The following is a 57,671-nucleotide window of genomic DNA, read 5'->3' as shown; positions in this document are numbered from 1 at the left end:
ATGCACCAAAGAGGGCAACCGTGAAAGTCTGCTGTTCCAGGCGATTTGCCTTATCTGTCAATTCTTTATAAAGTGATTGAAATCCTCTCAAAGGCTGTATCAGCTTGGCTGCCTGATGTAAACTCGTTGCAGTCTCCATCAGCTTTTCTTTTCCGCGTAAATCAGCAGCATCAGATGAAGAAACAGCTACAGAAGGAACAGCTTCCTTACTTTCTATATCATGATCCGTTTCAGGTTGTTCGTCGACGTGCATTGAATTACTTCCTTTATCGATTCTCATGATTTTTACTGTAATATTTTTTTCTTCTTCATTCCATTGAGTTAAAAGCGTATCGATATCACGCTCATCAACTGATGTTTCAGTTTGATTGGCAATGGCCTCTAATCGTTCCGTTTGGTACTTGATTTCCGCGTTCATCGCCGCTGTAACTTTAAGGGCTTCCGCAAATTCGGAAAAACCTTCAAGTTCCTTATCTATGGATATAGACTGCTGTTCCACTATTCCTTCCATAACGGCGACCATTCCATTCAAAAATCCTTCAGATATTTCACGCGCTTTCTTCTTGATGGCTGAGGCTAAATCATTCGTATAGTTTAAAACGTATTCACCTGTAATATCGACTTGAGGCTTTAAAGAGTTTTTTATGTAAGCTTCCGTTACCTCGATATGAAGTCCCTGCGCCTTACTTTCAAATGTTGAATCATGGATCTCCGCTTGATTAAGCGTTTTAACCGCTAATTCTTTAAGATGCCATTCAAGCTGGGTTTTCACCTTTTCTTGTAAATCGGCCAAGAATGCTTTAATACGTTCCTCACGCTCGGCCTCGGTTTTTTTCTTGGCAAATAATAGACCCATTTTAAAATCCGGCTGAGCCGATTCCAAGAAAGATTTACCTAGGTCCCGTGTAGCCGCGGGCATGATGTATGCACTTTTCAAAATTGTTTCTAATGCTTCAGCATATTGGACCTTGATGTCCTCTATACGTCCAGTTAATGATTTTTTTTCTTTTAATAGGCTGTCCACTTGATTCGTCAAGTGAATTCGCTCTTCGTGAGGAAGGTCTGATAATGCTTCGAAATCCTCGGCATGTTCCTCTTCATATTGTTCCTTCAGCCAAATAAGGTGCCTTTCGACAAGCGCTTTAGCCGATTGCATGATGGCATCTTTCCCATCATTCTGACCTTTGCCTGCCATTTCATATATAAATTGCCGAACGACTTCAATTTCATTTTCGCTATTGTTCAAATCTCTTACAGATGTATAAAAAATCCCATCAGGATATACATTCCAGTTCGCAAATGCTTCAGTAACGGAAAGCTTGAAGTCTTGGAAGCTAAGCTCATTCTCATCATGCTTATCGATCATATTGATAATTAAGTATGTCGGCTTTTCAGCCTCCAACAATTCTTTGGTGAATAGGAAGTTGACTTCTGATTGGACGTGATTATAATCCATAACATAGAAGACGACATCAGCTAAATGCAAGGCGGATTCCGTAGAAACTCGATGTGCATCATCCGTCGAATCAATTCCTGGCGTATCCATGATTGCACATGATTCCGGCATTGAAAAGTGATTGGAACTTATCGTTATTGCCGATACTGAATCACCATCCTTGGCAAATTTCTTGACCTCTTTAAAATCATAAGGTGCAGGAAATAAGACTGGAGGCTGATGATGGTAAAAGACTTTGGCATAGTCTTCCCCTTTTTGGACCTTTACCGTATTTGCACTCGTTGGAATCGGACTTGAAGGCAATACTTGATCACCAAGGAGAAAGTTGATCATACTTGATTTACCCGCTGAAAAATGCCCGCAAAAAGCAATGATGAACTCCTCATCATTCACTTTCATGATTAATTGTTTCAGTTTATCTGCATTGCCTGTATCGCCTGCCGATTGAAATTTATCATACATGGCAGTCAAAATCCCCAATTTGGACCGTTGTTTTACTGTTTCTTGAATCATGAATCCATACCCCTTAATCTATCGTCATTTTAATACTCTTATTGTAAACGATTTCGTTTGTTATTCATACAGTCAGCTTTAGTTTTACTTTATGATTTATTATAGGCCATGTTCAAAAAAAAACCACCTATTGGCGGATTCATGCAGTTTGATTCATATCTTGTTAATTCATTTGAATAAAAAGGCTCTTTTCGTAAAGATTGTTGTTTTTAAAACGAAACTATTTAAGGTTGATTGGAGCGGAAGTGCGAGACTCCTGCGGGAGCAGCGGGACAGGTGAGACCCCACAGGCGTTTACGCCGAGGAGGCTCACCGCCCGCCCCGCGGAAAGCGAGCATCTGGAGGGGAAATCAACCACAACTCACTACCTGGTAAATAGCAACAAAGTATGTGAAAACAGCCATAAAAAAAACCAGGATGATTACCTGGTTGTAGGAGTGGGGTTAAATGCAGCTCGGTTTTCCATTGTTGACCCGGTAAAGGGTTTAACTGCCTTTGCCGGTTTTTGAATATTATTTAATACATGTTTCATCACAAAACCATATGTAGCGATTGTCAATAAAATGAATAACCAGACCATTACCAACACCATCCTCTTATATATTGAGTAGCTTTAGTTTTATTATAAAATTTATCGATATTTGATTGAGAATAATTTTCATCTTCATTTAGAATCTTATCATGAACGATAATCATTTTCAATAAGAAAATAAAGTTTTTATTATTTTCCCTTAAAAACCGTAGAATATTCCGTATGTTCCTTTAATGCCTTTTCTTCGAGGGGGATTCGAACCGCCATCATCCATGCGTTCAAAAAACTAAAGATGATAGCTGTATAATATGCATTGAATAATAAAGAAATAACTATAATCTCCGTTGCCACTATTATATAGTTCGGATGTTTGAAATATTTATAAGGACCTTTAATGACTACTTCGGCATTAGGAACCACTATGATTTTTGTATTCCAATGTTTTCCCAATGAACTGATCACCCAAATCCTTCCCGACTGCGCAATCAGAAAAAGGGTCAGCCAAATCGGCCAAAGTCCAGGCACATCCCTTTCATAAGCGAGCACTTCAATAATGAGAACAATAAAAAAACTAAGGTGCATAATAACCATCCATCTGTAATGGGACTTACCGTATTCTACAGCTCCTGCACCTTTCAACTGCTTTTCATTTTGTTTGGCAATATATAATTCAACCAGGCGCTGAATGGCAATCAAGATGATGAAAATGGCAAAGAGCATCATTCCCACCTCATTAACACAAGTTCAGATGAAAAACCAGGCCCCAATGCTACAGCCAATCCCACCTCACCTTTATTCCCGCCACGCTGCATGAATCTCTCAAGGACGTACAAAATAGTTGCTGAGGACATATTTCCAAATTCCCTTAATATTCTCATTGATACTGCAGTCATGCCTTCATCGAATCCTAGGGATTCGTGATAAGCATCAATTACTTTTTTCCCTCCAGGATGGGCAATGAAATCTTTTACATCCCCGAGATCCATTCCATTTCCCGCTAAGAATTCTTGAACATTCGGTTTAAGCCAATCCTTGATGATTGTAGGGATATCTTTCGAAAAGATCACATATAAGCCTTGGTCTTTAACATCCCACCCCATTACATCCAATGAATTCGGCATTAGCGTGGATTGAGAATCCAAAAATTTCAAATGTCGTCCTTTTCTTGAATACTGTTCATCCGGCACTTCATCACCGCAAACCAAAACACAGCTTACTCCATCAGAGAATAAGGAGGTTCCAATTAAATTACTTTTGGAGATATCATTCCTTTGAAAAGTCAGACTGCATAACTCCACACTTAAAACAATGACCTTAGCCGTCGGGTACGCTCGGCAATATTCAAAAGCACGTGATAGGCCGCTCGCTCCCCCTGCACATCCAAGCCCCCATATCGGAATTCTTTTTGCATGCGGGTTAAATGGAAGTTCATTCATTATCCTGGCATCAATGGTCGGGGTAGCCACCCCGGTGCTTGATATAAAAAAGAAAGCATCTAGTTCGGATGCCTGCAGCTCTTCTTTTAAAAATTCTGAGTTGGTTAAACATTTTTCTATAGCCTCTTTCCCAAACTTTACAGCCTGCTTTATGTATAAATCATTCCGATCAGCAAAAGAATGATCCTTTTTAAACCAATCAAGATCATTTGAAAAATATCGATTTTCCACTTGTCCATTCGTAAAGGCCTTTAATAGCCGATCTATACTCTTAAATGAGGATCCAAAGATTTCTCTTGAAAATTCCATGATTTTTTCCTGTGAAAGTAAATATGGTAGCTTTATATGTGATGCAGATAATAAATATGGCATAATCCCACCCCTTATTATTCATGATATGGTTAATATACCCACCAAGATATCATTTATGCTCTATAGCTTAATGGTCATCTAAGGTGAAACTCTTGAATTTTTCGCAGCAGAACTAAGACAACATGCTTAGCCGGCAATATCGCCACCTCCTTAGCATTTGCGAGAATACAATCATGGATATTACACCTCCCGTCATTGCGGGCCATACAAAAATGTATAGGTTTACATGAAGCAAGCAATTTACCCATTTCATTGGATGGCGTAGGTACCCTACATATCACAATGATCAAAATGTAATCGGAAACAATAAAACCCCCTTACCTAGAAAGTCGGTAAGGGGGCTGCTTTCATTCTTCCTTCTTTACTGAAGATTGATTTTGTACTTGTATTATGATGTTTTGAAACTCCTCTTTACCGCACACACTGCACCTATACTCCTGACTTAAAATGGTCCGACAATGAATACAATATTTTTTCTCCATCTCTATCACTACTTTCCTGAACATATACTATCAATATATTCAAAAAGTGAAGAGAGTTTCCTTTTATCTGACAAAACTCCATTTCATTAAAAAACTTCATTTAACAATGATGAGTTTTCGGACTAATAAAAAATGCCCCCTAATCCTCATCATCTGTGGATTAGGGGGGCATTTAATAGTTTACAGAATCTATTTTTAATCAGGCAACATTCTGTCTTTCAACACGGGCTTCCTTTACTTTCCCTTTTGTAGGGACGATGTTAAAGACGATATTCAAGAAAATGGCTGTCAAACTTCCAGCCACGATTCCATTATCCGTTAATATTTGAATGCTTTCCGGAATTTTAGCAAATAGCTCAGGAACGACCGTTACCCCAAGTCCCATACCTACGGAACAAGCGATGATCAATAAGTTTTCTTGAGAGGCAAAATCTACCTTACTTAACATCTTAATTCCAGCGGCAATTACCATGCCAAACATGGCCACCATTGCCCCGCCTAACACGGACGAAGGGATAATGGTCGTGAATGCACCAATTTTCGGGACAAAACCAATGAAAATGAGCATCCCTGCCGTTGTATAAATGACATTTCTTGTTTTAATACCCGACAATTGAATTAAACCGACATTTTGTGAAAAAGCTGTATAAGGAAAAGCATTAAACAAACCGCCAAGCATGATGGCAAGCCCTTCAGAACGGTATCCGCGTGCCAGATCATCTTCCGAAATCTCTTTGTCCGTGATTTCTCCTAAGGCATAATAGACGCCAGTCGATTCCACTAAGCTGACTATCGCCACCAAAGTCATGGTAATGATCGCAGTGATGTTGAAAGTCGGAGTGCCAAAGTAGAAAAAATGTGGCAGATGCAACCAACTTGCACTTGCAACTGAGCTAAAATCAACTTTCCCAAGGAAGAAAGCTGCAAAAGTTCCGACTAACAGTCCTAATAATATAGAGATGGAGCGCACGAATCCCGTTGAGAATTTATACATGAAAATGATGAAAAGCAAAGTTCCAAAACCAAGGGCTACGTTATCCAAGGCTCCAAAGTCAGCAGCACCTTGTCCGCCCCCAAGATTGTTGATGGCGACAGGAATGAGTGTGATCCCGATGATCATAACGACTGAACCAGTAACGACCGGCGGGAAAAACCTAGCCAGTTTCCCGAAGAATTTACTAATTAAAACGACGATTAATCCCGACACTAAAATGGCCCCATAAATGGTGGTGACTCCATATTGGGTACCTACCGCAATCATTGGGCTGACTGCCGTGAATGTACAGCCAAGAACGACGGGTAGGCCGATTCCAAAGAATTTATTTTTCCAGACTTGCAATAAGGTCGCTATTCCACACATTAAGATGTCAATCGAAACTAAATAGGTTAACTGAGCAGCAGTTAAACCTAACGCTCCCCCAACAATCAATGGAACGACGATCGCACCAGCATACATTGCAAGAACATGTTGTAATCCTAAGGAAGCAACTTTTAATGGTGATTGATTAGACATTGACAGTTGCCCCTTCCATTTCCTCAACGAAAGTTATCTCACCGAATTTCAACTTCGCAATTCGTGCCAGGGATTCCACTTGAAACCCTTGTTCCCGAAGGTCCTTACCACCACTTTGGAATGCTTTTTCAATAACGATTCCGATTCCGGCCACTTCTGCTCCAACCTGCTCACAGATATCCACCAAGCCCCGAGCCGCTTGTCCGACCGCAAGGAAGTCATCGATGATCAGAACCTTATCACCAGCTTCTATATATTTATTGGAAACTGTAATTGTATTGGTTTCTTTTTTTGTAAAGGAATGAACGGACGCCGTCACTAAATCATTTGTCAAAGTGAGTGATTTACGTTTACGGGCAAAAATTAGCGGAACTTCCAATTCCAAGGCAGCCATCAAACCAGGTCCAATGCCTGAAGATTCAATGGTCAGCACTTTCGTTATTTCCTTTTGTTCGAAACGTTTAACGAATTCTTTACCTATTTCTTTCATCAGCATAGGATCCATTTGATGATTCAAGAATGAATCTACTTTTAAAATATCTTCTGATAAAGCTTGACCCTCGGACAAGATTTTTTCCTTTAAAAGTTGCATGAAGGTTCCTCCCAATCTTGGATGTTTATTGACCTATAAACCATGCAAATGTTTCCCAGATATAAAAAAACCCAAGAAACATTGCAGCACTTTTTTGAGTGAAGCAATATTTCTTGGGCATGAATGAAAAATGAAACAGCAAAATCCTTCCATTATGCAACAAGATCAATTACTCACCCATAGTCGAATTATTTACGGTAATCCGGTAGAAACTTGCAGGCCATATTCCTGCTATTATACGAGTGAAACTTTATATTTTATTAATATATAAATTATAACAACGCTGTCTTATTTTGAAAAGTCATTTTTAACAAAAACCGAACTTTCAATTAAAAATATAAAACATTATTCGTAATTTTAAAAAATTGCGAAATCACCAAGACTAATTAACCTGGATTTACCATCAACAAAAAGCCATCACTTGAAATTACGGGTATTTTTCAAAAAATTAGAAATATTATAGTCGGAATAACGGCGGCCTCTTTTTATTCGCCTAAATGATACCTTTTATTGATGTTAACAAAAATGCCCACCGGGTTCATAAGGATTTAAATTGTGTGAACCATTGAAAAAAGAAGAAGACCTTGATAATTATTCCAAGGCCTTCTCTAATTAAATTCATTTGATTTTATAAACTTCTTTATATTTATTTTCAAGATACTTTATTAAATACTGAACATTCAGGCCTTCCCCTGTCGTTTCTTTCAAAATCTCTAGGGGCTCTTTTGTTTTTCCATATTTATGTATCTTTTCATTAAGCCATTTCCTGATTGGAGCAATATCACCCGCTTCCAAAAGCCCATCAAAATCAGGCAAATCTTTAAGCATCGACTGCTTGATTTGGGCTGCATACATATATCCCAATGCATACGATGGGAAATAACCAAAACTTCCATCTGCCCAGTGTACATCCTGTAACACGCCCATTGCATCATTTTCAGGAACAATTCCCAAATAATCCTTGTATTTTTCATTCCAGACTTCCGGTAAATCCTTCACTTCAAGTTCTCCATTAAAGAGAGCCTTTTCCAGTTCATACCGAATCATTATATGTAGGGGATAAGTTAGTTCATCTGCTTCAATACGGATGAACGATGGTTTTGATTCGTTAATCCCCCGGTAGAATTCATCCAGCGTCACATCATTGAATTGTTCAGGAGCATATTCTTTCAATAGGGAGAATTTATTTTTCCAGAAGCTATAGTTCCGTCCAATGAAGTTTTCAAAAAACAGGGATTGGGATTCATGGATTCCCATTGATGTCCCATTATCGAGCAGTGTCCCGGTTAACTCTTCGGCGATATTCTGCTCATAAATGGCATGTCCACATTCATGAATGGTACCAAAGATCGCCCCCCTAAAGTCACATTCATCGTAACGGGTCGTCACCCGGACATCGCCCCTATTTATTCCAGTAGCAAAAGGGTGAACTGTTTCATCCAGCCTGCCAGCCTTGAAATCGTATCCTAGATGTTTTAAAACTTCCAGGTTGAGGCGATGCTGTTTTTCTTTTGGAAATTCTTTATAAAGGAACGCTGTTTCAGGTCTATTTTCGCTTTTTGCAATCTGTTTTACCAGAGGTACTATACTCGACCGAAGCTCACTGAATACACTGTCAAGTAAATCTACAGTCATGCCGGGTTCATACATGTCTAAAAGGGTATTATATTTCTGTCCTTCGTATCCCCAGTACTCTATGAATTTACGGGTATAAGCAACAACTTGCTCCAGATAAGGTTGGAATAACGAAAAATCCGCTTTTTCCCTTGCCTCTTCCCAAGCACTTTCAGAGCGGGATTGTAAAATGACGAATTCCTTATATTCGTTTGCAGGAATCTTCTTATTCCTTTCAAACTCTTTTTTACACTCTTGTACCATCTTATTCGTCGTTTCACTAAGAGAGGCTTCCCCCTTCGAAAGTTCCGTAATGAAGGATTCCATCTTTTTACTTGTGATCATATTAAAAACCTCAGAGGAAAGCACCCCGATCACTTCAGAACGCTGCTCAACTCCCTTTTTCGGTGCACCTGTCCGTAAGTCCCAAAAAATTAACGCGAGCGCTTCATTATAGGCCGAGATTTTCTTGACATATTCTTTAAATTCTTTTTCTATCAAATCTATACCTTCTTTTTCCATATTCACTGCTCCTTCCAACTACACTTTACCATATTATACAAAAATCTTTCTTATCAGAACTACTCCGTTAAAAAAAAATAAGAGCCAAGGGCACCTCTCCCATGGCTCTTAGATTAAATTGACTTAAAGCGTTACAGGAAGAACGGATACAATCTTCTCTTTCACCTGTTCCGAGAGATCCTTTTCCATCAAAATCTGTACGGTTCCCGAATCATTGCTAGTCCTGATCAAACGCCCTATTCCCTGACGCAATCGAAGGAGCATGTATGGAAGATCCACTTCTTCGAATGCATCGGTAACCGAATTACGTTTGGCCTCGAACACTGGATCGCGTGGCGGGAATGGAAGTGAGTGTATCACTACATTTTGTAATGAAGGCCCTGGAACATCAAGTCCTTCCCATAAATGATAGGAGAAAAGAACAGATTGCTCATTCTCTTGAAACTTCTTAACAAGCTCGCTGATTTCCGCTTCCCCTTCAAAATAAAAAGGATAGGATGATGTTGGGCAGTTTTCCTTAAACCAAAGCAATTCTTCTTTTGATTGGTATAACACAAGCGTTCGGCCCTCATTTTCCTCAATTGACTTCATGGTGTATTGAAGTTTAGCCAATTGGTCTCCGTTTTCGAAGGCAGGCATGTTCATTTTCATGACTTCATCGTAATCAAATGGTGATTCAACAGAGAAGCTGTCATACTTCTCTATCCCTAAGCTATCTGCAATGTATTGGAAGGATTTATTATCCGATAATGTCGCCGATGAAAAAATGTAAGGGATTTTTTTAGAGAATACCTGTTCAGACAAAATATCCTGTACAAGCCTTGGCATAATGACCAATGTTTTGGTCATTTCATTTTCTTCAAACCAGGAAACGGCCTGTTCATCCTTCACAAATAGAGAAATGGAGTAGCCCAGCTGTTCTAAATATTCTTCTGTCACTTTTAAATCATAATCATTGATCGTATACATTTCCGCCTCGAAAACAAGGTTCTCCTCTAACTCTTCAACCTTTTTATGCAGCTTTTGCGCAAAGCTTGTTATTTCCTTGGACATTGGGATTTCATAACGATTAGATCCGGTGACATGTATGGATTTTTCATCCAACAAATCAAAAAACTCTTCATTGATATCAATTAAGTCCTCAATGATGTATAAGGTTTCTTCACGAACCTGATTGGCAGTAAGCAATTCTAAAACCGAAGCAAGGGTTTGTTCCCCAACTTTATAAGTTAAAGCCTTTTGAGCAGCAAATTCCAGTAGATGACCTTCATCAAAGACAACACAGCTATGTTCAGGCAACAGTGGCAACTGTCCTTCACGCTTACGTTTTTCCTTAGTCCAAACATGTTCCATGAAGAAGTCATGTGAACAAATGATCAAATCGCTTGATTTTCGGTAGTGGTCCCGCGATAGGGTTTGTCCACAACGATGGCGCTTATCACAAGTAAAACAGTTTTGAAGCTGATCCCAGCCAACTTTAGACCAGTCTTCATCATTTAAATATGGATACTGTTTACGGTCCCCATATGCTGAATAAGCGTTCATCGATGAGTTATCATGGACAAACTTGGGAAGTTCATCATAGAGTTGATCTATTCCCTCTGAATCTTCATGATTCACTGCGTAATCCAATTTCTTAAGACATACATATTGATCGTGATATTTGGCAAGCCGAACATCCACTTCAATACCTAAAGCATTCTTAATTTTTTGGATGTCGCCTTCTTCTTTGACAAGCTGTTCAATCAGCGTTTCGTCTGCACACGAAATAATTGCCGGTTTATTCGTATATCTCGCATAACAAATCGCATATAGTAAATAGACCAAGGTCTTACCGGTCCCTACCCCTGCTTCAGCAAAGCTTACATTCTTTTCTTTAAAGGCTTTTTCTAACTGAAAAGCCATGAAGATTTGTTCATCACGCAGCTCAAATCCTTTTTCGGGAAGAATATCGTAAAAAACATCACCGATCCATTCTGAAAGCTTATCGTAAAAAGAATCTTCCTTTGTTACCGAAAAAGGCAGTGTTTTAAGCATCTTGGTCTCCCCTTTTATCTATCATCAGTGTATCGATCCGTATCATAATATTTCTAGGCAAAAGGATATTATCCTTTATTTCACATTAATAGTCAAGATATTTACCCTACCATAAGAAACGAAATGTAAAAAGTATGTTTTTCTTCTATGTATGCTGCCATGTTTCCAGACTATGTAAAATAAAAGACAGGCTCCAAAAGAGAGCCTGTCTGTAAATAATATAGGGTTGAATTAAGCTTTGTTTACGTTTGATGCTTGTGGTCCACGTTGACCTTGTTCTACATCAAATGTAACGTCTTGGCCTTCTTCAAGTGTTTTGAAACCTTCGCCTTGGATAGCTGAGAAATGTACGAATACATCGTCTCCACCTTCACGTTCGATGAATCCTAAACCTTTTTCTGCTTTAAACCATTTTACTTTACCTTGTTCCATTTTTGTTGCCTCCTAGTGTGTTCTCCACACATTATATTACTATCCTTGCTCAAAAGAATATTAAGGTATTCCTTAAATCTGAACAAAAATAATTCATTATTAGAATAACAGAAAAGGAAATGATAAGCAAGACTGGAACCTATTATGAATAAATCGTCCTGACTATTGAAATCCTCCGTTATATTTTACCTACTCATTCACCTTGAGGCTGTCTCGGCGGCCTTTTTCCCCAATATTGATAAAGGTCTGCACGGATGAAACCATTGAACAGTTTCCTTTTTTTCGTTGCCGGCTTACCGTAATGCTGTTCGAAGTCAGGATTGGAGGTAATCATGTATACTGACCAGGTGTCAAGCTTCTTGAAAGCTTGACCCATTTCTCTATACATCTGCTCAACCGCTTTTTGCTCACCAAGACGTTCTCCGTAAGGCGGGTTCCCGACAATGACACCATACTCTTTCCTAGTCGAGATATCCCTCACCTGCATTTGTTTGAATTCAATCAGATCACCAAGGCCGGCTTCAAAACTATTCGCTTTAGATATATCGACCATTCGATGGTCAATATCACAGCCGGTTATGTCCAAGTACTGATCATAATCGGCTAAATCTTCAGCCTCAACCCGCGCTTCATCCCAAACCTTGCTGTCCATCCATGACCATGTTTCAGAAACGAATTCCCTGTTAAACCCAGGTGCTATGTTCTGCCCAATTAAGGCAGCCTCGATAGGAATCGTTCCAGATCCACAAAATGGATCAATGAAAGGTTTATCCGGTTTCCAATTGGTCAGCATGATTAACGCAGCCGCCAATGTTTCTTTAAGGGGCGCCTCCCCCTGCCCTGTGCGATATCCCCGTTTATGCAAACCAGCACCTGAAGTGTCCATGGTAAGTGTCACTACATCTTTTAAAATAGACACTTCAATTTTAAACAAAGGACCAGTCTCTGCAAACCAAGATACTTGCTTATATTTGCTTTTCAATCTATCAACAATCGCCTTTTTGACGATAGCCTGACAATCAGGAACACTGTAAAGCTGTGACTTAACCGATTTTCCACTCACAGGGAACTCAACATCGGCTGATAAGTAATCTTCCCAATTCAAGGCCTTTGTTTTTTCAAACAACTCATCAAATGAATATGCTTTAAATTCTTCAACTTTAATTTTAACCCTGTCGGCACTCCGCAGCCATAAATTAGAGCGGGCAATGGCAGATTGGTCCCCTTTGTACGTGATCTTACCATTCTCGACTTGACAATCGTAACCAAGATCCCGAACCTCCTTAGCGACAATTGATTCCAATCCCATTGCTGATGTTGCGATAATATCGAATTGTTTCATTTATCCTGCACCTTCTTTCCATTAATCCAACTCTATTGCATATCTACCTAAATTCCCCTAATTAAGAATAAGGTATCGATTTTAGACATGTAAACCTTATTTAAAAGTTCCACTGGTCAATTTATATTTTGCTTATAGTCCGTCATTGATTGCCTAGATTAAATGTCATTGTCATGTAGTAGAGCATTTTTTTAATAACCGGGATCAACGCGATAAAATAAAGTTTAACTCAATTATCTATGTATCAATAAGGTAGGCTGCAAATATTCATGAATGAAATCCTCCAAGGCAACGAAAGGCCATTTATTCACAAACAATTATGTATACTCATAACAAAATGCTTAAGGCATGTCTTAATACCTTCAAATAAGGGCAATCAGTAAAGGTAAAAAAACCTTTTATAAATAGGGTACCCATAATCCAGGAAATGCTTAACACTTCAACGCTATTTTTTAAATCGTTACGGTCAGATGTCAATTAGCCATTGTCCTTCTGCTGAACACTTTCAATTAGAAATCTTTCGATGGAATTAAAAAGTTGCCAAGACCTTAGTTTAACACAGCATGGTTTCAGAAAACGAAAAATAATTTGGAATGCCCGGCTTTTTATTAATGGGCAATTCCCAAAAACAAAAACTCTCCTTTTAAAAGGAGAGTTGTGCTTTTGGTGTCATATGATAACGTTCTGTAAGCCATGTTTTGTTCCTCAGTACTGCAAGCGACTCGCGTCTCGTACTTCGGCGGTAATCATCTATCTACAGAAGCATGGCTTCTGTCCTTCTCCTCGTTCAATTCCAAGGAAGAAAGCGCCCCTACCATTAATTTGGGTTTCTCGCTCGTGGGGTTTACCTCGTTCCACCCTTTACATTTCTGTAAAGGCTCCGTCACTGTGGCACTTTTATAGGTATTCATGCCATATCCAAAAGGACTTAGGCATTTTCCCAGCCGTCAGCAATCCAAGATTGCTGCCCAAGCTTATTTTTTCGCCAGGCACGAACACTACGGACATCGCAGTCCGTGCGAGCATGGACTTTCCTCTACTGCAAAAATGCAGCAGCAATTACCCAAACGTTAACATAACATAATTGATTATACTCCATTATTCATTAAAACACAATACCTAAATCAATTTCACTTTTAATATGCAAAACCTCAATCAAAAAGCTTGTTTCCAAAAACGTGCTTTTCCAAGTTGGATAACCGTTTAAGGATGTCAAAGTTAGTGGTTCCCGGAGTAGCACTGGGAGCAGGTTGATTTGGACGTTTTGTACTCTCTTCGGCTTGTTTTTTCAATTTAAGATTTTCTTGTTTAAGATCTTCAATTTCCTGATGGAACACTTCATAATCTTTAATGATCAGATCCAGGAATTGATCCACGTCTTCTGGTTTATAACCGCGCATTGCTGTTTTAAAATCTTTTTCAAGAATATCTTTAGCCGTTAATTTTATCTTATCGGATAGCATAAGACTTCACCTCAATACTTTCGCCAATACAATCGACTTTTTATTATTTTTTCAAATCTGCTTGGGTTTGTCAACGAAACACCTTTTTATCTGCATAATGATGTTTCAGTGAACGATATGTCCCCCCATGAATCTGTATCTAAATTTCATCATAATATGAATATGCTTTAGAAACAACTTTTAATCCATAATTATTTTCACTCCGTCATTCTTCGGACCAGCTGCCTTCTTCCGCAGCCAGTTGCAGATCATCAAAGTTTATCTGATAGATGGGGTATGGCTGTGTTTCAGCCTTTTTCATCGCTTCGAAATATGGATATCGTGCTGACCCTTCTTTTTCGGCTTCGAAAATGATGAGCATGGCGTCACTTTTATGAACCATATACCTATTTTTGATTTTCAGCTGTTGCGGCCCTTCATATGGTTTGTTGAAAATGGACTCAACAAAATCGGCACGGGCCAATATGGAACGGTAATAGTCTTGATTCGTCTCGTTCCATGACTCTTCCTGTTTCAGGAAAGGAGTTAGCACCCCTAATTTAAGCTGACTGTATTCTTCCTGTATATCGAACACCACTTCGGCACCCCATAGCTCCGTACCCAACTGACCTGATATGATCACCCATTCCAGCCCATCTTCCACCAATGGCAGAAGACGTTGCTTCATCGCTTTCTTAATATATTTTACGGCTTCATGGTCATTTTTGAATATCCCGAATTCAAAAGCCTTATAGCCAGTCATATACAAAACCTTCATTGCTTGGTTAATCTCCCTTTTAACATGTTTATGTAAGAAAATAAGGGCTAATTAGGCCCTTACTTTTTTTAGTATCCGAAAGGCGTAGGCGGACAGCATGGGTTAATCGGCGGCCTTCCGCAAATCAAGTTTTGCGTAAAGCATTGGTTCACCACGGATTGAGTATGTGGGAAGTAATGCTTATACGTGTTCAAATGTTTATTGACAGTTGTAGTGTGTGATGGATGAACGACAGGAATCACTGTGTTCGATACATTCGTATTAACAAATTGCTGTGTTGGAGAGACTTGCGCTGGGGCAAGTTGAGTAGGAAGTGCTTGCGTTGGGCCAAGTTGCGCTGGAGATACAGCCGTTGGACCAGTATAGGCTCCCATTACGTTAGAGTGTTTATGTTTACCGGTTGATGCGCCCATTACTCCAGGAGCGTTCCCGTATGCTCCCATTACATTGGATTTATTTCCTCCACAATTACGAAAATACATATATAATACGTCCCCTTTCATTATGATAAGTTTAGTCTTACCATTACAGACTATGAAAAAAAGGGGAGACGTGTACTGATGAAATGACCTATTTATACAGAATAAGTATAAAACTATGTATGGCCGTCAATAAGTACACTATTATAATATATGGCTACCCTTCAAATGCACTGTGGGTAATTTTCTATAAAAAGGAATAGAGACTGTCTTTTAATGATGTAAAAATAACAATCGTTAAACAAAGGACAACAAAAAATAGAAATAAAGTCGTTTTATACATTTCTCCGCTCCGCTTTCAACTTAAATTTATTTGATGTAAAGGTATGAAATGAATGCTTCGGAAATTCACCCTCAACTCTTTCCATTTTACACATTATAGTTGAAGGCTACAATATTTGTATCCATATTTTTTATTTTCGGCATTTCGCACTTAAAAACAATTCTGATTCGCTTATCTTATTCAGACATACCCTTGGAATCCTCTTTCATTTCGAGACGCTTGATCCTCTTTTCCAATTCCGACTTTTGTTTCACCACAATGGTACCTTCCCTCAACATCTCTTGATGGGCGTTTAATGCACATTTTAGAGCATTGCCGACTTCCTTAAATTGATGTTCATATAATTTTGCACATTCAATCTGTGCCTGTATCCTTATTTGAACATTCCCTTTTAAGGCGACCTCCTTCCAAATTTCCAACGCTTCGTTGAATTGTTTTTGCTTCTTTTTCTGAAAGGCTATGGCATGGCCAGCTATTATCCGATCTTCCTCATTTCCCGCTTCCACTATTTTTTCATAAGTCTCGACCGATTCATCTTTTTTTCCTAGATAAGCGAGCCAGCGTGCAATTTCCATGGAATCTTCCGTATATCCATCAATTTGGAGGATTTTCCGGGACAAATGAATATACAATGTGATCAGTGATAAAATATCCAATTCATTATGCTTCATGATCCCAAATAAAATTTCCGGATTTTTCCTCTCGACAAAATCAAAATAAATCATCGGTGCCAAATATCCAGGAATATCATCTTCTCTATGTACACCTAGAATATCCGTTTCGACTGCTGATAATTTAACTCGTTCCAATTTGTTTCTCCAAAGGCGTCTTGAAGCATGATACAAATCGAAATGTCCGAATTCCGGTAGTTTTGGAACATGTTCTTTAATCAAGGTATGTCGGGTTTTCAGCTGGGGCCAATCAAAGGATTTACCATTATATGTGACAAGCGTTTCGTAATTGATGTTTTCCAAAAAGCTTTGGTAAAGCGGTATTTCACTTCCGGGCTGCGGCAGGATATGTTGTTTCACCACAACTTCATCACCTTCTAAATAGGCATAACCCAGTAAAAAAATGGTATTTCCCGCTCCGCCTCCAAGTCCTGTTGTTTCCGTATCGAAGAAAAACAGGTCTTCACTTTTAACGCCCCTAGCGGATAAGGGATGCTCCAATGGAGTTTGATTCCATTCTTTTACGATCTTTTTCAGCTCAGAAAATGCATATAACCCGTGTTTGTGATTTATAGGGTAGCGGACCTCCCTAATGAAACAATAGTCATCATCGAAATGAAAGGAAACGGTATCGTTCTTCAGCCACTTTTCAAGATATGGAATTTCTTCCTTCACTGCTTGGCTATTTTCTTGTTCAGGAGAAGGATGTTTCACTGGTTCTATGTTCATATGCGTTTTCATACGGTTCAATTTATTTTTCAAAGACAAAAAAATACACCTCTTTTCACTTATCCCCGTATCTATGATTGTTTTTCCTTACAAAATTGGCCTAATAACTGTTTTGCATCATTTTTGGCTGTTTTCGCAGCGGATTCCGTTCCGATACAGGAAGGACAGCCGCCTTCACAAGAACAATTTCCGATCATGGATATGGTTTCCAGTAGGATGACTTCAGAGTTTTCATATACTTTATCACTTAGCCCTATACCCCCCGGATAACTATCATAGATAAAAATGGTTGGTTTTTCATTATGTGCTGCCTTAACCTGTGGATAAACATGGATATCATGCGGATCACACATAACATATAACGGAATCATGTAATTAAGAGCATGGGATGCACCTATCATTCCTTGCTCTATTCGATTTTCGTCCCACTCGAATATATCAGGCTCCATGGAAAGCATTGCCGAACTCGTGTGCAGTTCCATCTCAGGCAGGCTGATTGGCCCTGAACCAATATTTTCATGAGTTTCAAATTTGATTTTTTTGAAGATCGTAGGCATCGCCCGGATGGCGACGTCACCAAAGGCAGCTGTGGTAGAAGCGAAAGTTCGCTGTTTATCCACTTCCAATACAGACAACTGCACAGCAAGGTTAGCATCCGTATAATAGTCCACATTGACTTCACGTACATAAGCTTTCTTTTCATCCCAATCAAGTTCTTCCACCTGAAATTGCATTCCCTGGTGCAAATAAATGGCTTCATCGTGGAGAAGGGTCATTGCACTGAACGTATCCATTTCTCCTATGACCCGGTTAACCGGTGCATTCGTTTGGTCGATGATTACGACATTTTCCTGTGCAGCCGAACGCAGGCTTATATTGCTTGCTGGAAAAGCATCGTTCATCCAATGCCATTTGTCCCCATTTTGGTGTAAGACCCTTTCTTCGGTAAGGAATTCCAGTACGTCCATAATCTCTGTTTTTCCAAAGGCATCACCTTTTTTAAATGGCAGCTCATATGCTGCACATTTGACATGATCAACCAGGATCAAAAGATTATCTGGATTGATTCTTGCAGTTTCTGGATTTCTGGTAAAGAAATAATCGGGATGCTGGACGATATATTGATCAAGGGCACTTGAACTGCCGACCATGATGATCAGCGCTTCACCATGCCTTCTTCCTGCTCGTCCCGCCTGTTGCCAGGCACTCGATATCGATCCAGGGTAACCAGTCATTATGCAAACCTGGAGCTGCCCGATATCGACACCTAACTCAAGAGCATTCGTGGATACCACCCCATAAATGGAACCATCCCTGAGGCCCTGTTCAATTTCTCTACGCTGTGTTGGCAGATACCCGCCACGATAGCCCCTGATTGATTTGGGCCCCAATTGCTTTGACACGAGTCCCTGTAAATAGGTCAATAGAATTTCCACACGAACCCTGCTTCGCGCAAAAACGATTGTTTGAATTTTATTTTTCAAAAATTCATTTGCGAGCTTCCTGACTTCCAAAACCGCACTCCTTCGAATGTTTAGCGGTTTATTGACTATTGGGGGATTATAGAAAACAAAATGTTTTTTCCCACTCGGGGCCCCGTTATTATCGATAAGCACCATTTGTTTTTCCGTAAGCTCTTCTGCCAACTCTTTTGGATTATTGATCGTTGCAGAAGTACAGACGAATACAGGATCACTGCCATAAAACTTGCAGATCCTTTTTAACCTTCTTATGACGTTAGCCGTATGACTTCCGAAAACGCCGCGGTAAATATGGAGTTCATCGATGATCACATACTTCAAGTTTTCAAACAATGAGACCCATTTCGTGTGATGCGGCAAGATTCCGGAATGGAGCATATCGGGATTGGTGATGACGATATGCCCTGCCTGACGGATTTTTTGCCTGATATTTGAAGGTGTGTCCCCATCGTACGTATAACTATTTATCTCGGCATCCATTTCATGTATCATTTCGTTCAATTCGCTTTTTTGATCATAACTCAGCGCTTTTGTCGGAAATATATAAAGCGCTCTAGTTTTTTCATCTTCAAGTATTTTTTGAAGGACCGGCAAATTATAGCATAATGTTTTACCAGAAGCCGTTGGGGTGACCGCTACAAGACTTTCGCCACTGACAGCCGTATCAAATGCGGTCGCCTGATGGGTATACAACCCATTTATCCCCCGTTTTTCAAGAGCATGCTTGATCTTATCATTCATTCGATCGGGAAAAGGAACATGTTTTGCCTCTTTCGCTTCAATTACTTGCCAGTGTACAATATTATCCTTATAATCCTCATTGGTTTTTAATTCCGTGATGACTTCTTGTAAATTTTTTCGCAGTTTCATATAACCACCTCATACTCCTATTCTACCGAATGAACGTTCTATGCAAAAGGGAAACTATTTCCTATTCAAAAAAAAATCAGGAAACGGCTACTCCCGCTTCCTGATCATTCTTTTTCAGTTAATTCTTCTCGACATATCGAATGATTTCTTCGGCTAGTCTGCTCGGAGCTTCCAACATTCCCATATGACCGCTTCCCTCAAGTATAACTTCATTAATATGGCTCCCTTTAACAGAAAAGGTTTTTTCAGCGGGAATTACTTTATCCTTTTCACCTGCAACCAAAAGGACTGGGAGCTTCGTCTCTTTGAGTACATGATTTCTGTCTGTTCTGTTCCTCATGGCATGCAAAGACCCAATCGCACCACTTTCACTTGTTTTATAACCGATTTCCTTTGTATGTTCAATATTCGGATCATCGGAATTAGCGAAAAGCTTTGGTACAAGTCCATCAATGAAAGGAATGATTCCATCCATTTCTATTTTCCCGACAGATTTTAAACGCCCCTCCTTACCAGCTTCATCGTCAGGCAAAGCGGTAGAATGAATCAGGGAAAAACCAGACAATTTCCCAGGAAACCTTTCTGCGAATGCCAAGGTGATATATCCTCCAAGAGAATGACCAAACATATAAACCTTTCCGATTCCCTGTTCTTCCATAAATGAAGCAATATCAGCAGCCATATCATCAATCGAGAAAGATGCCCCTATTTCTTCACTTGCACCATGCCCTCGTAAATCAATGGCAACAACTCGGTATTCATCTTTTAATTCAGCAATGATGTTCTTCCAATATTCATGACTTCCACAAAACCCATGGATGAACAACAATGTTTTATTTCCTTTCCCGGTATCTATGTAGGAAAGCTTGCTATTTTCTGTCATATCAATCCCTCATTTCCTTTACTAATCAATCAGTAACGTTATTCCCTCTATATCCGTATCTAAAACCCATTGGTTCATTCACAATTCTTCAGTCCTAACATAGCCTATAGGCAAAGGAATTTTTTAGGAAGGAGAACCGTGATGACCTCTTCTGAAAAAAATAATAATCGAAATCGAATTGAACCCTTTACCCATTTTATTAACAAAATGGATCGATTGTTTTCCGAAAGGCCTCCTAAAGGCATGCTGCAATCTCTTGACGATTTCTTCGGTTCTACTAAAGAACGCAGCTTTCCGGTTGATGTCCATGAGACAAATTCAGAGTATACCCTTACCGCTTCCTTGCCCGGTATTGCACGCAGCCAAATATCCATTGATGTGCTGACCCATGCCGTAACCATTTCTGCAAAACATGTAGATAGGCAGCATAAAACGCAAGGAATGTTTCAAAAAGAAGTTTCAGCCGGTACATTTTCAAGAACTATTTCCTTTCCAAAACCGATTGATGAAGCAAAAGTCACCGCACGACATCGCGATGGCATCCTCACGCTTCACCTGCCCAAAATTAGAGGGAATCGGATTGAAATCAATTAGGCAAAATTAAAAGCAGACTTAAATAAGTGGCTGGGTCACTTGTAAGTCTGCTTTTCCTTTATTCACCATCTAAACTTTGAAGAAGCCCCCTACTCCTTTGACCATTGACGATACTTGAGAAACTGTATTCATCATTTGTCCAGCTGTATTCATCATTTTCGTTATATCCATGGAGCCATCTTGTGTTTTGAATTGATTCATGACCGATTTGATACCAGATGGCTGGGGTTTTTGCATGAACTGTTGCTTTGGATAGGGATTATGAGCCTGCTGCTGACCTTGCGGGGGTCGTTTAGCTGGCTGCAACGGATTATCGAACGGACTAAAAGCCTGCGGCTGCAGTTGCTGATTGGACTGAATCGGCTGCATTTGTGGCATTTGCATTGGCTGCATTTGTGGCATTTGCGGCATTGGCTGCATTTGCGGTATTTGCGGTATTGGCTGCATTACACTGTTGCTCGGATAAGCTCCAACAGGCATCGCCTGCTGCTGAATTTGTTGGAATGGATGAAAGGCCGCCTGCTGATAAGGATCATGATATGGCGTCATATAGCCCCCTGTATCCTGGGTATGATATGGATACATTAATGGCCGTTCAAGATTATGATTATTTTGCAGAGGATACTGTATTGGCTGCTGGTACCCTTCCCAATATTCCGGCATTGATTGAGGATACTGTCCTTGATTTGGGGAGACTTGGTTAAAACCGGATCTCATCATGTTCAATGAGCCCTCCTCTTTTTTCATTACATGGTTCTGATAATATATGAAAAAAGAGGAAATAAAGTGTAGGTGTTTTTATGATAAAATCCGATCGATCTCCGCTTTTACATTATGAAGGATAAATTCGACTGATTGGACATGACTTTTAAATCGCTTGTAACTGGTTTTAGGAAAGAATGCCTGAACGGCCACATCAGAAAGGTTATGAGCGGTTTGTTCGATTTGCTCGGGGAAAAGATGCTTAAACTCGGTTTCTTTCATCCACTCCTTCATTCCGTTTTCCCAATCGATGCATGAGGACCTGACCTGATCAGCAAACGGCTTGACTTCCGAAAAGAAATCCTTTTCCTTTTCTTCTTTGCGTACATCCTCATAGATATCATCCGCTTGGACCGTATATTTTATTAATTGTTCGGTTAATAGCTGCAGTTTCTCTTTTTGCACAATATATTCCTCCGCACATTTGTTTCCTCTTAGTATAATCCAGTTCTTTATAAAAGGAAATTCTATCGGCTTATACGTGCAATTCGGTGAAAACCTTGTGCTTTATAATTGGTTTTTCCAGAACAATGGAAAAGGAATGGTTTACACCTTCAGCATTCACCCAATAATCCTCGGCTTTCTCAATGGCTTCCTGGACATTGTTAACCAATGTATATTGCTCTGCCCAAAGTTTGCACCTCACTGTATTTACAGTTTCCCCATATGAAATTTCCAAACGATCCAGGCTGGTACTGATCTCAGCTATCATCCTTAATATTTCCTCTGTTGAGACACTTTTATTGACCATGCTGATCCCTCCATTCTATACGTGTACTATTCTTTTTTTTAGTAGAAAGCCCTTCAAGGTTGACAAAACTAGAAGGGAATCGGCAAAGAAAGTGCTATTCACTTAATTTATTATGCCCTTCGACAACAATGGCAGAATGAAGAATGGAGTTTTAAACAAAAATACAGACAGGAGGTGATTTTATGCAGTCGAATGAAAGCAGACAGCAAGAAAACGAAAAACGACAAAAGCCGCCTACTAAAAAGGCAGGAACGGGAAACCCGAAACTTAGTGGGGAAAACCGCCCCTCAACGTAAGGCATCAATACTTGTACAATTAACAGGGAAGGCATAATCGACGCCTTCCCTGTTTCCTTTTAAAAAAACCACTTTTTGATCATTGCAGCGGTGTGCAGCTGCTTTTGTTTATGGTCATACCAATCGGTCAATTCCGGGTCTTCCTCCCATTGGGGTTCAATAAACCAATCTTTTTTAATCCTTTTATTCACATCCCATTGCTCTGTCCCCCCTGCTTGATGATGAATCAATGGATAAACTCCCCTCAGCATCGGGGTTTCATGGTACCTAGGCTTTTTTCGATATTGTTCGTAATCAAATCTAGCCCCGGTTGGTTCAGTCCTGCAGGAAAATTCATAAAATAACGGAAACAAATCTTCAGAAAATAAAAGGCCGGCCAACCTTTTCCCCAATTCAATCCTTTTATCGATATTTCTAAAATTCGAAACGGACGAACCATACAGCTTACCATTGCAGGTAGGAAATAATACAGTGCTAAAATGCATCCAGTCCTGCAGGAAAAATAATATAGAATGAAAAACGAAAGTTTGCTTTTTAATAACAGGCTTTTCAATGACGTTTTGTTCATTTATTATAAGCGCAGTGACTAACTTTTCACGATTTCCATGTTTCCAAAAGGAATACCATTCGTTCGTCATGAATTCAGTAATAAAAAAATAATGACATAAATGAAACATTGGACGCCCATACTTCGTCGAATAATGATAGAGAAGCAATTGAGGATACGCATCCTGGAATATTCTCCAATTGGCTTCTTCATAAGTTAGGAATAGGTGATGCCTGTATTTAAGGCTAAGCAAATGGGAATACCATATTCCTTCAAGGTCACACATATTCCAGCCTGCATTTCTAGAAACCATCCCGGCTAAAAAAGACCATTGTATTTCTGGGTGGTTTCTGAAAAATTGTTCATATGCCTTTGTTCTTGATATATTATCCCTATTCCCTTTCGCGGTTTGGACTTTTATGGAATGGAGCATTTGCTTTTCCGTATTCAACACTTGCATCTATGTGCCCATCCTTTCCATAGCGATTAATTGTGACATTTAGTTGTACATAAATCCTATCGTTCAAAGAAACAATTCTTTTTATTCACATATTGGATTCTTTTTTTGCTAATATAGATAAGTGAAAAAAAGGAGGGGTAAAAGTGGCATTTCATTATCCCAATGGACGAAGATTTGTACCGCAGGCTATGGAAGAAAAGAAAAGCCCACTAAAAAAAATCAGTTATAGCAACCGGGGAAAAACATTGGAAGACGATTTGAACGAAACCAATCAGTTTTATTTAGCACACGGCATTGCCGTCATTCATAAAAAACCGACACCCATTCAAATTGTTGATGTCCATTACCCGAAGAGAAGTGCTGCAGTCATTAAAGAAGCCTACTTCAAACAAGCATCGACCACCGATTACAATGGTGTTTATAAAGGAAAGTACATTGATTTTGAGGCAAAGGAAACGAAAAACAGCAGTTCGTTCCCTCTGAAAAATTTTCATGACCATCAAATTGAACATATGAAACACATCGTTCAGCATGACGGAATTGCATTTGTCATCATCCGGTTTTCCGCAATGGATGATATATATCTAATGGGTTCTGAACAACTTAGTTTTTATTGGAAGAGAATGAAAGACGGCGGACGCAAATCTATAACTCTTCAAGAAGTTGAAAGCTGTTCACGAAAGATTACTCTTGGCTTTCAACCGAGAATTGACTATATTAAAGTAGTAGATTCGCTCATCTCAGAAAATTTTTAGTTTTTTTAGAAAGGCAGGTTAGCTGTAATGGCTGAAAAATATAATACTAGAGAAGAACGCCGAAAGCAGGGGCAGACACAAAAAAAGGAACCGAACAAAGGTCCTAAGAAGCCAACCAATATGCTTAAGCGCATTTTCCTTATACTTGTTACAATCGGAATTATAGGCTTGGTTGGCGGAGGAGCTGCAATGGCTTACTTTATAAGCGATGCTCCAAAACTTGATGAAAAGCTTTTAAAAGATCCAGTCACATCCAAAATTCTCGATGAAAATGGTAAATTGCTAGCCGAAGTCGGAACAGAAAACCGGGATTATGTAAATTATGAAGACATTCCCAAACGTGTCGAAGATGCTTTCCTAGCTACGGAAGATTCACGCTTTTATAAACACCACGGGGTGGATTTCTTGCGTCTGGGCAGTGCCGTCATAGCCAACTTCAAACACGGATTCGGCTCAGAGGGTGCAAGTACATTGACGCAGCAGGTTATCAAGCGTTCTTATTTAACACCTGATAAGACCATTAAAAGGAAAGTCCAGGAAATGTGGCTAGCCATACAGCTTGAAAGAAAATATACAAAACAAGAAATTTTCGAAATGTATGTGAATAAGATTTTCTTTGCAAACCGTGCAAACGGGATATTAACTGCTTCCCATACTTATTATGGAAAAGAACTAAGCGAATTGAAATTGAATGAAGTGGCCATGCTTGTAGGTTTACCGCAAAGCCCAAGCCGTTATGACCCTTATAAACACCCAGAACGCGCGAAAGAACGCCGTGATATTGTCCTTCACTTAATGAATAAACATGGATATATCACTGAACAGGAAATGAAAAATGCACAAAGCATCGATATAACAGAAGGACTTCAAGAAATCGATAAAAGCAAAAAAGACACGACTGCTTATGATGCATTCATCGATTTGGTCATTGAGGAAGTCGGACAAATGGGTGACTATAACGTCTTTACCGATGGTTTGGAAATCCATACGACCATTGATAAAGATGCCCAAGAATATGTCTATAAAATGTTGAACAGTAATGAAATCATCAATTATCCAAGTAAAGATCTCCAAGCTGGAGTCACCTTACTAGATACTGAAACTGGTGAAATTAAAGCAGTTGGCGGCGGCAGGAACACGACGGTTAAACGCGGCTGGAATTATGCAACGGACGCCAAGCGTTCACCTGGTTCGACCATTAAGCCAATTCTGGATTATGGTCCTGCCGTAGAATATTTAAATTGGTCCACCTACCATCCAATCAAAGATGAGGAATATACCTACAGTGATGGAACACCGCTTAAAAATGCTTCCGGGAGACATTATGGTACTGTAACAGCTCGCGAAGCACTAGCACGGTCATTAAATATCCCTGCCTTAAAGACGCTTCAAGCAGTCGGCTTGGACCGGGCGCGTGATTTTGCCGTTGACCTTGGCATGCCTTTCAAGAATGAAATAAGTGAATCTGCTGCAATTGGAGGCGGTCAAGACGTTTCTACGCTTGAACTTGCCGGTGCATACAGTTCATTCGGAAACAACGGTATTTATAATAAACCGCATAGTGTGACAAAGATTGTTTTACGTGACAAAACCACCATCAAAAACAAGACGGAATCGAAACCGGTCATGAAAGATTCCACGGCTTTCATCGTGACGGACATGTTGAAGAGCGTCATTAAAGAACCTTATGGAACAGGAAGGCTAGCCAATATACCTAATCTTCCAGTAGCCGGTAAAACGGGTTCAACCAATTTCACGCCTGACCAGCGTGCACGGAACAACATCCCAGCCTCCGGTGTAAAAGATAGCTGGATGGCGGGTTATACAACCAATTATACAGTCGCAGTATGGGCTGGATATGATAATGCACCAGGCAATAAAATGGAATATCTTGGCGATTCATCTCAAAGGATCCCTAAATCAATTTTCAAGAACTTGATGGAACATATGGCTCAGTCAAAAGAAACGAAAGACTTTAATCAACCTGACAGTGTTGTGAAGGTTGGAATCATAAAAGGTTCCAATCCAGCTGTTAAAGCCAATCAATATACACCAAGCGATAAAATCACTTATGAATATTATGTTAAAGGTCACGAGCCAACACAAGTGACGACAGAATATGAGAAAGTCGATTCACCTGGCATTAACGCTTCTTACGATAAGGAAAGTAATGAAATCAATCTATCATGGTCATATCCTAAAGGTAATGCCAAATTCGAGGTTATGATGTCCGTTGATGGCGGAGCACAGAGCGTGTTAAAAAAATCGAAGGATACTAGTTTAACGATCCCTAATCCAACCCCTGGAAGTAAATATACTTTCTCAGTGGTAGCCATAGTGGATAACCAACTAAGTGATCCTGCCAGTACATCGGTCGAAATCCCTGCAGAAGCGGAAGATCCTAAGGGTACTGACGAGGAGATTAAAGATCCGGCAGAGGGTGAAAATCCAGAACAAGAAACTCCTGCTGAGGGCGAAGAAGATAAGCAAGACGAAGGTAAAAATAACAACGGCAACAACGGCAACAACGGCAACAACGGAAATGGAATTGATAATGGAAACACTGATAATAATGGAAATGGAAACAATACTGATGATGGAAAAGGCAATAAGGATGATGAAGACGTTGGAGGTGGGGATATTGTCACCGACCCTGGGACTGTAGAAGAAGAAAAACCAGGCGAAACCCCTGACCCTAACCCGGCTCCTGAACCAGAAAAAGAGAAAGACAAGGATAAAGAAAACAAAGATTGACTATTAAACGTCTAAGCTAAATGCTTAGAGAGTTTGTAGACAAAAAGGTTTCGGAATGAGTACATTCCGAAACCTTTTTCATTTTTTATTGGATTTGAAGCAGTTATAGAGAAAGACCTTTTCTGGCCCTCGGCAAGCCCAGTTGGCCATCGCGAATACCAATGGTATGTTTAATGAATGTCAGTTTGTACAAATAACTGGATCTATACTTAGGCGTCCTACCTTGGAATACTTTCACCTCAAGTTCTTCTTTTAAAACAAAAAGGACTGTTGGCAAACGGGGTTCTGTCTAAATGTTAAAACAAAGTTGATTGGACCGGGTGTGCGTGAAACCTGCGGGAAAAGCGTGTCCAATGGAGACCCCGCAGGCGCAAAGGGCGCCGAGGGCGGACCTCCCGCGGAAAGCGGGTTCCCTACGTTCCAATCAATGTTTAAATTACAAACCCCCAAAAAAACTGTAGACAAACTCAATTTTTTATCGAGTTTGTCTACAGTTTGCGTCTAAGCTAAAAGCTTAGACGTTTCTATTATTCTTATTTATGATCATGAACTTCACATATAGTTTCTCAAATTCTCGGAACAACTCACTAAGTTGTCTATAAGAATGGAAAGAAGCGGGTCTTGCAAGGATGAAAGAAACCCTTTCAGCCGCGTTCACCGGAATATTATGAAAGGACTCTATTTGCACTTGGCAGTCACTCAATACTACTGGCTTTCCATGTATCCAGAAGACTGCATTTAAAAATAAACCGATACCCTGCTTCATGAGTCCCAAGGTCCTTCCCGCTTTTCGCTCTGAAAATAGTATGCTGCATTCGGTGTCTATTCCCTTCCATTTTTCCAGTAGTTCCTTTATATGCATTGCCCCCTTGGTCCAAGGAGCATACGACACTACATTATTATAATAAAGTATCTCATACGGGAAAGCCTCGAATGGGATTGATCCATTCCATCCTGTATAGCATTCTTTTTCCAAAATGGTTTCCTTTTCAGGGAAAAAGAACGGATGGTCCAATTCGGCCGGGACTTTTAATGATATGGACTGCGTCAATTGGCTTCTTTCCTTTTCATTCTTTTTTTTCCTTCACGGCATACTTCTAGGAGTGGGCAGGTTTCACATCTTGGTGACTGGGCCTTGCAATGATAGCGTCCAAAGAATATCAGACGGTGATGCGTAACGGACCATTCATCCTTCGGTATCTTAGCCATCAACGTTTTCTCAACATCGAGGACACTATCCTTCCAGCGGCATAATCCCAGGCGCTTGGAAACCCTCTCTACATGGGTATCTACAGCTATCGCTGGCACATCATACGCAACTGAAACGACTACATTCGCCGTCTTTCTGCCCACGCCAGGCAATTTAACAAGCTCATCACGGTCCCTGGGAACTTCCTTACCGTATTCTTCGATCAGCATTCGCGACAACTTTTGAATGTTCTTAGCCTTGTTACGAAACAAACCGATTGAGCGAATGTCATTTTCCAACTCTTCTACCGGAACGCTTATGTAATCCTCAGGCCTTTTATATTTTTGAAATAAATCCTTCGTGACTTTATTCACTAATACATCTGTACATTGAGCTGACAGAGCAACAGCAATCACCAATTCAAATGGATTGGAGTGATTCAGCTCACAATGGGCATCTGGAAACATTTCACCCATTGTATCCAGACAATATCGAACTTGAGCTTTATTCAACATATTGGTTCTCCTTCAATTTACATTACTGCTCGAGCCAGTTATAAAAGGGCACATCTTTCAATGGTTGTGCAGTTTCCGTTTTTCGGTCCCTCTTTTGATGCACTCTAAATTTTTTTCCTTGCTCCCTTGCCTGTTCCAAGGTTTTAATTCCATTCTTTTTCCACTCGAACAAAATTCGATCAATGTATCGGAAATTCAATTTACCGGAAATGACTGACTCTCTAAGAGCTGTCTTAATGATTTCAGGTTGATGGTCGTCCTCCATCCACATTGCCAATGTTTCACATTCAAATGGAGATAAAGGGCGGCCGAACTCCTGTTCAAAAATCGTATAAAGGCTCTCTCCCTCTTTTTGGACCTCAGCTGACTCTGACTGTTTCAAAGTTTTTAAGAAGCAGTCCATCATTTTTTCATAAAGTGGAGCCAACGAATATTTTTCCTGTCCGATTTCTTGACTTCCTTCAACCACCATTTCAACAAATCCCCTTTGAACCAAACGCTGGATTAAGAATAGACATTCCGTTTCCTGCAATGTCATTCGGTCAGATAGTTGGGATGGTGCAGGGAAATGGTTACCTTTATCGATAAAGCTTTGCAATTGTAATAATAGGACCATTTCTTGTTCATTCAGTCCCATTTTCTTATAGTTAGTCAACAAAAAGGATGGAATCGTTATCGTTCCTTCCTTAAACCACGCATATAAATGTTCTTTATTCATGTTATTGGACACCTCTGATTAAGTATAACATGAATATGGCTCCCCTAATAAGCTTATAATTTTAACAAAAAACGGTTATCTGCCCAATATGGCAAGATAACCGCTTCATTACGAGATCAAGGATATAAACGATTTAATAGACGTGGGAACGGAATGGTTTCACGGACATGTTCAACACCACTGATCCAAGCAACGGTACGTTCTAACCCCAAACCGAAGCCTGAATGCGGTACAGATCCGTATTTTCTTAATTCCATATACCATTTGTAAGCATCTTCGCTCAAGCCATGCTCATTGATTCTCTGTTCAAGCAATTCCTGATCATGAATCCGCTCCGAGCCGCCAATTATTTCTCCGTACCCTTCCGGAGCAATCAAATCGGCACAAAGAACGACTTCTTCCCTGTCAGGAGCAGGCTGCATATAAAAAGGTTTGATTTTGGTTGGATAATGAGTTATGAAGACTGGCTTATCATAACTTTCTGCTATCGCAGTTTCGTGCGGTGCTCCAAAATCATCACCCCATTGGATATCATCAAATCCTTGTTCATGAAGGAACTTTATGGCTTCATCATATGTAATACGAGGGAAAGGAGCTTTAATTTGTTCAAGCTTCGCTGTGTCACGGCCCAGCGTATTCAACTCAAGCTGACAGTTTTTCAAAACAGATTGGATGATGGAAGATACGAATTGTTCCTGAACCTCCAGATTTTCTTTGAATTCGATGAAAGCCATTTCTGGTTCAATCATCCAGAACTCGATTAAATGCCGTCTTGTTTTGGATTTTTCCGCCCTGAAAGTAGGTCCAAAGGAAAATACCTTCCCTAGTGCCATTGCTGCCGCTTCCATATAAAGCTGACCACTTTGTGAAAGGTATGCATCCTCATCAAAGTATTTAGTGGCGAACAATTCACTCGTTCCCTCTGGTGCGCTTCCTGTTAAAATTGGGGGATCGACTTTCACGAAACCTTCTTCATTAAAGAATTCATATGTAGCACGGATTATTTCATTCCGGATTTTCATGACTGCATGCTGTCGTTTTGAACGCAGCCACAAATGGCGGTTATCCATTAAGAATTCAGGACCATGTGCTTTAGGTGTAATGGGATAATCCAATGATTCATGAATGATTTCAATATCTTTCACTTGTAACTCAAAACCGAACGGCGAGCGTTCATCCTTTTGAATGACACCTGTTACATACAAGGATGTCTCTTGCGAAACCGATTTCGCACGTGCAAAAATTTCTTCACCCACATCAGCTTTCACGACGACACCTTGAATGAAACCTGAGCCATCACGGATTTGAAGGAATGCAATTTTACCACTGGAACGTTTGCTGGCAAGCCAGCCTCCAATGGTAACTTCTTGATCGACGAATTTGCTAGCATCTTTTATTGTAATTTTCACGGGATTTCCCTCCAAAAATAGCTTAACTCACTAGGAATTTACTCTACTTATTATACCCATAGCCCTGCTTACAAGCAAATAAATCAGGTTGCATGCCTTTTATATCACTCTTATCAATTTTTCGAGGTGTATCCGCCATATTGCACACTTTTTCACTAACGAATTTGTTGATATGGTATTTGCTCCATCCTAACTAAATGTTCAAGGCATTTTTCTGTTGAAACCAACCTTTTCCCTAACAATTTTTACCTAATTATACTGAATAGTCTAAAAATGTTGAACTTAAACAAAAAATCATATACGATATCATATATGATTAATAAAAAATCAAGGGGGATTGTCCATGGCAAAAGCAAGAGTGAAACTCAAGAAGTCAGATTATTCAGAAGAAATGGATATATTGTCGAACGGTTATATATTAATGAACGGTGATAAATACGATGTATCCCAAATAAAGTTGGATATCCCTATTTCAGGGACTGTATATGGGACATTATTAAACTATAAAGGATCATTGGAAGCATTGAAGGAAAAGATCGGCCACCCTCCTTATAATGAGCCTCCTAAAGGGCCGATCCTTTATATTAAACCTAGAAACACGTTTTCTTCTTTTTCAACTCCAGTTCCCCTTCCAAATGGTATACCTGAATTGGAAATCGGGGCGGCCCTTGGAATAGTGATCAATAAAACGGCCACTAGGGTCAAGAAAGAACATGCATCGGATTATATAGAAGGTTTTACGATCGTCAATGATATTAGCATTCCGCATGAAAGCGTTTACCGTCCTGCGATCCGTTATAAAGCCCGAGATGGATTTTGCCCGATCGGTCCCTGGGTCGTATCCAAGGAGTCCATATCCAACCCCGATTCATTAGGAATCCGTGTATTTATAAATGGGGAGCTCAGGCAAGAAAATTCAACTGTAAATCTAATTCGCTCCATTTCCCACCTCATTGAGGATGTAACAGACTTCATGACTCTGAATTCGGGTGACGTCCTTCTAGTTGGAGTTCCTGAGAATGCACCACTGGCAAAAGCCGATGATCATATTAGAATTGAAATTGACGAAATCGGATATTTGGAAAATACAATCATTTCGGAAGTAAAGCTATTAAAGGAGGGGGTTTTATGAAGAGAGCCCGTGTAGCCTATGCAGGTGCCATACATCTAGCAAGTGAATATAATGGCCGGCTCCAATTGACGGATGGCCGGATTGTCAATGAGCAAGATGTTGTCTGGCTTCCCCCGGTGGAACCCCGTACTGTATTCGCGCTTGGCTTGAATTATGCCGACCATGCGAAGGAGCTGGCTTTTAAAGCCCCGGAAGAACCCCTTGCGTTCTTAAAAGGGCCAAATACCTTTATTGGGCACCGGGGACAGACAAGACGGCCTTCTGATGCATCTTATATGCATTATGAATGTGAACTGGCAGTCGTCATCGGTAAAAAGGCGAAGAACATAAAAAAAGCAGACGCCTTTAAGTATGTAAGTGGATATACCATTGCAAATGATTATGCAATACGGGATTATCTGGAGAATTACTACCGGCCAAACTTAAAGGTCAAAAATCGCGATACCTGCACCCCAATTGGACCGTGGCTAGTGGATGCCGAAGATATTCCAGATCCTTCGAATCTTTCCATCAAGACATACGTCAACGAAAAATTGACTCAGGAAGGCAACACGAAAGACATGATATTCAGCATTGCTGATTTAATTGAATATTTCAGCGGCTTCATGACATTGAGTCCAGGCGATATCATATTGACAGGCACACCCGAAGGATTGGCGGATACTGCTGTAGGTGATGAAATCACAACTGAAATTGAAGGTATCGGAAAACTCGTTAGCACAATAGTCGGTGACGATATATTTAGAGAAGACGGGAATCGGTCGCATTTAAAAATTCATAATTAACGGAAGGGAAGGATCACATGCCTCATATAATTATAGAATATACCGATAATATCAAAGATGAACTCCAGATTGACGGTTTGTTAAAGAAAGTGAATGATGTATTAATCTCCTATCCTTCCATCTTTCCAATTGGCGGCATTCGATCTCGAGCCATTGAATTAAAGTATTATCGTGTTGCCGATGGTTCAGAGGATGATGCCTTTGTTCATGCCATACTAAAAATTGGCGCTGGACGCCATGACAAGGATAAAACCAAAGTATGTGACCAACTTTTTGAAACGCTGGAGTCCCATTTGGCAGCCCTCTTCTCAAAGAGATATCTTGCCCTTTCCATGGAGCTTACGGAATTCAGTGATTTTGGCACATATAAAAAGAATAATATCCATAACCGATTTAAATAAAAGATTTCATATTTAAAGGCCTTCCTGAGCATCGGGAAGGCCTTTATGGTTACATACTGCCACAGGGCTCAGTTGATTTCTGCAAGATTTTCAGCACGGTTTAAGAACTCCTTGACACGGTCCACATATTCCTGTTTATCATAGCCAGTATATAAAGCGCTGGCCATGCGAACCGGATCCCCAAAAAAGAAGCGCTCATATAGTGTTTGCCTTGTTCCAAATGAACTCATGCATACATCCCATGCGAGACGATACAGTTTAACCCTGTCATACGCCCCGCCATTAGCGGATTGAAGGTATTTATCCAAATCCGGTCGAAGCTCCGAATTGAAATCGGCTTCATTTGGTATCGCCATTAAGCCACTAGCCCCAAGAAGCTGCATGATTTCACTGAATCTAGGGTAAATCTTTGGATAATAATTACGGGCAATGTTTAACGGTGTGAAATCTGGTGTCATTATTCCCCACTTATCCACTTTTGCGTTTGCCTCCGAAGCTGTAATGAAAGCTTTTACCGTTTCAAGTGCTATGATGACTTCCGAAATTTTCTCCTGAACATGCTGGTATTGCCCAATATTGATCGTTTCCACCATTAGTTGCAAAATACCCAGAATGAACTCGGTTTTGACAATATTCTTCGATACCACCTGATGGGTCATATGAACAACCGCATTGCTTTCATTATAAGCCTGGTTGCAAATGCCGACATCCCCATATGCGAATACCCGGTTCCAAGGAACGACTACATCATCAAAAACGATTATAGTATCCATTTCTTCAAATCGTGAGCCAAGTGGATGGTCAAAATTGGATTTGCCATAGTCGAATGATTCACGACAGATGAATTTTACCCCCGGTGTATTATTCGGTATGGAGAATGCGAATGCATAAGGGTTTTCTTCTTCTGATTGTTTAAGCAACGTTGAAGGAAAAACCATGATTTCATCCGTTATTCCGCCTTGTGTAGCTAATAATCTGGCTCCCTTTATAATTAGCCCTTCTGAATCCTTGCCAGCAATCCGTGCAGCGATGTAAGGGTCCGGAAGCTTTGCCGCACTAACTCCCCTATTAACCTGGGGTTGAATCAGCGTATGTGTCAACGACAAATCCATTTCCCGGCAGAGCTCATAGTAATCTTTCATATTTTTAGCAAATGCCGAATCCTGAGTGCCGAACATATCCGCCGCAGAACCATACGCCATCATCCCACTGTTGATGTAATCAGGGGAACGTCCCATCATTCCATTATTATGTCTTGCCCATTCTTGAATCATTTTCCTCCTTTTTTCAAGATCTTCCTTAGTCCGGGGCTGCATGAATGAGGCCCCTACACTTTCATTGGAGGTTGGTGAAATATAAGTCATGATATCTTTTTTCCCGGGATCATGCTGGAGGTCATATAATTCGGCCTGTGTTTTCATGACCCCTTTAAAAGCTGGGTGTTCACTGATTTTATCTTTTACTTGCTCCCCATTTATCCATACGTTCGCCTTTGCGTTGTCCACCCTATTAATATATTCTTCACCTGTTTTTGCCGGCATGATTGCATCCCCCTTTAAAATAAATGAAGCGCTTACAATTAAAAAATTCCAAATATTGAATTAATTACTATAACAAAATATACCATGTGTTATGATATATATATAATACTTAAAAAATTCAATATGTATATGTAAATCATATGTATGAGGTGTATATAATGGACATCCGGCAGTTAAAGTATTTTGTGACCATCGTTCAGGAAAAACAAGTAACAAAAGCCGCAAAAAAATTACATATGGCCCAACCGCCTCTTAGCCAGCAGCTTAAATTAATGGAAATGGAAATCGGTGAAAAGCTTTTCGATCGGAATGGAAAGAAACTTGAACTCACTGAAACTGGCAAGGTCCTATATAAAAAAGCTGAAGCTCTATTAAACCAGTTTGAAGAATCACTACTGGAAGTGAAGGAAGTCAGTAAAGGGGTAAAGGGCACTCTTTCCATAGGATCTGTAAAAACTTGCTTTTCTTACATTCCGCAAAGGATGAGAACCTTTAGAGTAGAATACCCTGACATACGCTTCAAGTTAATGGAAGGAGATACGTTTCGTTTGACGGAAGGCTTAATAAACAGGGAAATCGAGTTGGCCATTGTACGGCTTCCTATTAATGGTAAGCAATTCTCAGCGATTAACCTTCAGCCGGAAGATTTTGTGCTTGTCACCCCAAAAGATTGGGATATCCCAGACTCCATTGAATTTAAACATATTAAAGAATTTCCCCTTTTATTGCTGCATAGGGTTAGCGGTCAAGGTACTTATGAACTTATCGTGGATGAATGCTTCAGACATGGATTTGAACCTGCCATTGTATGTGAATGTCCTGATGCAGCAATGATATTATCTTTAGTGAAAGAAGGAATAGGTGCTACTATCATGCCGCGCACCACCTCTAAATCTTTTTCAACTCAGGGGATAAAAATAGTCGAATTCAAAGATTGTGCAGTAAAATCGGAAGCCGCCCTTATATGGCTCGAAGACCGCTATCTTTCCAAAGGCGCCGTCAAATTTCTAGAAACTTTTTCTGAATGAGTTGCCATTATCCATGGATCTTCATTTCATTTATACTCATTCACCGATCAATTTTGTGTGGATTTGAATTTTATCCAATAAAAGGGGGAAAACCACCTTTAGATAGATGGCTGATTTTTCCCAGTTCATTCACAAGGGCAGGTATGCTTTTACATCCTTCAATGTCGCACAACACCCTTAACGTCATGTCCAGTATTGGACTTTACAAGGATTTCATTAAAATTATCTTTTGTTATCGTTTTTAAATTTGCCCGGCGGTTACCGAACAGAGCACCTAAATAACATGCCAGGAACCCAAGCGGAATGGACACAATCCCTGGTGAATTCAAAGGGAAAATCGGGTTACCTGTAATTATGGTGGCTCCCGGAACAGGGTTCCAGACATTTGGACTTAAGGCTACGAGCAAAAGTGTACCTAAAAGACCAGTCATCATACCGACTATTGCACCGGTTTTATTGAATTTTTTCCAATAGATCGTAAGAAGGATGACTGGCAAATTCGAACTTGCGGCCAATGTAAAGGCAATCGATGCTAGAAACGCTACATTGAATTCCTGCAGACCTAATGATAAAACGATCGCAAGCGCCGTCACACCTACGGAAGCCCATCTTGCCATCGTCATTTGCTGTTTTTCCGTTGCTTTTCCATCTTTTAATATTTCATTATAAAAGTCATGTGAAAAAGCCGTAGCACCTGTTAACACGATTCCCGCAACTACTGCGAGTATCGTTGCAAAGGAAACCGCTGCAATAAAGGCGAATAAAATGTCCCCGCCCACAAGTTGGGCCAATAATGGTGCAGCCATGTTCCCTGCTGGGTTTGCAGCAATGATATTCGTTGTTCCAACCAACTTCGCTGCACCGAACCCGAGAAAAATGACCATGATGTGAAAAGCACCCATAATCCACATCACCCAAACAACCGACTTTCTTGCCACTTGTGCATTCGGGACAGTCAAAAAACGTATTAAAATGTGAGGCAGACCTGCTGTTCCTAGAATAAGGCCTAGTGACAAGGAAGCTGCATCCCAACCACTGGCATATTTAATACCTGCCTTCAAATAATCTGCACCCATAGGTGTCGCTGTTTTCATATCCGAGAAAATTCCGACGAAATTAAAATTCAACTTCCACATGACAATCATGAATAATATAAACACCCCGCCAATTAACAGGATGGCTTTAATGATCTGCACCCAACTCGTTGCAGTCATCCCTCCAAATAGAACAAATACCAACATTGCAAGACCTACGATGATAACAGATGCATTATACGGGATGTCTAAAAGCAATTTAAATAAAGCACCTGCCGCAACAAGTTGACCCAGCATGTACATGACTGATATCACCAGAGTATTAAAGGCGGTCACTCCCCGGACCTGTTTATACTTAAACCTCGTAGTCACCATATCAGCCAATGTGTATTTTCCTAAGTTCCGTAAAGGTTCAGCCACTAGGAATAAAACGACCAGGAATGAAACAAGTGCCCCATACATCAGGAAAAAACCATCATACCCCGTTAGGGAAAATGCCCCAATCAATCCTAAAAAAGTGGAAGCAGACATAAAATCCCCGGCCAATGCGAGTCCATTTTGCCTAGCTGTCAACCCGCCCCCTGCCGTATAAAAAGAACCTGCCGTTTTAGTTTTTTTGGATGCGAAATACGTGATGAAAAGGGTGCCTATCGACATTAGCGCAAATAGAATAATAACTGTCCAATTCATGTTAAAGCCCTTCTTTCTCGATGATTTTTTTAATTTGTTCATCGATTCTTTCTGATTTCCTTACATATATGCTGCAAACCCCTACAGACATAACCGTAATGGAGACACCGTACACCCACGCCCATGTTATGTCTCCAATGAAAGGGTGATCCAGGATATCTGTGTAAAAAACTAAGAAGGGCAGAAGAAGGGAATACCCCATAAAAAAAATCGTAAAAGGAATGACAAATTTCTTTTTATCGGAAATCATCTGCTGAAACTCTTTGGAAACAACAATCTTTTCATAATCCAATAGCTTGGTTTGTTCCGATTCTTCAGGGTTTTGTTTTTCAAACTGTACCATCACTTCACACCTCTTCTGGCATTTATATTTCCAAGGACGGTAACCTAGCAAAAGTCCTGATCTTCACCATTGTAAGCATCTCTCCTCAATGGGATATAGGCTCCCCTCCTCATCCAATTGCAAGGCCATTGTAAAGATTTCAAATGAACTGCAAGTCAGGGGATAAAAAAAATCTACTGTAGGAGGTTCCAAGGTCAGGCTCCTTTTGCTCCTCGATTCACAACCCGAATTCCTTCCGTCTGACGCTTACAGATAGGGCAGCAGTAAGTACCCACTGCTGCCCTGCCCCAGACCACATATCTTTTAGTAGGCGTGCACTTTCTTTATAGACTTGGCCCTTAACGACCATAAAGGTTCCTACACCTATTTCCTGCATTACTTTTTGCTCTAATGGATTCATGTTGGGGTGTTGATCGCCATCCATGATTTGTCTTGCGTGTGGAAAAAATGTCGTGACCGCCAATTTCAAATCTTGCTGTAATGCAATGCTTTTTAGCTTATAAATGCTTGAGTGTCAAGTCAGTTTTAATGGGACGCTCGCCCCTTCACCCTAATCCCCGCTTCATTCAGATGATGAATTCAGGCTTGCTTTTTTCCAGTATCGGTTCTTCAAGAGAAACTTCTTGACCTGAAATTATATCAAGGACAGCAGAAGCCTCATCAAACCATGAATCCGGAGCTTTTGCCCCCCAGAATGTCTGACGCCTTGGATCATCCAGATTCCAATGAATCGGTTCGGTATCTGGGTCAGACGTTAAGTAATCCCCATTGTATAATTCGATCCTGTGACCGTCAGGATCTCTTAAATATAGGAAGAATGCATTGGATAGGCCATGTCTTCCGGGCCCGCGTTCGATCGACCCTGCATATCCGAGTGATGCCAGCACATCACACGCATGGATAAGCGCAAGGGGATCTGGCAGAAAGAAGCCTACATGATGAAGTCTTGGACCGATTCCGTTCATGAATGCCTGGTCATGGACCGTTTGTTTTCTATGTAGCCACGTGGCCCATAATTGACCCGACTCATCGACAGTATCTTCCGAGCAGGCAAAGCCTAATTCTTTCACATAAAAATCATGGGCTTTTTGCACATTTGGAACACTACAATTCACATGATCGATCCTTTGGACCCTTGAACCTCTATGCAAATCGAATTTTTGCAGCAATCTCTCGGCTTTATCCATTTTGCTGAAAAATTCCACTGGCAAGCCTGAAATGTCCTGAACTCGGAGTGATTTGCCCAGTGCATGCTGTGTTCCTTCATTCATCCACTTCATTTTCATTCCCTTGGAAAGGAAAATAGTTTCCAATTCTTTAAGGTCTTCCTCTTTTTCAACCTTGTATCCTATCACTTCCACGCTTGGCTTTTCTGCCTTTTGCAAGATAAGCGAGTGATGATGCGCTTCCTCTAAACCACGTAAATATATGTGATCATTTGTTCGTTCCGTTTCAACAAAACCTAAAGCATCCACATAAAAGGCTCTTGATTTGTCTAAATCTGTTACATTAAGTATCGTTCTCGCAACACGAATAATAGAAAAATTCATAGGATTCTCCCTTTCATTAATGAAAACCGGATTATTTTTCAGCAGAAGAAACGGCATTTTGTTTGAAATCCCCAAACTTAGGAATATGATGTTCTCCAATTGCCACGTGGATAACCTGTGTTTCTGTATAGAATTCAAAGCTATAATGGCCACCCTCACGTCCTACCCCACTATATTTCGATCCTCCAAAAGGTATCCGCAAATCCCTCACATTTTGTGAATTCACCCAGACCATCCCACTATCGACAGCTTGAGCAAATCTATGCCCACGCTTCATATCATTGGTCCATACATAAGCAGCAAGCCCATACTTTACATCGTTGGCCATACCCAGTACTTCCTCTTCCGACTTAAAAGGAATGACTGCCATGACTGGTCCAAAAATCTCTTCCTGTGCCACCGTCATATCATTTGTACAGTTCAAGAGAAGCGTCGGGGCGATATAATTCCCTTCCTTGAATTCACTCGGTATGACACCGCTTACAATATCTGCCCCTTCATCTTTTGCTATATCCAGATAACGGGAGACATTATCAAAATGGTTTCGATGGATCAGCGGTCCGATTTCCGTTCCTGGTTCCATTGGATTTCCAATTTTGATATTATGAACACGTTCCTTCAATTCTTCAACGAACTGGTCTATTATCGATTCATGGACAAATAACCTGGAATTAGCTGTGCAGCGCTCCCCATTGAATGAATAGATTCCCCAAACCACTGAATCCAGGGCCTTTTCTAGGTCGGCATCTTCAAAAATGATCGCTGGTGATTTACCTCCGAGTTCCATGGAAAAACGTTTCATTGTATCCGCACCATTTTTAATGATTTCAGTGCCGGTCGCCGTTTCCCCGGTAAAGGATATCAATTGGACTTCAGGATGGGCAACCAAGGACGCCCCTGCTGTCTCCCCAAAACCGTGAACGATATTGAATACGCCTTTTGGTAAACCGGATTGATCAATGATTTGAGCCAATTTATTGGCTGTCAAGGGAGACCATTCCGCCGGTTTTAGGACACAAGTATTACCTGTTGCAAGGGCCGGGGCGATTTTCCAGGTTTCTAACATGAAAGGCGCATTCCAAGGAGTGATTAATCCCGCCACTCCAATCGGTTTATGAATCGTATAATTGATGAAAGTGTCATCCATTTGATACGATTCTCCTATAAGCCTGCTTTTCACCATTTCAGAAAAGAAACGGAAATTCTCCGCTCCCCTTGCTGCCTGTTTTTTTGTCTGGCTAATCGGCAACCCAGTGTCAAGTGATTCCAAATAGGAAATTTCTTCGGCATTTTCTTCAATTAATTCAGCGATCCTATTAATGTACTTCAATCTTTCTGCCACTTTCATCGTTCTCCATGGACCGTTATCGAATGCATCTCTTGCAGCAGCTACCGCTTGATCAATGTCCTGTTTAACCCCTTCTGCCACATTATTGATTGCTTGATTATTAAAAGGGCTTAGATTTTCAAATGTTTTTCCTGAAGCACCATCAACAAATTGACCATTGATGTAATGCTGGACATCTTGCACTGGAAAAGTTGGCATGATAAATCCTCCTTTAAAAAATATATTATGGAAGAAGACAATAATCGTTCGGATCCTGCAATCTTCCCAATCTAGCAATTATGATTCAATCACTTGGTCAATCAATCCGTATGATTGAAGGGTTTCACGCAGTTCCCTTTCTAATGGTTCCGAAGGCGGGCCCATAGGCGGCCTTAATGCAGGATTGATTTTTCCCATCATCCCCATCGCAGCTTTTAATGGTCCTGGATTGGTTTCTTTAAACAAAACATCATTCAATGGCATTAATTTATAATGGAGGTCAAGCGCCTTATCCACATCACCTTCCACCCAATGGTTATAAATTTCCGCCACCTCCTTAGGAGTGATATTGGCTGTAGCACTAATATGTCCTGCCCCTCCAATAGCCAGCATTGGATAGCATAATAATTCGATACCCGAATATAAGAGGAAGTCTCTTCCACAATTCAATAAGACACGGTTCACATGTTCGAAATCCTTATTAGATTCCTTTACACCAATAATATTCTTACAATCTTCAGCAAGACGTGCCAATGTCTTTACTTCTAAATTCGTCGCAGTTCTTCCAGGAATGTTATAGACGATAAGCGGGATGTCAACAGAATCAGCAACCGTTTTAAAATGATTGTAAAGTGCCTGTTGATTTGGCTTATTGTAATAGGGAACGATCACTAAAGCAGCTTCCGCCCCCATTTCTTGTGCCCTTTTTGTCAAATGCAACGTTTCTTTCTGATTGGCAGAGCCAGTACCTGGTGCGACCGGAACACGGGCATTTGCTGTTTTAATTGCCGTTTCCATCACTAATTCCCGCTCTTCAATCGATAGTGAACTGGGCTCCCCGGTAGTGCCGCATACCGAGATTCCATGGGAACCGCTTTCAATATGCCAGTTTACTAGATTTTCAATTGCTTTTACATCCACTTCCATCTTGTCATCGAACGGAGTGATTACTGGAGCGATGGATCCTCTTAAACGACTTTTGATATCCTCATACATTTTTTCTGCCACCCTTTCATTGTTTGAATATTCGGAATAATATAAGTAAAAAAATCGGCTTTGTTTTTATAAATAATCGATCGACTATCATAAAACAAAGCCTAGGTCATCATAGTGCCTGATCGTGATTAGATTCCGCCCTTTGCTTGAATGTACTGATGGCATTCAATTTATGCTTTCTTACCAATGATTCAATTTCTTCAAAAGAAGCTTTTTCCTGTAGAAGCTTTATGATGGTTTCATGTTCACGAATGGATTGGACTGCTCTTTGCGGCACCATGGTGAACATGGATTTTCTGACTCTATTCATTCTTTGTTGCGCCTGTTTAATTTCCTCCATTAAAAAGGAATTTCCGCACTTTTCATAAATTTCAGCATGAAAACACTCGTTTAACTTACCAAACAGCTCTAATTCAAAGTGATGGAGCGCTTTTTCCATTTCTTTGTTTAATTTAATTAGATTATCAAAATCATGATCAGTCATCGTTAAAGAACTGAGGGCAGCTGCATAGCCTTCAAGCAAAGATAAAACAGAAAGGGTTTCAATGTATTCGCTCTCATTAATGCTTGTAACCACTGCTCCACTATAAGGCTTATATTGAATAAGCCCGTCAGACTCCAGTTGTCTGATCGCTTCCCTGACAGGAATCGGGCTTAAACCAAGTTCTTTTGCCATTTGATCGATAATGATTCGCTGTCCGGAACCGTATGTTCCATCCAAAATTAATTTACGAAGGTGCTCATAGGCGATTTGCTTTTTGCTGGGGTTTTTGTTTTTATCTTCCATATTTTTATCATATATGAAATCATATATGATTGCAATCGGTTTTTATTAAATATCATATATGATTTTCATTTTTTCATTTACAAATCCTGATTCGCATTATGATCGGTTTCATATGCATATGAGAAAAACTCCCTTGGCGATGGGAGGAGTTTATTAATTCCAGGAAATCCTTGAGGATGCCTCTTTTTCCTCGAATTTTTTAATAACCTGGAATGGATTATCATGCCCTCTTCCCAAATGTACTATTTCAATATTTTTAAACAAAAAAAACCTGCAGACCCCGTTGTAGCCAGGTAGTCTGCAGGTTAAAGTTTTTATGACATTTTTGATTTAACGAATGAATGGATTCTTTCAATGGCTGCTTCCAGCAATTCCAATGAAGTTGCATAAGAGAGCCTGATATTATCAGGTGCACCAAAACCTGAACCCGGTATAACAGCCACTTGAGCCTCCTCCAGCAACGCAGTCGAAAAATCATCAACATTGCTGTAGCCAGTTAATTCAACTGCATGTTTAACGTTCGGGAATAAGTAAAATGCTCCCTGTGGTTTAATGCAGCTTATACCTGGAATCTCAACCAATTTATCATATGCCTTATTCAAGCGGCTTTCGAATGCCTGACGCATTTCTTCCACGGGCTCCTGCGAACCTTCATACGCGGCAATCGCTCCATATTGAGCAGTTGTCGTAGGATTTGATGTGCTATGGCTAGCAAGATTCGTCATTGCTTTAATGATGGACTCTTCACCAACGGCATAACCAATTCTCCAGCCGGTCATCGAATGCGATTTAGAAACACCATTGATGATGATCGTTTGCTTTTTCAATTCAGGTGAAATCTCTGCAATGGATGTATGTTTAGCATTTCCATAAACCAATTTTTCGTAAATTTCGTCGGAAACGATCAATATATCATGAGCTAGGCAAACTTCCCCGATAGCCGCTAGTTCTTCCCTGGAATAAAGCATGCCAGTTGGATTGCTTGGCGAGTTGATGATAACCGCTTTCGTTTTTTCGGTAATCGCTTGTTCTAATTGTTCCTTAGTGATTTTATATTGATTTTCTTCCGTACCGACAATATAAACTGGCTTTCCGTCAGCAAGCTTGATTTGCTCAGGATAACTTACCCAATAAGGTATCGGAACGATGACTTCGTCTTCTTCATCCAGGATCGCTTGAAACAATGTGTAAAGTGCATGCTTTGCACCTGAGCCTACTACAATTTCAGAAGGTTTGTAATCCAAGCCTTGATCACGCTTCAATTTAGCTGCAATTGCCTCTTTTAGCTTCGGCAGACCAGCTGATGGCGTGTATTTAGTTTGACCTTCATTCATGGATTGAAAGGCTGCATCTATAATATGTTTGGGCGTATTATAGTCTGGTTCCCCTGCCCCCAAACCAATAATATCAAGACCTTGGTCCTTAAGTTCCTTTGCTTTTGCCGTGATGGCCAATGTTGTTGATGGCGTTAATGACTGAACTCGGTTAGCTAATTTCATTTTAAATTAATCCTCCATTTCTAAATGCTTCGATAATACTTAAGCCATTTCCCAGTTTTAAAATCATAATAATCATAGTTAAAACGCTCGGATTTATCAAGATAAGTTACTTCCCAAAGCGGAACATTCTTTTCCATGCCCAGCTTAACTGAAATGATTTTTTGGGGATTGAGTTTATCTTTGACAATGCTTAAGATTTCTTTTTTTGATTTTCCATCTTTATAGTTTTCCACTACTATTTCTTTCTTCTTGTCCTCAGGAAGCCAGACTATTTTTTTAGTTCCTTTTTCTCCCTTACCAATGATGACGGAGTATGAATCCTTCCCATTATAAAGGTAGAATTCATCCATTGTCACAAGGCCGGCCTTTTCCTTCGCCTGTTTAAAAGCCTCATTACCCGCTTCTTTTTTAGGCTGCATCGCTTTAATATATGCACCGCTGACAAATCCGATAAAACAAAGGACTAGGATAGAAGCAATAATCAACCATTTTTTCAAAGCTGCTTTTCCCTCTTTCTATGTACGATAAATTGTAAATATCGCTTTTTCTTGATCTTCGGAATCCAATGCCAGACCGAACATTAAGTCATCTTTTTTCAATGTTCGGTTCAAAGAATCCACAATTTTATACAGATCAGGAGAATGTTGCAACCTGACTGTCGAAATTACTTCTATTTTACTCTCCATGAAAACGCCCCTCCATTTTAAAATTTGTCAACAACCACTGGTATGAATAGGATTAGAAGGCTTTACCACCTTTCACATTATACCAGTTCAAAAGTTATTTTTCTTTATAAATTCATAAAAATTCTATTAGCTTAATGAATAATCTAAAGGTTCATTAAATCCACTCTTCTATCATATCAGCCATTTCTATTATTGAGGTTTGGTGCCAGTCGACTTGCGGAATGGCCTTTTGAAATTCAGGACCATATTTGGCAGTGACGATGCGGCGATCGAGAATAACCAAAATCCCTTTATCTTCTGGAGTTCGTATAAGCCTGCCGAATCCTTGTCGGAACCTTAACAGGGCTTCTGGTAAAGAATACGCAGAGAAAGGATTACGCCCTTGCTTCTCGAGAAGTTGGCATTTTGCTGCTGTCACTGGTTCATCCGGTGGAGAAAAAGGCAGCCTGACGATGATTAAACAAGATAAATCCTCGCCTGGAATATCGACTCCTTCCCAAAGGCTTGTTGTCCCAAAAAGGACGGCTTTCTCGAAGTTTTGGAAATTCCTGAGCAGCCTCATACGGCTTCCACCAGAAATCCCTTGTGCAAAGAGGGTGAACTCATCCAGAACCCCAGTGTCTTTGATGGAATAATAGGTTGCCCGCAGCATCTCATGTGAGGTGAATAATACCATCATCCTGCCTTTGGCTGCCTGAGCGGCCGCAATAATGTGGTTTGCCGCGGTTTCGGAAAATTCCTCCATTGATAAGCAATTGATATCCGGTATATCATTTGGAACCAGAACCTTTACGAGTTCCTTATATGGAAAAGGCGAAGGAAACCTTGCTGTCTGCATTGGCTCATTCTCTAAACCGAGTTGCTCTTTAAAATAATTGAAAGAATCCTTCACGACAAGGGTTGCTGATGTCATTACCACACTTTTTTGGTGCCCGAAATAGGAATCCCACAACCATTTACTTCCTGCAATCGGCTGAACCGTCAGTGTCACCCCATGCTGAGGTGCCGCATTCGTATAATCAAGCCAATATATATTCTCTTCATGCGGCTTAATGAAAAATTCATGTAAGGAGTCCCTTGTGTCCTGCAATTGTCCAAGCAGGACTTCGATATCATTTAAGTAAAACAATGAATTTTTCCCTAAGGGGGACTCATTATTCAATAAAAGAGCCAATCTTTTCTCTAACTCCGTAATGATATACCCTAACAAGTCCACCAATCGCTCAGCCACCAGGATCGCTTTACCCCATCTACCATCATCAATTTTAAATGAAAGCCGTTTCGGACTCATGGAACGTGAAAGTTTTTCCGCCTGATTGGAGATGTAATAAAATAGCTGTTCGAATTCATAGGAGAAATCATTCAGCTTTTGGTCTAATTCATACGTAGGCTTCCCATCTGTCAGTCCCTTATTTAAGAGTAATCTGTCCAATTTGTACAATAATTGCTTTTGATCTGATGTCCCTATTCTGTTCAAAACCGTCTTCACCGAAATATAGTTAAGCCTGCTTCCTAGTTGTTTAGATGCAGCCTGTTCCAAATGGTGTGCTTCATCGAGTATCAGATACCCTTTCTTGGGAATCAAGGCGTCTTCTGTCAGTAGATCCGTCATTAAAAATGAATGATTAGTAATGATGATATCCGCCTTGGCCGCCGTTCTTTTGGCCCTTTCAAAAAAGTCCAATTCAAGCCAGGGCTGTTTTAAACCGGCGTATGTAAGACCATCACTTTGCAGTCTATTCCAAAACAGCTGACCACCGCTTGTAAGATTCAATTCATCTTTATCTCCTGTTACGGTTTCAGTAAGCCAAACCAATATCTGCATTTTCGTTAATGCCGTTTCATAATTATCTTCCTTTTCACGCAATGCCCTTTCAAACTTTGCCAAACTCAAATAATTACTTCTCCCCTTTAACAAAACAGCTTGAAAGGTGAAGGGAAGGATTGCCTTCAGCTTAGGAACCTCGTTTTGGAGAAGTTGATCCTGTAGCTGAAGCGTATATGTCGAAACGACGACCGGTTTTTGATGTTTTCTTGCAAAATAAACGGCTGGAAGCAGATAACCTAAGGATTTTCCAATTCCTGTCCCAGCTTCAATGATTGCATCATGGCTGGATTCGAAGGAATGGTGAATCATGTTCATCATATCAAGCTGTCCGCTTCTTGCTTCAAAAGCCGGAAATGCACGTTGAAGCAAGGCTATTTTTTCCTCATTATCGAGCGGGAATTCTGACTCCGTATCTTTATGATCACTTTCAACGACTGCCTTTTTAAATGCAAGGCCCCGATAAGTTATAAGTTCAGGTGAATGGACTTCTGCTTTAGCAAGTTTGCTTGCAATGCAAGCATCTATCAATTCGGAAATCTCACTTTGTAAGGAATAAGATAATCGATATAACTGTTTAAGCGTCATCACTGGAAGTTTCATCAGCTTTTTTTTCAATTCCAACAATAATAAAGCGGTGGCATATGCATCACTATCCGCTTGATGGGGCCTGGAATGATCTAGGTTTTCTTCTTTAGCCAGTTGGTGCAGCTTGTATCCATCGGATGTTGGTTTTAATATTTTTGCTAACTCCACTGTATCAAGGGTGGAACCATAAAACGGCTCAAATCCACAGCGTACTAGTTCCTCCTGTAAAAAAGATAAGTCAAATAAAACATTATGGGCAACAAAACAAGCCCCTTCTATCAGCCGGGCAATATTTTCTGCGACATCTTCAAAGTCAGGTGCATTTTTTACCGTCTCGTTGCTTATTCCGGTCAATTCTTCAATAAACAAGGAAATTTCCTGACCAGGGTGGATGAATGTCGAGTATTCATCGACAATTTGGTCATTTTCGATGACCACGCCAGCAAATTGAATAATCCTATCCCCTTTTTTCGGGGAATTCCCTGTTGTTTCCAAATCGACCACTACATATCGTTGCGTCATGAATTGTACACCTCAAACTTCGCTTTCTCCACTTCCTGATGGAATTCTCTTATCTTTTTTATACCATAATAATCGTAATAAAGGAAACAAGCCGTTCATCATGCCCATTCTAAAAAACAGGTTCCCCACGATTCCACCATTCAACATTAGACGAAAAGGGCCGGCACCCGTATGCATGATTCATGCACGTGTGCCGGCCTTCCGCTTACATCATTGTTGCTGCAGGTTCGTTTGAAATCAGCTCAATGATTTTGTTGTTTTCATCCATAATCGCAACTTTTGGTTTGTGATCTCCCAGTTCATTCTCGGATACCATCACGTAAGAAATGATAATCACGATATCATCCGGCTGAACCAGTCTTGCTGCCGCTCCGTTCAAACACACAACACCGCTCCCCCGTTCACCCGCAATTACATACGTTTCAAGTCGCGCACCATTATTATTATTCACGATGGCGACTTTCTCGTTGGGCAGAATACCCACCGCATCAATTATGTCTTCATCAATTGTAATACTGCCAACATAGTTCAAATTAGCTTCAGTTACCCTTGCACGGTGGATTTTTCCATTCATCATCGTTCGAAACATTTAATTTCCCCCCTATCATTATTTATTCTATATTTATAGTGATATTATCAATTAGCCTTGCATGCTTGAACTTAATTGCCATTGCAATGATGACGTGTCCAGATAGCGTTTCAATTGGTTTAAGTTCCGGGTATTGATAGACTTCAATATAGTCGATCACTCCACTTGTATGGGCACCAATATGTTCACTTACTAGAGCAGTGACGGCTGAAGCATTTCTTTCACCTGATTCAACCGCCTCTTTTGCCTTTAATAAACTTTGGTAGAGCTCTTTAGCTTCCATGCGTTCCTGAACTGATAGGTTTACATTTCGCGAGCTCTTCGCTAACCCATCTTCTTCGCGTACGGTATCTACAGCAACAAGCTGGATCGGGAAATTAAAGTCTTGGATCAATCCATCTATCACGGCAACTTGCTGGGCATCCTTCTTACCGAAGTAAGCCCTATCAGGGAGGATGATATTGAAGAACTTCGTTAAGACTGTCGCTACACCATCAAAGTGTCCAGGCCTTTGTCTTCCGCATAAACAATCCGTCCTGCTTTGGACAACAACTTTGACCGATGGTTCTTCACCATACATTTCGTGGACTGTTGGGTAGAAGAGATAATCCACTCCGGCCTTTGCTGCGACATTCTCATCCCGCTCCAAATCACGTGGATATGTTTCAAAATCCTCATTTGGTCCAAATTGCAACGGATTAACAAAAATACTCAATACCACAATATCATTTTCATTGCGCGCCTTTTCCAGAAGGGTAGCATGCCCCTGGTGTAAAAAGCCCATTGTCGCCACATAGCCAATGCTATTATGATGACTTTTTTCCTCTCGGAGCGCCTGCTGCAACTCAGCTGCTGATGTAAAAGTTTTCATCTTTTCCCTCCGTAAAGTTCTGTAAGCTGCTCTTCCTTCATCGTAAATGAATGTTCTTTCGACGGAAAATCTTTGGATTTCACTTCATTCACATACCTGTTTATCGATTGGCCAATCAGTTCATTGGCATCTCCATAAACTTTTACGAATTTTGCAACGCGATTTACTCCATACCTGATGACATCATGATAAACGAGGACTTGACCATCCGTCTCTGCACCTGCCCCAATTCCAATGGTCGGGATTCCCAAATTGCGTGTGGCGAGTTCTCCCACTTGATATGGTACACATTCAAATACTACTGCCATCGCCCCCGCCGCTTCACACTTTTTCGCATCTTCCACGAGCTGTGCTGCAGCATCGGCGTCTTTTCCTTGCACTTTATATCCGCCAAGAACTCCGACTGATTGAGGAGTCAAGCCAAGATGGGCTACAACCGGAATGCCTGCCTTCGTCAATGCTGATATTTTTTCAACAACATCATCTGCTCCCTCAAGCTTCACGGCATCAGCATGACCTTCCTGCATGATACGGGCTGCATTCTTGAGTGTTTCATCCATAGAAAGGTGATAGCTCATAAAGGGCATATCGGTCACGACAAATGTATTTGGGGCCCCGCGTTTTACTGCCTTTGTATGATGGATCATGTCATTCACCGTAACAGGGATGGTTGATTCATAACCCAAAACGACCATTCCTAAAGAATCGCCGACTAAAATCATGTCTACACCTGATTGTTCCGCTAACTTTGCTGACGGAAAATCATAAGCCGTAAGCATGACAATTTTCTCTTGATTTTGTTTCATTTTCAAAAAATCCCCGGACAATTTCATTACGTTTCCTCCTTTTTGATGGAGGAGATGAAAACATCAGCGTTACAAAAACTGGTGTCTATACATTCATACGCAAAAAAAAGACTGACTAAAAAAGTAACTGTTTCCAACGAAAAATGGTTTAAAAACCATATATCGTTCAATAAACAGCACTTGTCTTTTTAGCCAATCCCTTTGTTCCATCAGAAGTTTCATCCCTCCGTCCCAGTCCAATTCTCTGGATCAAGGCAGATTTTCAAATAATTTGGTATTTATGGGGGTGCAGTTCACATGAGATACTGCCCACTTGAATTATATCAAGCCAAATTCAAAAATTCTATTTATTTTTCACGAATTTGACAAAAATCTACTGAATTTCAATATCTGCTGAATAAATCGAATGTACGGTTCCTTTTCCATCTTCAAGGAGTAAAACGCCTGAATCCGTTATGCCCAATGCCTTTCCAACAATCGTGTCATTGACAGTACTGGCTTTGATAACCTGTCCAAGGCTGATCGCATAACTCTCCCATAATTCCTTTATTGGCATGAAGCCTTCATTTAAATAGAGGTCGTACAAGTTTTCCAGACGAAACAATGCTCTTTGAATGACCTTGGACCTTGAAACCGTTTCTCCACTTTCTATGAAAAGGGACGACGCTTTTCCGTGCAGATCTTCCGGAAAATCCACCAAGTTCTGATTGATATTCATTCCAATCCCGATAATGACAGAATGGATCCTATCCGATTCCGCCTGCATCTCCGTCAGGATGCCTACCACTTTCTTACGATTCACCAAAATATCATTCGGCCATTTTATTTGTGGTTTTAAATCAGTTGTATCCTCTATCGCCTGTGCCACAGCGACCGCGGCCAATAATGTCAGTTGAGGAGCCTCATGAATCGGAATTTTCGGTCTTAGGATTAGACTCATCCAAATGCCGCTGAATTTTGGGGAATGCCAAGATCTCATCAATCTTCCTTTTCCGGATAACTGCTCCTCGGCAACGACGAGCGTCCCCTCCTGAACTCCTTCATTCGCTAATTGATGCGCAATTTTTTGAGTGGATTCCACTGTTTCCTGATAGTGGATCATCTTGCCGATTGTTTTTGTTTCCAGACCAAGTTGTATTTCGCTTTCGGACACTTTTTCCGGCGCTGATATGATCCGATAGCCTTTTTTCCTAACGGCTTCAACATTATAACCTTCACTGCGCAAGTCTTCTATATGCTTCCAGACCGCTGTACGCGAACAGCCAATATATTCAGCAATTTCCTGACCGGATTTAAATGCACCATCTGCTTTTGAGAGGGCTTCCATCAGCTTTGTTCTTAACTCAGATTGCATTTTTCCAGCCACCTCTTTATTTCTTCTTTATCATTTCTTAATTCTTCATTCAAGACAGCTTTCAATATTATTTCCAAGTATTCTTTCACCCATGGACCTGGTTTTTCTTGATGCCAAATTAATAAATCCGTCCCTTTAACGGCAAGATCCGACATATCCTTTATAATGAGTTCATTATATCGGTGATGGGCGTTCTCCTCTGCATCCGTTACATTTCCCCCTGTCAGGGCTGCCTTGACTTTAGCAGCTTGTACAGTTATGCCCTGACCTGCCTGAAAGACATCGATGGTTGAATTTTCAAAGGATGGTTCTTTCTTCACCAGCTTTATGATACGTTGGACGTTCCTTATTGTTTTCAATGGCAGCTTCCATGCCCTTAATGCCTCTTCCATGTCCTGATCACTTGTATGAACCATGATTATAGACCATATTTCTGTGGCTTTTAGCTGATGAAGCGGAAGATTTAGTAATTTCCCTAAATGATCCTTCTTACTGGAGAATTGAGGAAGGTATTGATATAATCCGCTTTCTAGCAAGAGTGAGAAAGCCCTTTTTTTATTGATGCCGGTCAATAGCTTCTCAAATTCAACCAGGATTCTTTCGACAGCTATTTCACTGATGATCTGGGCGTTCTCTTTAAGGGAATCAAAAGATTCTTGATCCAGTTCAAAATCAAGTTGACTGACGAACCTTAATGCACGCATCATTCTCAAAGCATCCTCATGAAACCTTTCGTGCGGGTTGCCAACCGTGATAATCCTTTTTTCTGCTAAATCATGTCTACCATTAAATGGATCGATAATATTACCGGACTTATCCATTGCCATTGCGTTCATTGTAAAATCCCTTCTCTGTAAATCCTCAGTCAATGAACGGACAAATTGCACAGAATCAGGTCTCCGGAAGTCCGAATAATCGCTTTCTGTTCTAAAAGTCGTAATTTCGTATGTACCCGAATCCGTAATTACTAGCACTGTTCCATGGTCAATCCCGATATCAGCCGTTTTTGGAAAAATCCTTTTGATTTCCTGGGGTGTTGCGGAAGTAGCGATGTCCACATCGTTGATGGGACTGCCGAGGATATAATCCCTCACAGAGCCACCAACGAAATAGGCCTCGAATCCTGCTTTTTCAATTAATTCAAGAATGGGTACTGATTTTAAGAATAACTGATCCATCAGCATCCCCTCCTTATTTCATAGATTTTCCTTCAAGTGCTTTAATGTAGATGGCTTCATACTCTGACATGATTGTATCCGAGTGAAAATCGGTGTTGGCCCTTTTCAGCGCAGCCTCTGAAAAACGTTTATGTAAAACCGGGTCGCTTAAAAGCCCAATCGCTTTTTCAGCAACCGTTTTAACATCTCCCAATTCACAAATATAGCCAGTCTCACCATCAACGATGACCTCCGGAATCCCTCCGATATTCGTTCCGATACAAGGAACTCCACATGCCATCGCCTCGAGCAGCACAAGTCCGAAACTCTCTTTTTCCGATAACAGGAATATCACATCACTGATTGAATATAATTCGGCAAGGTTATCCTGCTTACCAAGAAACAAAACCGATTCATCGATTCCAAAATCTTTAGCCAATTTCAATACGGTTGTAACTTCCGGACCGTCCCCTACGAGCAGAAGCTTAGCGGGCATATCCTTTTGAGTTAAATAAAACGCCTGGATGACGTCTTTCACACGCTTGACCGAACGGAAATTCGATACATGTATGATCACTTTTTCATTTTCCCTTATACCGTATTCATCCCTTAGATATTCGGAGTTCGTTTTATGGTAATCCCTTTCATCAATAAAATTATAAACGGTTTTTATTTCCTTATCCGGAGCGATTAAATCATGCGTTTCCTGCACAAGAGAATTAGATACCCCTGTAACTACATCGGATTGCTCTATCCCGAATTTTATCAAATTGGTCAATGAGGGATCATGCCCTAATACCGTTATGTCCGTACCATGCAGTGTGGTCACGATCTTTACTTCATTACCTGACATCTGCTTTGCGAGGATTGCACAGACAGCATGCGGAATCGCATAATGAACGTGAAGGATATCTAATTTCTCCCGTTTTACGACATCCGCAATCTTGCTCGCAAGTGCCAGGTCATATGGTGGATATTGAAAGACTGAGTACGAGTTCACTTCAACTTGGTGATAAAAAATATTGCAGTACATCTTATTCAAGCGAAAAGGAAGGCTTGAAGAAATGAAATGTATCTCATGTCCTTTTTCTGCAAGCATCTTGCCTAATTCAGTTGCTACGACACCAGAACCCCCAACTGTAGGGTAACAGGTAATTCCAATTTTTAATTTCATAAGATTATTTTTCTCCTAACAAGTCGGCATCGATCAGTAGCGGTTTTTTTGTCATGAATCCTTCCGCATAGGCGACACCCACTTCTTTTCCGAACATCCGCTCCCGTGCCTCCACAGTCTCGATATAGCCATTCACTAGCGGGGTTTCAACAGTTACATCACTTTTTTCGAATTGGCTGCCATATGCTCTAAGGCTATCCAGCTTTTTCGTTATTGAAGAAGTGATGTCCACTACGAAGTCCGGTTTGTGAAAACCATTTATCATATAATAGTACATATTTTGGACACGATGAGAATCAAGTCCATTTTCTTCCATATATTTTTTGACTCCTGCCGAAAAAACTGCTTCTTCCACTAATTTGGCACAGTTTCCATGATCGGGATGGCGATCTTCCAAAAAAGGTGCAAAAACAAGTGCAGGTTTATATTTACGGATCACCTTAATGATTTGATCTATGTACTCCGCTTTCATATATAAACCCCGGTCAGGTAAATCAAGGGAAATCCTCTTCGCCCCAAGGATTTCTGCAGCATTTCGTGCTTCCTCTTGCCGTAATGGAACGGTTCCATTGGATGACATTTCAGCTTTTGTCAAATCACAAATGACAATTTCCCTGCCTTGTTGCACATATTTAGCAATCGTCCCTCCCATACCGATTTCAACATCATCCGCATGTGCGCCGAAAGCCAGGATATCTATATTACTTTTGTTTATCATTTATCTCACCTTGTTTTTTCCGTAGTTTAAGCCAATCCATATACCCATGTTTCAAGCCTTGTATCAGTACTTCTGCCGTGCCCATATTGGTCGCTAAGGGAATTTCATAGACATCGGAAAGGCGTATAAGCGCTGATACATCAGGTTCATGTGGCTGTGATGTCAAAGGGTCGCGGAAAAATAGGATCATATCCATTTCTCCGCGTGCAATCATTGCACCTATTTCCTGATCTCCACCAAGAGGTCCCGAATGAAAGCGATGGACAGGCAGTGATACTTCTTCCATAATTCGTTTTCCGGTCGTACCTGTAGCAAATAATTCATGCTGCTCGAATACAGCTTTATAAGCTGTTACAAATTGAATGATATCTTCCTTTTTCTTATCATGGGCAATTAAGGCAATCCTCATCGTATATCTCCCATCCCTATTCGATAATATTTTCCAGGCCGTATACAAGAATATCCAATTTCATGACGGTATCGACCGCGAGTTTGACCCCTGACATGAAGGATGCCCGATTAAAGGAATCATGCCGAACCGTCAACAGCTCTCCATCACTACCGAAAAGCACCTGTTGATGAGCAACCAGTCCCGGAAGCCGTACGCTATGGATATGCATGCCATCTACATTTGCCCCTCTTGCCCCCTGAATGGTTTCTTTTTCATTAGGGTGCCCCTGTTGTTTCATTTCACGTACAGCAGCAATCATATCTGCCGTTTTGGAAGCAGTCCCCGAAGGTGCATCCAGTTTTTGATCATGATGCATTTCTATGATTTCCACATCCGGGAAATACTTTGCAGCCATTTGTGAAAACTTCATCATCAAAATGGCTCCAATTGCAAAGTTTGGCGCGATGATGCAACCGATGCCCTTTTCTTTTGTTAAAGAATCCAGCTTCGCTAAATCTTCCTTTGTAAAACCTGTCGTTCCCACTACAGGCCGGATGCCATGGTTAAGTGCCATTTCGGTATGAAACATCCCCACTTCTGGTGTGGTTAAATCAATCAATACGTCAGCTTTTACAGAAGAAAAACAATCATTTATATCCGAATAAACAGGTGCTTCAATACCTTGAAAACCTTCTATTGTGGAGAGGCTTACCCCGTTATGCTTACGATCTATGACAGCTGCCAATTCAAATCCTTCTGTCCTATGTACAAGCTTCACCGCTTCATTTCCCATTCTGCCACGAGGACCAGCCACAATCACTTTTACTTTACTCATCTTTACCTTCACCCTCCATTTTCTCTTCTTTTTTTGTCCATCTATCTTTATCACGGGTTGTAAACTTATGCATGACCTTATCATGTGAGCTTTGAAGGTCAATCCCTAAAGAATTGGCAAAACAAATTAAAACAAAAAGCATGTCCCCCAATTCCGCTTCTACGGTATTCTCTTCCTCAGTTGCTTTCTTTGGTTTTTCGCCATGATAATGATTGACTTCCCTAGCCAATTCCCCAAGTTCTTCAGACATCCGTGCGAGCATGGCCAGCGGGCTGAAATATCCTTCTTTGAACTGTCCTATGTATTGGTCGACTTCCGCTTGCATTTGTTGGATCGTCTTGTGATTTTCCATATAGTCACCCATTCTTGATTTTCGTTTTCACACATTATACCTTCTCCATGTTAGCTAAAAGTGAAACATATGACAACAGATACGTTCGAGAATCTAAATTGCCCATAGTTGGTTAATTAGTTATAATTAGTAAATTGATGATATGCAAACCTTTGGAGGTATGGACATGCTTTTGGGCTTAAAATTGAAAAATACTATATTCATCCTTTTTGGGGCTGGAATCTTCGCCTTTGGACTTGTGCACTTTAACATGCAGAACCATTTGGCCGAAGGCGGATTCACCGGTCTCACCTTGATTATATATCAACTTATTGGGATAAATCCTTCTTATTCTAATTTGGTTTTGAATATTCCCTTATTTGCAATAGGCTGGAAATATTTGGGTCGCACATCTTTCTTTTATACGATTATCGGAACGGTTGGCCTCTCCGTTTGGTTATGGGTTTTCGAGAAATATCAAATCGAAATCAATCTCGGAAACGATTTGATGCTGGTGGCATTGTTTGCCGGGGTATTTGTTGGTGTCGGGTTGGGCATCATCTTTCGTTACGGGGGGACTACAGGCGGTGTAGATATCATTGCCCGTTTTGCCCACCGGTACTTGGGAATTGGCATGGGACGAACCATGTTCATCTTTGATGCCGTAGTTATCGGCCTGTCCATCCTTACCTACCTGGATTACCGGCAAGCGATGTATACCCTCGTTGCCGTATTTATAGGTGCTAGAGTAATCGACTTTATGCAAGAAGGAGCTTATGCCGCTAGAGGTGCCATGATCATTAGTGAGAAAAACAAGGAAATTGCAGAAAAAATCATGAATGATATGGAGCGGGGCGTAACAGTATTAAGGGGATATGGGTCCTTTACACGCAATGACCGGGAAGTGCTCTATTGTGTTGTTGGGAAAAATGAGCTTGTCCGCTTAAAAAATGCCATAACATCGGTTGACCCCCATGCATTCGTATCTGTAAGTGAAGTGCATGACGTATTAGGTGAGGGCTTTACCCTTGATGAGAATAAGAACCCGATTGAAAGATAATCGATTGGCAGAGGCATTACCGAATTGAATGTAATCCTTTTGAATGTTTCCCCGAATACTGAATTTTATAAGCAGTGTACAACAAATATTTTTATAGGTTTTTAAAAACGCATATTAATTTAAAAAAGGACGCCATAATGATGGCGTCCTCAGTTTGTCGACAAAAGGGGTTCGGAATGTATTAATTCCGAACCCCTTTTGATATTTTCTTGGAATTTTGCTC

Annotated in this window: 55 protein-coding genes, 1 other RNA gene and 1 riboswitch (1 of these 57 running past the window's edge); of the genes, 9 read left to right on the top strand and 47 right to left on the bottom strand. The window is 40.5% G+C overall.

Features of this window, described 5'->3' with window-relative positions:
- The 17 genes from N9I19_RS11020 to N9I19_RS10940 form a co-directional block, all read right to left on the bottom strand.
- Window positions 1–1,969: the 5' portion of a dynamin family protein gene (locus tag N9I19_RS11020; protein ID WP_317777809.1), read on the bottom strand. The gene continues 1,745 nt to the left of window position 1, outside the view; 1,969 of the gene's 3,714 nt are visible here — the first part of the coding sequence; the start codon lies at window positions 1,967–1,969; the stop codon falls past the left edge of the window.
- Window positions 1,970–2,390: 421 nt separating this feature from the next.
- A complete protein-coding gene (locus N9I19_RS11015; protein ID WP_176431939.1) occupies window positions 2,391–2,549 on the bottom strand; it encodes a hypothetical protein in 159 nt (52 codons plus the stop codon).
- Between the two features lie 141 nt (window positions 2,550–2,690).
- Window positions 2,691–3,221: an isoprenylcysteine carboxyl methyltransferase family protein gene (locus N9I19_RS11010; RefSeq protein ID WP_317777808.1), complete on the bottom strand. Its 531-nt coding sequence runs from the start codon at window positions 3,219–3,221 to the stop codon at window positions 2,691–2,693.
- Entirely contained in the window at window positions 3,221–4,309 is a 1,089-nt protein-coding gene (locus tag N9I19_RS11005; protein ID WP_317777807.1) for a type III polyketide synthase, read from the bottom strand. Before N9I19_RS11005 ends, N9I19_RS11010 begins: the two co-directional genes overlap by 1 nt.
- Before the next feature lie 681 nt (window positions 4,310–4,990).
- Window positions 4,991–6,304, bottom strand: a complete 1,314-nt coding sequence (locus N9I19_RS11000) for a nucleobase:cation symporter-2 family protein (RefSeq protein ID WP_317777806.1) — start codon at window positions 6,302–6,304, stop codon at window positions 4,991–4,993.
- Window positions 6,297–6,896, bottom strand: a complete 600-nt coding sequence (locus tag N9I19_RS10995; protein ID WP_089363198.1) for a xanthine phosphoribosyltransferase — start codon at window positions 6,894–6,896, stop codon at window positions 6,297–6,299. The genes N9I19_RS11000 and N9I19_RS10995 overlap by 8 nt, the downstream gene beginning before the upstream one ends.
- Before the next feature lie 160 nt (window positions 6,897–7,056).
- Window positions 7,057–7,158: riboswitch (purine riboswitch) on the bottom strand.
- Window positions 7,159–7,514: 356 nt separating this feature from the next.
- Window positions 7,515–9,032 (bottom strand): carboxypeptidase M32, encoded by a 1,518-nt coding sequence (locus tag N9I19_RS10990; protein WP_317777805.1) that lies wholly within the window; start codon window positions 9,030–9,032, stop codon window positions 7,515–7,517.
- Between the two features lie 123 nt (window positions 9,033–9,155).
- Entirely contained in the window at window positions 9,156–11,069 is a 1,914-nt protein-coding gene (locus N9I19_RS10985; protein ID WP_317777804.1) for an ATP-dependent DNA helicase, read from the bottom strand.
- 231 nt (window positions 11,070–11,300) lie between these two features.
- Window positions 11,301–11,501, bottom strand: coding sequence for a cold-shock protein (locus N9I19_RS10980; protein WP_317777803.1), 201 nt, complete (start codon window positions 11,499–11,501; stop codon window positions 11,301–11,303).
- 193 nt (window positions 11,502–11,694) lie between these two features.
- The gene (locus tag N9I19_RS10975) at window positions 11,695–12,843 is read right to left on the bottom strand and encodes a THUMP domain-containing class I SAM-dependent RNA methyltransferase (RefSeq protein WP_317777802.1); all 1,149 of its coding nucleotides are present in this window, start codon (window positions 12,841–12,843) and stop codon (window positions 11,695–11,697) included.
- Window positions 12,844–13,525: 682 nt separating this feature from the next.
- An RNA gene (gene rnpB, locus N9I19_RS10970) (RNase P RNA component class B) lies at window positions 13,526–13,914 on the bottom strand.
- Between the two features lie 80 nt (window positions 13,915–13,994).
- The gene (gene gpsB, locus N9I19_RS10965; protein ID WP_061463822.1) at window positions 13,995–14,306 is read right to left on the bottom strand and encodes a cell division regulator GpsB; all 312 of its coding nucleotides are present in this window, start codon (window positions 14,304–14,306) and stop codon (window positions 13,995–13,997) included.
- 205 nt (window positions 14,307–14,511) lie between these two features.
- Window positions 14,512–15,063 (bottom strand): SLOG family protein, encoded by a 552-nt coding sequence (locus N9I19_RS10960; protein WP_284470352.1) that lies wholly within the window; start codon window positions 15,061–15,063, stop codon window positions 14,512–14,514.
- Window positions 15,064–15,131: 68 nt separating this feature from the next.
- The gene (locus N9I19_RS10955) at window positions 15,132–15,545 is read right to left on the bottom strand and encodes a CotD family spore coat protein (protein WP_317777801.1); all 414 of its coding nucleotides are present in this window, start codon (window positions 15,543–15,545) and stop codon (window positions 15,132–15,134) included.
- A 456-nt stretch (window positions 15,546–16,001) separates the two neighbouring features.
- Window positions 16,002–17,264 (bottom strand): ribonuclease H-like domain-containing protein, encoded by a 1,263-nt coding sequence (locus N9I19_RS10950; protein ID WP_317777800.1) that lies wholly within the window; start codon window positions 17,262–17,264, stop codon window positions 16,002–16,004.
- A 32-nt stretch (window positions 17,265–17,296) separates the two neighbouring features.
- Complete coding sequence (locus N9I19_RS10945; protein ID WP_317777799.1) at window positions 17,297–19,576, bottom strand: DEAD/DEAH box helicase; 2,280 nt, start codon at window positions 19,574–19,576, stop codon at window positions 17,297–17,299.
- A 118-nt stretch (window positions 19,577–19,694) separates the two neighbouring features.
- On the bottom strand, window positions 19,695–20,459 hold the full coding sequence (locus N9I19_RS10940; RefSeq protein ID WP_289320140.1) for an alpha/beta fold hydrolase: 765 nt from the start codon (window positions 20,457–20,459) through the stop codon (window positions 19,695–19,697).
- A 141-nt stretch (window positions 20,460–20,600) separates the two neighbouring features.
- Between N9I19_RS10940 and N9I19_RS10935 the strand changes: the two genes are divergently transcribed.
- On the top strand, window positions 20,601–21,053 hold the full coding sequence (locus N9I19_RS10935) for an Hsp20/alpha crystallin family protein (RefSeq protein WP_317777798.1): 453 nt from the start codon (window positions 20,601–20,603) through the stop codon (window positions 21,051–21,053).
- A gap of 69 nt (window positions 21,054–21,122) precedes the next feature.
- On the opposite strand, the gene N9I19_RS10930 is transcribed toward N9I19_RS10935, so the two are convergent.
- Window positions 21,123–21,431, bottom strand: coding sequence for a YppG family protein (locus N9I19_RS10930; RefSeq protein WP_317777797.1), 309 nt, complete (start codon window positions 21,429–21,431; stop codon window positions 21,123–21,125).
- A 5-nt stretch (window positions 21,432–21,436) separates the two neighbouring features.
- On the opposite strand from N9I19_RS10930, the gene N9I19_RS10925 reads away from it, so the two are divergent.
- Complete coding sequence (locus tag N9I19_RS10925; RefSeq protein ID WP_317777796.1) at window positions 21,437–21,757, top strand: hypothetical protein; 321 nt, start codon at window positions 21,437–21,439, stop codon at window positions 21,755–21,757.
- A gap of 94 nt (window positions 21,758–21,851) precedes the next feature.
- On the opposite strand, the gene N9I19_RS10920 is transcribed toward N9I19_RS10925, so the two are convergent.
- The 3 genes from N9I19_RS10920 to N9I19_RS10910 all read right to left on the bottom strand — a co-directional run bounded on the left by N9I19_RS10920 (window position 21,852) and on the right by N9I19_RS10910 (window position 23,869).
- Complete coding sequence (locus N9I19_RS10920; RefSeq protein WP_061463829.1) at window positions 21,852–22,220, bottom strand: YppE family protein; 369 nt, start codon at window positions 22,218–22,220, stop codon at window positions 21,852–21,854.
- 70 nt (window positions 22,221–22,290) lie between these two features.
- On the bottom strand, window positions 22,291–22,566 hold the full coding sequence (locus tag N9I19_RS10915) for a hypothetical protein (protein WP_089363188.1): 276 nt from the start codon (window positions 22,564–22,566) through the stop codon (window positions 22,291–22,293).
- A gap of 355 nt (window positions 22,567–22,921) precedes the next feature.
- Window positions 22,922–23,869, bottom strand: a complete 948-nt coding sequence (locus N9I19_RS10910; protein ID WP_089363187.1) for a DUF2515 family protein — start codon at window positions 23,867–23,869, stop codon at window positions 22,922–22,924.
- Between the two features lie 143 nt (window positions 23,870–24,012).
- Between N9I19_RS10910 and recU the strand changes: the two genes are divergently transcribed.
- Window positions 24,013–24,624 (top strand): Holliday junction resolvase RecU, encoded by a 612-nt coding sequence (gene recU / locus N9I19_RS10905; protein WP_317777795.1) that lies wholly within the window; start codon window positions 24,013–24,015, stop codon window positions 24,622–24,624.
- 27 nt (window positions 24,625–24,651) lie between these two features.
- Window positions 24,652–27,378, top strand: a complete 2,727-nt coding sequence (locus N9I19_RS10900; protein WP_317777794.1) for a PBP1A family penicillin-binding protein — start codon at window positions 24,652–24,654, stop codon at window positions 27,376–27,378.
- 514 nt (window positions 27,379–27,892) lie between these two features.
- On the opposite strand, the gene N9I19_RS10895 is transcribed toward N9I19_RS10900, so the two are convergent.
- The 4 genes from N9I19_RS10895 to asnS form a co-directional block, all read right to left on the bottom strand.
- Window positions 27,893–28,429: a YpoC family protein gene (locus N9I19_RS10895; RefSeq protein WP_317777793.1), complete on the bottom strand. Its 537-nt coding sequence runs from the start codon at window positions 28,427–28,429 to the stop codon at window positions 27,893–27,895.
- A complete protein-coding gene (gene nth / locus N9I19_RS10890; protein WP_089363183.1) occupies window positions 28,426–29,082 on the bottom strand; it encodes an endonuclease III in 657 nt (218 codons plus the stop codon). Before nth ends, N9I19_RS10895 begins: the two co-directional genes overlap by 4 nt.
- A gap of 22 nt (window positions 29,083–29,104) precedes the next feature.
- Window positions 29,105–29,800, bottom strand: coding sequence for a DnaD domain-containing protein (locus N9I19_RS10885; RefSeq protein ID WP_317777792.1), 696 nt, complete (start codon window positions 29,798–29,800; stop codon window positions 29,105–29,107).
- 116 nt (window positions 29,801–29,916) lie between these two features.
- Window positions 29,917–31,209, bottom strand: a complete 1,293-nt coding sequence (gene asnS, locus N9I19_RS10880; protein ID WP_061463836.1) for an asparagine--tRNA ligase — start codon at window positions 31,207–31,209, stop codon at window positions 29,917–29,919.
- Window positions 31,210–31,552: 343 nt separating this feature from the next.
- Between asnS and N9I19_RS10875 the strand changes: the two genes are divergently transcribed.
- Genes N9I19_RS10875 through N9I19_RS10865 form a run of 3 tightly spaced genes read left to right on the top strand, consistent with a single transcriptional unit; the run spans window position 31,553 to window position 33,527 of the window.
- Entirely contained in the window at window positions 31,553–32,341 is a 789-nt protein-coding gene (locus N9I19_RS10875) for a fumarylacetoacetate hydrolase family protein (RefSeq protein ID WP_317777791.1), read from the top strand.
- Window positions 32,338–33,126, top strand: coding sequence for a fumarylacetoacetate hydrolase family protein (locus N9I19_RS10870; protein WP_317777790.1), 789 nt, complete (start codon window positions 32,338–32,340; stop codon window positions 33,124–33,126). Before N9I19_RS10875 ends, N9I19_RS10870 begins: the two co-directional genes overlap by 4 nt.
- Before the next feature lie 17 nt (window positions 33,127–33,143).
- Window positions 33,144–33,527 carry a 5-carboxymethyl-2-hydroxymuconate Delta-isomerase gene (locus N9I19_RS10865; protein WP_317777789.1) on the top strand — a complete coding sequence of 128 codons (384 nt, stop codon included), beginning with the start codon at window positions 33,144–33,146 and terminating at the stop codon, window positions 33,525–33,527.
- A gap of 68 nt (window positions 33,528–33,595) precedes the next feature.
- Here the strand turns inward: N9I19_RS10865 and hpaB are convergent, their stop codons facing one another.
- Window positions 33,596–35,068 (bottom strand): 4-hydroxyphenylacetate 3-monooxygenase, oxygenase component, encoded by a 1,473-nt coding sequence (gene hpaB, locus N9I19_RS10860; protein ID WP_089363178.1) that lies wholly within the window; start codon window positions 35,066–35,068, stop codon window positions 33,596–33,598.
- Between the two features lie 158 nt (window positions 35,069–35,226).
- Between hpaB and N9I19_RS10855 the strand changes: the two genes are divergently transcribed.
- A complete protein-coding gene (locus N9I19_RS10855) occupies window positions 35,227–36,096 on the top strand; it encodes a LysR family transcriptional regulator (protein WP_061463841.1) in 870 nt (289 codons plus the stop codon).
- Window positions 36,097–36,254: 158 nt separating this feature from the next.
- On the opposite strand, the gene N9I19_RS10850 is transcribed toward N9I19_RS10855, so the two are convergent.
- The 21 genes from N9I19_RS10850 to N9I19_RS10750 all read right to left on the bottom strand — a co-directional run bounded on the left by N9I19_RS10850 (window position 36,255) and on the right by N9I19_RS10750 (window position 56,409).
- Entirely contained in the window at window positions 36,255–37,820 is a 1,566-nt protein-coding gene (locus N9I19_RS10850; protein ID WP_317777788.1) for a solute symporter family protein, read from the bottom strand.
- A 1-nt stretch (window position 37,821) separates the two neighbouring features.
- Window positions 37,822–38,163, bottom strand: a complete 342-nt coding sequence (locus N9I19_RS10845) for a DUF485 domain-containing protein (protein WP_061463843.1) — start codon at window positions 38,161–38,163, stop codon at window positions 37,822–37,824.
- A 217-nt stretch (window positions 38,164–38,380) separates the two neighbouring features.
- Entirely contained in the window at window positions 38,381–38,626 is a 246-nt protein-coding gene (locus tag N9I19_RS10840; RefSeq protein WP_317777787.1) for a hypothetical protein, read from the bottom strand.
- Window positions 38,627–38,729: 103 nt separating this feature from the next.
- The gene (gene hpaD / locus N9I19_RS10835; RefSeq protein WP_089363227.1) at window positions 38,730–39,713 is read right to left on the bottom strand and encodes a 3,4-dihydroxyphenylacetate 2,3-dioxygenase; all 984 of its coding nucleotides are present in this window, start codon (window positions 39,711–39,713) and stop codon (window positions 38,730–38,732) included.
- 31 nt (window positions 39,714–39,744) lie between these two features.
- On the bottom strand, window positions 39,745–41,259 hold the full coding sequence (hpaE, locus tag N9I19_RS10830; protein WP_317777786.1) for a 5-carboxymethyl-2-hydroxymuconate semialdehyde dehydrogenase: 1,515 nt from the start codon (window positions 41,257–41,259) through the stop codon (window positions 39,745–39,747).
- 78 nt (window positions 41,260–41,337) lie between these two features.
- Complete coding sequence (gene hpaI, locus N9I19_RS10825; protein WP_061463846.1) at window positions 41,338–42,255, bottom strand: 2,4-dihydroxyhept-2-ene-1,7-dioic acid aldolase; 918 nt, start codon at window positions 42,253–42,255, stop codon at window positions 41,338–41,340.
- A 109-nt stretch (window positions 42,256–42,364) separates the two neighbouring features.
- Window positions 42,365–43,042 (bottom strand): GntR family transcriptional regulator, encoded by a 678-nt coding sequence (locus N9I19_RS10820; protein ID WP_089363173.1) that lies wholly within the window; start codon window positions 43,040–43,042, stop codon window positions 42,365–42,367.
- A 314-nt stretch (window positions 43,043–43,356) separates the two neighbouring features.
- The gene (locus tag N9I19_RS10815; RefSeq protein ID WP_061463848.1) at window positions 43,357–44,541 is read right to left on the bottom strand and encodes a pyridoxal phosphate-dependent aminotransferase; all 1,185 of its coding nucleotides are present in this window, start codon (window positions 44,539–44,541) and stop codon (window positions 43,357–43,359) included.
- A gap of 20 nt (window positions 44,542–44,561) precedes the next feature.
- A complete protein-coding gene (locus N9I19_RS10810; RefSeq protein ID WP_284470328.1) occupies window positions 44,562–45,038 on the bottom strand; it encodes a cell wall elongation regulator TseB-like domain-containing protein in 477 nt (158 codons plus the stop codon).
- An 18-nt stretch (window positions 45,039–45,056) separates the two neighbouring features.
- On the bottom strand, window positions 45,057–45,227 hold the full coding sequence (locus N9I19_RS10805; protein WP_064505144.1) for a YpmA family protein: 171 nt from the start codon (window positions 45,225–45,227) through the stop codon (window positions 45,057–45,059).
- 154 nt (window positions 45,228–45,381) lie between these two features.
- Entirely contained in the window at window positions 45,382–48,162 is a 2,781-nt protein-coding gene (gene dinG / locus N9I19_RS10800; RefSeq protein WP_317777785.1) for an ATP-dependent DNA helicase DinG, read from the bottom strand.
- A gap of 205 nt (window positions 48,163–48,367) precedes the next feature.
- Window positions 48,368–48,751 (bottom strand): aspartate 1-decarboxylase, encoded by a 384-nt coding sequence (panD, locus tag N9I19_RS10795; RefSeq protein WP_317777784.1) that lies wholly within the window; start codon window positions 48,749–48,751, stop codon window positions 48,368–48,370.
- 22 nt (window positions 48,752–48,773) lie between these two features.
- Window positions 48,774–49,622: a pantoate--beta-alanine ligase gene (gene panC / locus N9I19_RS10790; RefSeq protein ID WP_317777783.1), complete on the bottom strand. Its 849-nt coding sequence runs from the start codon at window positions 49,620–49,622 to the stop codon at window positions 48,774–48,776.
- A complete protein-coding gene (gene panB, locus N9I19_RS10785) occupies window positions 49,619–50,455 on the bottom strand; it encodes a 3-methyl-2-oxobutanoate hydroxymethyltransferase (RefSeq protein WP_317777782.1) in 837 nt (278 codons plus the stop codon). Before panB ends, panC begins: the two co-directional genes overlap by 4 nt.
- Window positions 50,456–50,801: 346 nt before the next feature.
- Complete coding sequence (locus tag N9I19_RS10780) at window positions 50,802–51,782, bottom strand: biotin--[acetyl-CoA-carboxylase] ligase (protein WP_284470326.1); 981 nt, start codon at window positions 51,780–51,782, stop codon at window positions 50,802–50,804.
- Window positions 51,767–52,960 (bottom strand): CCA tRNA nucleotidyltransferase, encoded by a 1,194-nt coding sequence (locus N9I19_RS10775; protein WP_284470325.1) that lies wholly within the window; start codon window positions 52,958–52,960, stop codon window positions 51,767–51,769. The genes N9I19_RS10780 and N9I19_RS10775 overlap by 16 nt, the downstream gene beginning before the upstream one ends.
- 13 nt (window positions 52,961–52,973) lie before the next feature.
- Window positions 52,974–54,113 (bottom strand): N-acetyl-alpha-D-glucosaminyl L-malate synthase BshA, encoded by a 1,140-nt coding sequence (gene bshA / locus N9I19_RS10770; RefSeq protein WP_061463856.1) that lies wholly within the window; start codon window positions 54,111–54,113, stop codon window positions 52,974–52,976.
- Window positions 54,114–54,117: 4 nt separating this feature from the next.
- Window positions 54,118–54,831: a bacillithiol biosynthesis deacetylase BshB1 gene (gene bshB1 / locus N9I19_RS10765; protein WP_089363162.1), complete on the bottom strand. Its 714-nt coding sequence runs from the start codon at window positions 54,829–54,831 to the stop codon at window positions 54,118–54,120.
- Window positions 54,815–55,240: a methylglyoxal synthase gene (locus N9I19_RS10760; protein WP_061463858.1), complete on the bottom strand. Its 426-nt coding sequence runs from the start codon at window positions 55,238–55,240 to the stop codon at window positions 54,815–54,817. Before N9I19_RS10760 ends, bshB1 begins: the two co-directional genes overlap by 17 nt.
- Before the next feature lie 16 nt (window positions 55,241–55,256).
- Complete coding sequence (gene dapB / locus N9I19_RS10755) at window positions 55,257–56,057, bottom strand: 4-hydroxy-tetrahydrodipicolinate reductase (protein WP_317777781.1); 801 nt, start codon at window positions 56,055–56,057, stop codon at window positions 55,257–55,259.
- Complete coding sequence (locus N9I19_RS10750) at window positions 56,050–56,409, bottom strand: nucleotide pyrophosphohydrolase (protein WP_061466131.1); 360 nt, start codon at window positions 56,407–56,409, stop codon at window positions 56,050–56,052. Before N9I19_RS10750 ends, dapB begins: the two co-directional genes overlap by 8 nt.
- A gap of 166 nt (window positions 56,410–56,575) precedes the next feature.
- Between N9I19_RS10750 and N9I19_RS10745 the strand changes: the two genes are divergently transcribed.
- Entirely contained in the window at window positions 56,576–57,448 is an 873-nt protein-coding gene (locus N9I19_RS10745) for a YitT family protein (RefSeq protein WP_061463860.1), read from the top strand.
- Window positions 57,449–57,671: the final 223 nt, after the last annotated feature.

Origin of the sequence: Peribacillus sp. CSMR9, from assembly GCF_033141925.1 — a bacterium.
Classification (GTDB): Bacteria; Bacillota; Bacilli; order Bacillales; family DSM-1321; genus Peribacillus; species Peribacillus simplex_A.
The sequence above is the reverse complement of the archived record's forward strand: the minus strand, read 5'-3'. Positions and strand labels throughout refer to the sequence as shown.

Excerpts from the sequence above, each read along its gene's own strand:
- N9I19_RS11015 (WP_176431939.1), bottom strand. The coding sequence starts at position 2,549 with ATGGTCTGGTTATTCATTTTATTGACAATCGCTACATATGGTTTTGTG.
- N9I19_RS11010 (WP_317777808.1), bottom strand. The coding sequence starts at position 3,221 with ATGCTCTTTGCCATTTTCATCATCTTGATTGCCATTCAGCGCCTGGTT.
- N9I19_RS11005 (WP_317777807.1), bottom strand. The coding sequence starts at position 4,309 with ATGCCATATTTATTATCTGCATCACATATAAAGCTACCATATTTACTT.
- N9I19_RS11000 (WP_317777806.1), bottom strand. The coding sequence starts at position 6,304 with ATGTCTAATCAATCACCATTAAAAGTTGCTTCCTTAGGATTACAACAT.
- N9I19_RS10995 (WP_089363198.1), bottom strand. The coding sequence starts at position 6,896 with ATGCAACTTTTAAAGGAAAAAATCTTGTCCGAGGGTCAAGCTTTATCA.
- N9I19_RS10990 (WP_317777805.1), bottom strand. The coding sequence starts at position 9,032 with ATGGAAAAAGAAGGTATAGATTTGATAGAAAAAGAATTTAAAGAATAT.
- N9I19_RS10985 (WP_317777804.1), bottom strand. The coding sequence starts at position 11,069 with ATGCTTAAAACACTGCCTTTTTCGGTAACAAAGGAAGATTCTTTTTAC.
- N9I19_RS10980 (WP_317777803.1), bottom strand. The coding sequence starts at position 11,501 with ATGGAACAAGGTAAAGTAAAATGGTTTAAAGCAGAAAAAGGTTTAGGA.
- N9I19_RS10975 (WP_317777802.1), bottom strand. The coding sequence starts at position 12,843 with ATGAAACAATTCGATATTATCGCAACATCAGCAATGGGATTGGAATCA.
- gpsB (WP_061463822.1), bottom strand. The coding sequence starts at position 14,306 with ATGCTATCCGATAAGATAAAATTAACGGCTAAAGATATTCTTGAAAAA.
- N9I19_RS10960 (WP_284470352.1), bottom strand. The coding sequence starts at position 15,063 with ATGAAGGTTTTGTATATGACTGGCTATAAGGCTTTTGAATTCGGGATA.
- N9I19_RS10955 (WP_317777801.1), bottom strand. The coding sequence starts at position 15,545 with ATGTATTTTCGTAATTGTGGAGGAAATAAATCCAATGTAATGGGAGCA.
- N9I19_RS10945 (WP_317777799.1), bottom strand. The coding sequence starts at position 19,576 with ATGAAACTGCGAAAAAATTTACAAGAAGTCATCACGGAATTAAAAACC.
- N9I19_RS10940 (WP_289320140.1), bottom strand. The coding sequence starts at position 20,459 with ATGACAGAAAATAGCAAGCTTTCCTACATAGATACCGGGAAAGGAAAT.
- N9I19_RS10935 (WP_317777798.1), top strand. The coding sequence starts at position 20,601 with ATGACCTCTTCTGAAAAAAATAATAATCGAAATCGAATTGAACCCTTT.
- N9I19_RS10930 (WP_317777797.1), bottom strand. The coding sequence starts at position 21,431 with ATGCCACAAATGCAGCCGATTCAGTCCAATCAGCAACTGCAGCCGCAG.
- N9I19_RS10915 (WP_089363188.1), bottom strand. The coding sequence starts at position 22,566 with ATGGTCAATAAAAGTGTCTCAACAGAGGAAATATTAAGGATGATAGCT.
- N9I19_RS10910 (WP_089363187.1), bottom strand. The coding sequence starts at position 23,869 with ATGCAAGTGTTGAATACGGAAAAGCAAATGCTCCATTCCATAAAAGTC.
- N9I19_RS10900 (WP_317777794.1), top strand. The coding sequence starts at position 24,652 with ATGGCTGAAAAATATAATACTAGAGAAGAACGCCGAAAGCAGGGGCAG.
- nth (WP_089363183.1), bottom strand. The coding sequence starts at position 29,082 with ATGTTGAATAAAGCTCAAGTTCGATATTGTCTGGATACAATGGGTGAA.
- N9I19_RS10885 (WP_317777792.1), bottom strand. The coding sequence starts at position 29,800 with ATGAATAAAGAACATTTATATGCGTGGTTTAAGGAAGGAACGATAACG.
- N9I19_RS10875 (WP_317777791.1), top strand. The coding sequence starts at position 31,553 with ATGGCAAAAGCAAGAGTGAAACTCAAGAAGTCAGATTATTCAGAAGAA.
- N9I19_RS10870 (WP_317777790.1), top strand. The coding sequence starts at position 32,338 with ATGAAGAGAGCCCGTGTAGCCTATGCAGGTGCCATACATCTAGCAAGT.
- N9I19_RS10865 (WP_317777789.1), top strand. The coding sequence starts at position 33,144 with ATGCCTCATATAATTATAGAATATACCGATAATATCAAAGATGAACTC.
- hpaB (WP_089363178.1), bottom strand. The coding sequence starts at position 35,068 with ATGCCGGCAAAAACAGGTGAAGAATATATTAATAGGGTGGACAACGCA.
- N9I19_RS10855 (WP_061463841.1), top strand. The coding sequence starts at position 35,227 with ATGGACATCCGGCAGTTAAAGTATTTTGTGACCATCGTTCAGGAAAAA.
- N9I19_RS10850 (WP_317777788.1), bottom strand. The coding sequence starts at position 37,820 with ATGAATTGGACAGTTATTATTCTATTTGCGCTAATGTCGATAGGCACC.
- N9I19_RS10845 (WP_061463843.1), bottom strand. The coding sequence starts at position 38,163 with ATGGTACAGTTTGAAAAACAAAACCCTGAAGAATCGGAACAAACCAAG.
- hpaD (WP_089363227.1), bottom strand. The coding sequence starts at position 39,713 with ATGAATTTTTCTATTATTCGTGTTGCGAGAACGATACTTAATGTAACA.
- hpaE (WP_317777786.1), bottom strand. The coding sequence starts at position 41,259 with ATGCCAACTTTTCCAGTGCAAGATGTCCAGCATTACATCAATGGTCAA.
- hpaI (WP_061463846.1), bottom strand. The coding sequence starts at position 42,255 with ATGTATGAGGATATCAAAAGTCGTTTAAGAGGATCCATCGCTCCAGTA.
- N9I19_RS10820 (WP_089363173.1), bottom strand. The coding sequence starts at position 43,042 with ATGGAAGATAAAAACAAAAACCCCAGCAAAAAGCAAATCGCCTATGAG.
- N9I19_RS10815 (WP_061463848.1), bottom strand. The coding sequence starts at position 44,541 with ATGAAATTAGCTAACCGAGTTCAGTCATTAACGCCATCAACAACATTG.
- N9I19_RS10805 (WP_064505144.1), bottom strand. The coding sequence starts at position 45,227 with ATGGAGAGTAAAATAGAAGTAATTTCGACAGTCAGGTTGCAACATTCT.
- dinG (WP_317777785.1), bottom strand. The coding sequence starts at position 48,162 with ATGACGCAACGATATGTAGTGGTCGATTTGGAAACAACAGGGAATTCC.
- panD (WP_317777784.1), bottom strand. The coding sequence starts at position 48,751 with ATGTTTCGAACGATGATGAATGGAAAAATCCACCGTGCAAGGGTAACT.
- panC (WP_317777783.1), bottom strand. The coding sequence starts at position 49,622 with ATGAAAACTTTTACATCAGCAGCTGAGTTGCAGCAGGCGCTCCGAGAG.
- panB (WP_317777782.1), bottom strand. The coding sequence starts at position 50,455 with ATGAAATTGTCCGGGGATTTTTTGAAAATGAAACAAAATCAAGAGAAA.
- N9I19_RS10780 (WP_284470326.1), bottom strand. The coding sequence starts at position 51,782 with ATGCAATCTGAGTTAAGAACAAAGCTGATGGAAGCCCTCTCAAAAGCA.
- N9I19_RS10775 (WP_284470325.1), bottom strand. The coding sequence starts at position 52,960 with ATGGATCAGTTATTCTTAAAATCAGTACCCATTCTTGAATTAATTGAA.
- bshA (WP_061463856.1), bottom strand. The coding sequence starts at position 54,113 with ATGAAATTAAAAATTGGAATTACCTGTTACCCTACAGTTGGGGGTTCT.
- bshB1 (WP_089363162.1), bottom strand. The coding sequence starts at position 54,831 with ATGATAAACAAAAGTAATATAGATATCCTGGCTTTCGGCGCACATGCG.
- N9I19_RS10760 (WP_061463858.1), bottom strand. The coding sequence starts at position 55,240 with ATGAGGATTGCCTTAATTGCCCATGATAAGAAAAAGGAAGATATCATT.
- dapB (WP_317777781.1), bottom strand. The coding sequence starts at position 56,057 with ATGAGTAAAGTAAAAGTGATTGTGGCTGGTCCTCGTGGCAGAATGGGA.
- N9I19_RS10750 (WP_061466131.1), bottom strand. The coding sequence starts at position 56,409 with ATGGAAAATCACAAGACGATCCAACAAATGCAAGCGGAAGTCGACCAA.
- N9I19_RS10745 (WP_061463860.1), top strand. The coding sequence starts at position 56,576 with ATGCTTTTGGGCTTAAAATTGAAAAATACTATATTCATCCTTTTTGGG.